Origin of the sequence: Pseudoalteromonas arctica, assembly GCF_012927645.1 — a bacterium.
In the GTDB taxonomy this organism is placed as follows: Bacteria; Pseudomonadota; Gammaproteobacteria; order Enterobacterales; family Alteromonadaceae; genus Pseudoalteromonas; species Pseudoalteromonas arctica_A.
Genome location: NZ_JABBMT010000030.1, coordinates 1 through 44,190, shown reverse-complemented (window position 1 = coordinate 44,190; position 44,190 = coordinate 1). Strand labels below are relative to the sequence as shown.

At 39.2% G+C, this 44,190-nt stretch carries 40 protein-coding genes and 2 pseudogenes; 8 read left to right on the top strand and 34 right to left on the bottom strand.

Features of this window, described 5'->3' with window-relative positions; all coding sequences use genetic code 11:
- The first annotated feature begins 549 nt into the window (after positions 1 to 549).
- The gene (gene suhB, locus HHO47_RS15520) at positions 550 to 1,353 is read left to right on the top strand and encodes an inositol-1-monophosphatase (RefSeq protein WP_169021120.1); all 804 of its coding nucleotides are present in this window, start codon (positions 550 to 552) and stop codon (positions 1,351 to 1,353) included.
- A 195-nt stretch (positions 1,354 to 1,548) separates the two neighbouring features.
- Here suhB and HHO47_RS15515 read toward each other — a convergent pair whose 3' ends face one another.
- The 6 genes from HHO47_RS15515 to queA form a co-directional block, all read right to left on the bottom strand.
- Positions 1,549 to 3,336, bottom strand: a complete 1,788-nt coding sequence (locus HHO47_RS15515) for an EAL domain-containing protein (protein ID WP_169021119.1) — start codon at positions 3,334 to 3,336, stop codon at positions 1,549 to 1,551.
- A 239-nt stretch (positions 3,337 to 3,575) separates the two neighbouring features.
- A complete protein-coding gene (gene secF, locus HHO47_RS15510; protein WP_169021118.1) occupies positions 3,576 to 4,523 on the bottom strand; it encodes a protein translocase subunit SecF in 948 nt (315 codons plus the stop codon).
- Positions 4,524 to 4,532: 9 nt separating this feature from the next.
- Positions 4,533 to 6,392: a protein translocase subunit SecD gene (secD, locus tag HHO47_RS15505; protein ID WP_169021117.1), complete on the bottom strand. Its 1,860-nt coding sequence runs from the start codon at positions 6,390 to 6,392 to the stop codon at positions 4,533 to 4,535.
- A 22-nt stretch (positions 6,393 to 6,414) separates the two neighbouring features.
- Positions 6,415 to 6,747, bottom strand: a complete 333-nt coding sequence (gene yajC / locus HHO47_RS15500) for a preprotein translocase subunit YajC (RefSeq protein WP_169021116.1) — start codon at positions 6,745 to 6,747, stop codon at positions 6,415 to 6,417.
- Between the two features lie 25 nt (positions 6,748 to 6,772).
- On the bottom strand, positions 6,773 to 7,900 hold the full coding sequence (gene tgt, locus HHO47_RS15495; RefSeq protein WP_169021115.1) for a tRNA guanosine(34) transglycosylase Tgt: 1,128 nt from the start codon (positions 7,898 to 7,900) through the stop codon (positions 6,773 to 6,775).
- Between the two features lie 172 nt (positions 7,901 to 8,072).
- The gene (gene queA / locus HHO47_RS15490) at positions 8,073 to 9,104 is read right to left on the bottom strand and encodes a tRNA preQ1(34) S-adenosylmethionine ribosyltransferase-isomerase QueA (protein ID WP_169021114.1); all 1,032 of its coding nucleotides are present in this window, start codon (positions 9,102 to 9,104) and stop codon (positions 8,073 to 8,075) included.
- Between the two features lie 167 nt (positions 9,105 to 9,271).
- Here queA and HHO47_RS15485 point away from each other — a divergent pair, with 167 nt between their 5' ends.
- Together HHO47_RS15485 and HHO47_RS15480 are read left to right on the top strand one after the other, a co-directional pair.
- The gene (locus HHO47_RS15485) at positions 9,272 to 11,797 is read left to right on the top strand and encodes an EAL domain-containing protein (RefSeq protein ID WP_169021113.1); all 2,526 of its coding nucleotides are present in this window, start codon (positions 9,272 to 9,274) and stop codon (positions 11,795 to 11,797) included.
- A 203-nt stretch (positions 11,798 to 12,000) separates the two neighbouring features.
- Positions 12,001 to 12,225: a hypothetical protein gene (locus HHO47_RS15480; protein ID WP_169021112.1), complete on the top strand. Its 225-nt coding sequence runs from the start codon at positions 12,001 to 12,003 to the stop codon at positions 12,223 to 12,225.
- A 54-nt stretch (positions 12,226 to 12,279) separates the two neighbouring features.
- Here HHO47_RS15480 and HHO47_RS15475 read toward each other — a convergent pair whose 3' ends face one another.
- The 10 genes from HHO47_RS15475 to HHO47_RS15430 all read right to left on the bottom strand — a co-directional run bounded on the left by HHO47_RS15475 (position 12,280) and on the right by HHO47_RS15430 (position 23,107).
- Positions 12,280 to 13,188 carry a hypothetical protein gene (locus tag HHO47_RS15475; protein ID WP_169021111.1) on the bottom strand — a complete coding sequence of 303 codons (909 nt, stop codon included), beginning with the start codon at positions 13,186 to 13,188 and terminating at the stop codon, positions 12,280 to 12,282.
- Positions 13,189 to 13,199: 11 nt separating this feature from the next.
- On the bottom strand, positions 13,200 to 13,790 hold the full coding sequence (locus HHO47_RS15470) for a hypothetical protein (protein WP_169021110.1): 591 nt from the start codon (positions 13,788 to 13,790) through the stop codon (positions 13,200 to 13,202).
- Positions 13,783 to 14,325: a sigma-70 family RNA polymerase sigma factor gene (locus tag HHO47_RS15465; RefSeq protein ID WP_169021109.1), complete on the bottom strand. Its 543-nt coding sequence runs from the start codon at positions 14,323 to 14,325 to the stop codon at positions 13,783 to 13,785. The genes HHO47_RS15470 and HHO47_RS15465 overlap by 8 nt, the downstream gene beginning before the upstream one ends.
- 101 nt (positions 14,326 to 14,426) lie before the next feature.
- Positions 14,427 to 15,347 carry a hydrogen peroxide-inducible genes activator gene (locus HHO47_RS15460; protein WP_169021108.1) on the bottom strand — a complete coding sequence of 307 codons (921 nt, stop codon included), beginning with the start codon at positions 15,345 to 15,347 and terminating at the stop codon, positions 14,427 to 14,429.
- Between the two features lie 92 nt (positions 15,348 to 15,439).
- Positions 15,440 to 16,708, bottom strand: a complete 1,269-nt coding sequence (locus HHO47_RS15455; protein WP_169021107.1) for an inorganic phosphate transporter — start codon at positions 16,706 to 16,708, stop codon at positions 15,440 to 15,442.
- A 39-nt stretch (positions 16,709 to 16,747) separates the two neighbouring features.
- Positions 16,748 to 17,425: a TIGR00153 family protein gene (locus tag HHO47_RS15450; protein WP_169021106.1), complete on the bottom strand. Its 678-nt coding sequence runs from the start codon at positions 17,423 to 17,425 to the stop codon at positions 16,748 to 16,750.
- A 171-nt stretch (positions 17,426 to 17,596) separates the two neighbouring features.
- Entirely contained in the window at positions 17,597 to 18,298 is a 702-nt protein-coding gene (gene phoU, locus HHO47_RS15445) for a phosphate signaling complex protein PhoU (RefSeq protein WP_169021105.1), read from the bottom strand.
- A 52-nt stretch (positions 18,299 to 18,350) separates the two neighbouring features.
- On the bottom strand, positions 18,351 to 19,178 hold the full coding sequence (gene pstB / locus HHO47_RS15440) for a phosphate ABC transporter ATP-binding protein PstB (RefSeq protein WP_169021104.1): 828 nt from the start codon (positions 19,176 to 19,178) through the stop codon (positions 18,351 to 18,353).
- A 27-nt stretch (positions 19,179 to 19,205) separates the two neighbouring features.
- On the bottom strand, positions 19,206 to 20,855 hold the full coding sequence (gene pstA, locus HHO47_RS15435) for a phosphate ABC transporter permease PstA (protein WP_169021103.1): 1,650 nt from the start codon (positions 20,853 to 20,855) through the stop codon (positions 19,206 to 19,208).
- A gap of 14 nt (positions 20,856 to 20,869) precedes the next feature.
- Positions 20,870 to 23,107, bottom strand: a complete 2,238-nt coding sequence (locus HHO47_RS15430) for an ABC transporter permease subunit (RefSeq protein ID WP_169021102.1) — start codon at positions 23,105 to 23,107, stop codon at positions 20,870 to 20,872.
- Between the two features lie 347 nt (positions 23,108 to 23,454).
- On the opposite strand from HHO47_RS15430, the gene HHO47_RS15425 reads away from it, so the two are divergent.
- The 3 genes from HHO47_RS15425 to HHO47_RS15415 all read left to right on the top strand — a co-directional run bounded on the left by HHO47_RS15425 (position 23,455) and on the right by HHO47_RS15415 (position 27,638).
- The gene (locus tag HHO47_RS15425) at positions 23,455 to 23,961 is read left to right on the top strand and encodes a glycine cleavage system protein R (protein ID WP_169021101.1); all 507 of its coding nucleotides are present in this window, start codon (positions 23,455 to 23,457) and stop codon (positions 23,959 to 23,961) included.
- A 109-nt stretch (positions 23,962 to 24,070) separates the two neighbouring features.
- The gene (gene ppk1, locus HHO47_RS15420) at positions 24,071 to 26,158 is read left to right on the top strand and encodes a polyphosphate kinase 1 (RefSeq protein ID WP_169021100.1); all 2,088 of its coding nucleotides are present in this window, start codon (positions 24,071 to 24,073) and stop codon (positions 26,156 to 26,158) included.
- Complete coding sequence (locus tag HHO47_RS15415) at positions 26,151 to 27,638, top strand: exopolyphosphatase (RefSeq protein ID WP_169021099.1); 1,488 nt, start codon at positions 26,151 to 26,153, stop codon at positions 27,636 to 27,638. The genes ppk1 and HHO47_RS15415 overlap by 8 nt, the downstream gene beginning before the upstream one ends.
- Before the next feature lie 54 nt (positions 27,639 to 27,692).
- On the opposite strand, the gene HHO47_RS15410 is transcribed toward HHO47_RS15415, so the two are convergent.
- On the bottom strand, positions 27,693 to 28,148 hold the full coding sequence (locus HHO47_RS15410; protein WP_169021098.1) for a hypothetical protein: 456 nt from the start codon (positions 28,146 to 28,148) through the stop codon (positions 27,693 to 27,695).
- Positions 28,149 to 28,539: 391 nt separating this feature from the next.
- On the opposite strand from HHO47_RS15410, the gene HHO47_RS19810 reads away from it, so the two are divergent.
- Positions 28,540 to 28,662: a transposase family protein gene (locus HHO47_RS19810; protein ID WP_169021123.1), complete on the top strand. Its 123-nt coding sequence runs from the start codon at positions 28,540 to 28,542 to the stop codon at positions 28,660 to 28,662.
- 221 nt (positions 28,663 to 28,883) lie between these two features.
- Here the strand turns inward: HHO47_RS19810 and HHO47_RS15400 are convergent, their stop codons facing one another.
- The 15 genes and pseudogenes from HHO47_RS15400 to HHO47_RS15330 form a co-directional block, all read right to left on the bottom strand.
- The gene (locus HHO47_RS15400) at positions 28,884 to 29,390 is read right to left on the bottom strand and encodes a CC0125/CC1285 family lipoprotein (RefSeq protein ID WP_169021097.1); all 507 of its coding nucleotides are present in this window, start codon (positions 29,388 to 29,390) and stop codon (positions 28,884 to 28,886) included.
- A 6-nt stretch (positions 29,391 to 29,396) separates the two neighbouring features.
- Positions 29,397 to 30,317: a hypothetical protein gene (locus HHO47_RS15395; RefSeq protein ID WP_169021096.1), complete on the bottom strand. Its 921-nt coding sequence runs from the start codon at positions 30,315 to 30,317 to the stop codon at positions 29,397 to 29,399.
- A complete protein-coding gene (locus HHO47_RS15390; protein WP_169021095.1) occupies positions 30,317 to 30,622 on the bottom strand; it encodes a hypothetical protein in 306 nt (101 codons plus the stop codon). The genes HHO47_RS15395 and HHO47_RS15390 overlap by 1 nt, the downstream gene beginning before the upstream one ends.
- 464 nt (positions 30,623 to 31,086) lie before the next feature.
- Positions 31,087 to 31,732, bottom strand: a pseudogene (locus HHO47_RS15385) (transposase); the annotation flags it as partial.
- Between the two features lie 297 nt (positions 31,733 to 32,029).
- On the bottom strand, positions 32,030 to 32,722 hold the full coding sequence (locus tag HHO47_RS15380) for a hypothetical protein (RefSeq protein WP_169021093.1): 693 nt from the start codon (positions 32,720 to 32,722) through the stop codon (positions 32,030 to 32,032).
- Between the two features lie 516 nt (positions 32,723 to 33,238).
- Positions 33,239 to 34,217, bottom strand: a pseudogene (locus HHO47_RS15375) (transposase).
- Between the two features lie 820 nt (positions 34,218 to 35,037).
- Complete coding sequence (locus tag HHO47_RS15370) at positions 35,038 to 35,481, bottom strand: DUF4265 domain-containing protein (protein ID WP_169021092.1); 444 nt, start codon at positions 35,479 to 35,481, stop codon at positions 35,038 to 35,040.
- 8 nt (positions 35,482 to 35,489) lie between these two features.
- Complete coding sequence (locus HHO47_RS15365) at positions 35,490 to 36,071, bottom strand: RHS repeat-associated core domain-containing protein (RefSeq protein WP_169021091.1); 582 nt, start codon at positions 36,069 to 36,071, stop codon at positions 35,490 to 35,492.
- A 98-nt stretch (positions 36,072 to 36,169) separates the two neighbouring features.
- Positions 36,170 to 36,478, bottom strand: a complete 309-nt coding sequence (locus HHO47_RS15360; RefSeq protein WP_008137812.1) for a helix-turn-helix domain-containing protein — start codon at positions 36,476 to 36,478, stop codon at positions 36,170 to 36,172.
- On the bottom strand, positions 36,471 to 36,845 hold the full coding sequence (locus HHO47_RS15355; RefSeq protein WP_008137810.1) for a type II toxin-antitoxin system RelE/ParE family toxin: 375 nt from the start codon (positions 36,843 to 36,845) through the stop codon (positions 36,471 to 36,473). Before HHO47_RS15355 ends, HHO47_RS15360 begins: the two co-directional genes overlap by 8 nt.
- A 150-nt stretch (positions 36,846 to 36,995) precedes the next feature.
- Entirely contained in the window at positions 36,996 to 37,955 is a 960-nt protein-coding gene (locus HHO47_RS15350; protein WP_169021090.1) for a tyrosine-type recombinase/integrase, read from the bottom strand.
- Positions 37,948 to 38,412, bottom strand: a complete 465-nt coding sequence (locus tag HHO47_RS15345; protein WP_169021089.1) for a hypothetical protein — start codon at positions 38,410 to 38,412, stop codon at positions 37,948 to 37,950. Before HHO47_RS15345 ends, HHO47_RS15350 begins: the two co-directional genes overlap by 8 nt.
- Positions 38,402 to 39,163, bottom strand: a complete 762-nt coding sequence (istB, locus tag HHO47_RS15340; RefSeq protein WP_169021088.1) for an IS21-like element helper ATPase IstB — start codon at positions 39,161 to 39,163, stop codon at positions 38,402 to 38,404. Before istB ends, HHO47_RS15345 begins: the two co-directional genes overlap by 11 nt.
- 1 nt (position 39,164) lies before the next feature.
- A complete protein-coding gene (gene istA, locus HHO47_RS15335; RefSeq protein WP_211183741.1) occupies positions 39,165 to 40,721 on the bottom strand; it encodes an IS21 family transposase in 1,557 nt (518 codons plus the stop codon).
- 265 nt (positions 40,722 to 40,986) lie between these two features.
- Positions 40,987 to 41,253, bottom strand: coding sequence for a pyocin activator PrtN family protein (locus HHO47_RS15330; RefSeq protein ID WP_211183740.1), 267 nt, complete (start codon positions 41,251 to 41,253; stop codon positions 40,987 to 40,989).
- Between the two features lie 180 nt (positions 41,254 to 41,433).
- Between HHO47_RS15330 and HHO47_RS15325 the strand changes: the two genes are divergently transcribed.
- Entirely contained in the window at positions 41,434 to 42,447 is a 1,014-nt protein-coding gene (locus tag HHO47_RS15325) for a hypothetical protein (RefSeq protein WP_169021087.1), read from the top strand.
- A 658-nt stretch (positions 42,448 to 43,105) separates the two neighbouring features.
- On the opposite strand, the gene HHO47_RS15320 is transcribed toward HHO47_RS15325, so the two are convergent.
- Both HHO47_RS15320 and HHO47_RS15315 read right to left on the bottom strand, forming a co-directional pair.
- A complete protein-coding gene (locus HHO47_RS15320; protein WP_169021086.1) occupies positions 43,106 to 43,345 on the bottom strand; it encodes a hypothetical protein in 240 nt (79 codons plus the stop codon).
- Positions 43,335 to 43,874, bottom strand: a complete 540-nt coding sequence (locus HHO47_RS15315) for an RHS repeat-associated core domain-containing protein (RefSeq protein ID WP_169021085.1) — start codon at positions 43,872 to 43,874, stop codon at positions 43,335 to 43,337. The genes HHO47_RS15320 and HHO47_RS15315 overlap by 11 nt, the downstream gene beginning before the upstream one ends.
- Positions 43,875 to 44,190: the final 316 nt, after the last annotated feature.

Here is a 44,190-nt window from a genome sequence, read left to right as displayed (position 1 = left end):
AGCTATCAGCTATCAGCTATCAGCTATCAGCTATCAGCTATCAGCTATCAGCTATCAGCTATCAGCTATCAGCTATCAGCTATCAGCTATCAGCTATCAGCTATCAGCTATCAGCTATCAGCTATCAATTTTGATTTTTGCCTTTAGGGCTGTCAACATTTTTGATTGCTCAACAGTTTCATTTATCTATTGCAAACCAATATCTTTGTTTATGTAGTTTATATCTATTCCTATATAGATCTAAGTTTATAAATATCTGCACTTATATCTTGCTGAGCGCTTCTATACATCAAGGTTCTCAAAATTCATTGTATTGTCCATTTCACAGGCGTGGAAAATATAGGAACAACAACTTTAAAATGCAAATGTGTATGATCTGACGGCTGACTGAAAACCCCTACCACTTTTACCTTGCAACTCAAGAAAGTACAAAAAACACTCAAATGTTTTTGGGGTTTATTGTTTACTTTGTGTCAAAAACCGCTAGAATACGCCGGCTGAAATATATAGAAATATATACGCGTTCTTTTACAACCCAAAGGTAATACCATGCATCCAATGTTAAACATTGCGGTTCGCGCTGCGCGTAACGCAGGCAAAATTTTACTTCGCGCCAGTGAAGACTTATCAAAAGTTGAAGTGCAACAAAAAGGCACTAATGATTTAGTAACGAATATTGATAAGGAAGCTGAAGCCGTAATTCGCGACACTATTTTACAATCTTACCCTACTCACTCTATTGTTGGTGAAGAGCTAGGTGAGCATGTAGGTAAAGATGCAGATTACCAATGGATTGTTGATCCTATTGATGGCACTACAAACTTCATCAAAGGCATTCCTCATTACGCGGTTTCTATCGCACTTAAAGTTAAAGGTCGTCTAGACCAAGCTGTTATCTACGACCCAATTCGTGGCGAGCTTTTCACCGCTTCTCGTGGTCAAGGCGCACAGCTAAATAGCAAACGTCTTCGTGTAAGTAAAACTACCGTTCTTTCAGGTACTGTTCTTGCCACTGGTTTCCCATTCAAAAACAAACACCATATGGATGCGTATACTGAAGCATTCAAAGCATTGTTTGTTCACACTGCGGATATTCGCCGTGCCGGTTGTTCTGCACTAGATATGGCATACGTGGCAGCTGGCCGTGTTGATGGTTTCTTTGAAATTGGTTTAAAACCATGGAACTCTGCTGCAGGTGAACTAATGGTTAAAGAAGCTGGCGGTATGGTGGTAGATTTTGCTGGTGGTAATAATTACGATCACAGCGGTAATATTATCTGTGGCGCACCGAAATTAACACAAGCGATGATCCGTGAAATTCGCCCTGTGTTAACTGAAGCATTACTTCGCTAATAGCGAATTATAATCAGATCGATACTAAAAGGAGCCTAGGCTCCTTTTTTAATGATTAAAATAAGGGTTCTCTAATTTGATCTCAACAGTGTTTTGCGGTTCAAATGGCAAGGCCTTTAAGTTGCTCTTGATATCAGTAAAGCTACACACTGGGCAATAAGCACTCAAGTAAAACTTGCCCTACTTAACATTATTTCATATGATTTGTTTTTTTGGACTTAAGCGCACAACCGCTAAAGCAGGACCACGTCGTTTACATAAAAATAGATAGCTGTGACGATAGCGTTTTGCTTCTTTTTTAGCATCGGTTGCCAATGCCGCAATTTGATGGCTGTTAGTACACTGCTCTAGATCGGGTTCAACAACCCCAATCGATAAAGTAAGCAAAGGTACAAATTGCTTTTCACCTTCACGATTAGTTGCCCAATAACCACCACTGGCAATATGCTCTGGCGTAAAAAATGCCCGAGATTTCAGCTCAAACTCAGTTATTATGCTGTTACATACCGTAGCCGCATCATCACCATCAAAGACCACCATAAAATCATCACCACCAATATGACCAACAAAACTGGGCACATTACTACAAGCTTGGGTGATGACATCCGCCAATAATTTGATAACGCTATCGCCACTGGCGTAGCCATATAAATCATTGAACTGCTTAAAGTGATTTAAATCGATATAAGCTAAAGCAAAGCTGTGTTTGACTCTTAATCTATGCTCAATTGCTTCGTTAATTGCAACATTCCCCGGCAGCATAGTAAGTGGATTAGCATGCTGAGCGTTACGAATTTTATCTTCCGTAATATGTTTTAAAATATCTCGCAGTGGCGCGAGTCCTAAATACTGCTCAGAGCGAGTGATCACAATATGACGGCGAATATCAAAATCATTTTCGGTGATTTTCTGGCTAACAGTATCAAGTAGCTGATTTTCATCAACCACTAAGGGCTGCTTGTGCATTAGTGCTGTTACCGGTTGTTTGTCGTATAAAGCATGGCCATAATGAGCCGCAAATACTTCTGTCAGCTGATCTTTATGTAATAAGCCAATCGGCCGCAAGTTTTCATCCACAACCGCAATACTGATAATCGATTTATCTTTTTCAAAAATATTATGTGCATCTTTGCAACGGCTATGCCTGTCGATGGGATCTTGTTCGATTGCTAACCAACCTATCGCCATTGATTGCTCAAACTGATTATTAACTGGGGTAAAACTTAATTGCTGTAGTTGCACTGAGTCAAACGCTAAGCTGGGCTTTAAACTTGGTCGTTCCAGCAAAAAGCCTTGTGCATGCTCTATACCAAGCCCCTCTAGTAAACTTAGCTCTTCAACCCGCTCTATGCCCTCTGCAATCACGCCTGTTTTGGTAACTTTAGCTAACTCTATAATTGATTTTAGAAATTCTTTTTTAACCACGCTTTCGTCGCAATGATCAATAAAATAACGATCAATTTTTACATAGTCAGGGCATAATTCTGACCACTGCTTTAATCCTGAATAGCCAGCACCTAAGTCATCGATGGCGATCGAAAAACCAAGTTGTCGATAATGGGCAATTGTTTTCAGCAATAAAAAGCCATCATCGACCTTTTCTTGTTCGGTAACTTCAATCACCACTCTATTAGCGGCCAAGCCAAACTGCTTAATTAGGTGTAATGTTTCACCTTTCGGGTGACAGGGATCAAGTAAGGTTTTAGGACTTACATTTAAGAATAATTTGCCTTGTAGGTTTAGCCTTACAAAATTTTCGATCGCTTTTGAACGGCATAACAACTCAAGCTCTGAGATTTTATCGTGCACAATTGCAGCACTAAAAAGCGCATTGGGCATCTCTAGAGCACAATTTTTAGGGCCACGACTTAATGCTTCGTAACCTAAAATTTGCTGCCCAGCGATATCAAAGATGGGTTGAAACAGAGTCGTTATTTCACTGTTTCGTAATATATTGTCTAATATACTTAGCTGAGCACTCACTTATCAATAACTCATAACGTCATTCAGAGGCGGTTAAAGTAGCAAGCTGACATGACATTTTTATGGCAATAGAGTTTAGGTTATTTACTTTAATGCTTGCTCAGCTTTAATTATTGCCATCACACCCGCTAACAATAATTAAAGCTGCGCGGCATAAAGCCTCGCCTACTGTAGCCATGTCGAAAAGCAAAAAAACCGCTCAATGAGCGGCTTTTTAAACGTAAACTTAGATTAATAATCTATGGCATAGCGTCTAAGTCTGCACCTTCTTTTTCGATAACTTCTGGTATTAAGTCTTCTTTACTTACACCCATCGCAATCGCAACCGCGCTGGCAACATAAATTGAAGAATAAGTACCAATAAACACACCAAATAGCAGCGCTGTAGCAAAGCCATGAATAGTTTGACCACCCCAAGCAAACAAGGCAATTAACACTAAAATAGTGGTAATTGAAGTTACTAGAGTACGGTTAAGTGTTTGCGTTAATGAAATATCAATGATCTCAATAGTATCGTCGATGCGCACTTTACGGAAATTCTCACGAATACGGTCAGATACAACAATGGTATCATTCAGTGAATAACCTATTACTGCCAGTATTGCCGCCAATATGGTTAAGTCGAACTCCAAGCCTAATGCTGAAAACAAACCTAAAGTAATGATTACGTCGTGCAAAAGCGCCGACACCGCGCCCACCGCAAAACGCCATTCAAAGCGAAATGCCACATAGATCAAGATACAAATAAGCGCAGTTAACATGGCAAGGCCACCCTGCTCTTTTAAGTCTTCACCTACACTTGGGCCAACAAACTCAATGCGACGCATTACTACGCTATCATCGGCTTTTTTAAGTGCATCAATTACTTGGTTGCCAATCACTTCCGCTTTAACATCATCGCCACGAGGCGCTAAACGCACTAAGATTTCTTGGCTTGAACCAAATAACTGTACTGATGCATCCGCAAAACCATTTTCAGCAAGTACTGAGCGCACTTTTTTAATATCTGCTGGTTTAGCAAAGCCTACTTCTACCGCTGTACCACCGGTAAAGTCTAAACCAAAGTTTAAGCCTTTAACAAAGAACGATGCAAACGATGCAAGTATCAGTAATGTAGAGATGCCTATAGCAACTTTGCGCAGCGACATAAACCCTAAAGTTCTGCCGCCTAATTTTAAAATTTGCATATCTGCTCCTTAAATCGACAGTTTATCAATTCGTTTACCGCCAATAAGTAAATTGATCACCGCACGGGTGCCAACTATGGCTGTAAACATTGAGGTGATAATACCAATCGCTAGTGTCACTGCGAAACCAGCTATTGGGCCTGTGCCTACGGCAAACAAAATAACGGCAGCAATTAAGGTAGTGATATTAGCATCAAAAATAGTACTAAATGCACTGTCATAACCATGATGAACAGCCTGTTGCGGGCTACGGCCATCGGCCAGCTCTTCACGAATACGTTCAAAAATAAGTACGTTAGCATCAACGGCCATACCAACCGTTAGTACGATACCAGCAATACCTGGCAGTGTTAGTGCGGCGCCTGGGATCAACGACATAACACCCACAATCAATACTAAGTTAGCTGCTAAAGCAATGTTAGCGACTAAGCCAAAACCTTTGTAATAAACTAACATAAAGATCAATACAAACAGGAAGCCTAAAGCAACCGCTGTCATACCGGCCTCAATATTTTCTTGACCTAAGCTTGGCCCTACCGTGCGCTCTTCAACAATTTGAATTGGCGCAACAAGTGCTCCAGCACGTAGTAATAAACTTAAATTATGCGCTTCTGCAGGGTTATCAATACCGGTGATACGGAACGAACGATCAAGACGCGCTTGAATAGTTGCTACGTTGATTACTTCTTCCACTTTAATGGGTGGCAATGCTTTACCATTTGCGTCAGTTTTACCTGATGGCTTGTATTCAATAAATACCGTGGCCATACGTTTACCAATCGCACGTTTAGTGAAAGCATTCATTTTCGCGCCGCCTTTGCTATCCAGGCTAATACTTACTTGCGGACGTTGGTATTCATCGGCACCCGATTGCGCACCTGTAATGTGACTGCCTTCGAGAATAATGCGTTTTTTAAGTACCACTGGGTAGCCATCACGGCTCATGATCATTTCTGTACCTGGTGGAATACGCCCTTGCGCTGCTGCCGTTGGATCGGCATTTTCGTCTACTTCACGAAACTCAAGGGTTGCTGTAGCACCTAAAATCTCTTTCGCACGAGCGGTATCTTGAACACCTGGTAGTTGCACAATAATACGCTCTGCACCTTGGCGTTGTACATTAGGCTCAGCAACACCGATTTGGTTAATACGATTACGGATAATGGTTTCGTTTTGCTTGATCGCATAATCGCGAATTTCTTTGAGCTTTTGCTCGCTGATGGTGGCATAAAACGCGTTATCGTTAGAGCTATCATCAATGTAGTTATGTAGTGGGTAGCGTGACTGTAAAAAACGCTCTGCTGCGTCTTTATCTTCTGCGCTGCGCATTTCAACACGCAGACGCTCAGTACCAGCTACACGACGTACCGTGCGATAGCGGAGTTTTTCTTCACGTAAATCACTTTTATAGTCTTGATCCATTTGTTCCAGCGCGTTATCAATCGCTGTTACCATGTCGATTTCCATCGTAAAGTGAACACCACCACTTAAATCCAAGCCCAATTTCATTGGATTACCGCCAAGGGCTTTTAACCAATGAGGCTGCGCCGGGGCCATATTAATGGCTGAGATATAATCGTCACTCAACGAATCACGCAATAAATCTTGCGCTTTAAGCTGCTCTTCAACGTTTTTAAAGCGGATCAGTACTTGGCCGCTTTCCAGAATAACTGATTTAGCGGTAACGTTGTGCTCTTTGAAGGTTGCATTTACTTTATCTACAACACTGAGATCTGCATCAGTTCCTTTAGCGCCTGAAATTTGTATGGCCGGATCGCGACCATACAAATTAGGAGAGGCGTATAAAAGACCTATCGCAATCACAGCTAGAACAAGTAAATACTTCCATACTGGAAACTTGTTTAACACGTGGGCATCCTTATTTTTATTATTATAGCGACTTCATAGTGCCTTTCGGCAATACAGCTGAAACAGCTGACTTTTGTACAGTCACTTCTGCTTGATCGTTAAGTGAAATAACAATGAAATCTTTATCTTCAGAGATTTTTGCGATTTTACCCACTAAGCCACCTTGGGTTAGCACTTCATCGCCTTTAGCCATCGCATTCATTAGCGCTTTATGCTCTTTTACGCGCTTAGCTTGCGGACGGTAAATTAAGAAATAAAATACTAAGCCAAAAATAGCTAGCATAATTAACATTTCATAACCGCCGCCGGCTGGAGCTGCCGCACTTGCGTGGGCGTTTGAAATAAATAAACTCATAATTCTTCCTCTTAATTTTTAAAATTTAATTTGTGGTATCTGCAAGCTCTGGCACTTCTTGGCCTCGGCGTGCATAAAAATCATTTACGAATTCATCTAACTTACCTGCACTGATCGCATTACGTAAACCTTCCATAACACGCTGATAATAACGTAAGTTATGAATCGTGTTTAGTCGTGCACCTAAAATTTCGTTACATTTATCAAGATGATGTAGGTACGCGCGAGAATAATTTTTACAGGTATGGCAATCACACTCAGGATCAAGTGGTGAAATATCTGTTTTATGTACTGCATTACGGATTTTCACAATGCCACCGGTTATAAATAAATGACCATTACGGGCATTACGGGTTGGCATTACACAGTCAAACATATCGATACCGCGACGCACAGCTTCAACTAAATCTTCTGGTTTACCTACACCCATTAAGTAGCGCGGTTTGTTTTCTGGCATTTTATAGGCACAGTGGTCAAGAATGTTGATCATCTCATTCTTTGGTTCACCCACAGATAAACCTCCCAGTGCGTAACCATCAAAACCAATCTCTTCAAGACCTTGTTGTGACTGAGCACGCAACGCAGGGTACATACCACCTTGGATAATACCAAATAAAGCTGATGGGTTGTCACCGTGACCTTCTTTTGAACGCTTAGCCCAACGAAGTGATAACTCCATTGAATCTTTTGCTTCTTTTTCGGTGGCAGGATAAGGTGTACATTCGTCAAAAATCATCACGATATCTGAGCCTAGCTCGCGTTGCACTTGCATGGCTTTTTCTGGCGAGAGCATGATTTTTTCACCATTGACTGGCGAACTAAATAATACTCCTTCTTCAGAAATTTTACGCATGGCGCCTAAACTGAACACTTGGAAGCCGCCTGAATCAGTCAGGATCGGACGATCCCAGTTCATGAAACCATGTAAACCACCATGTTGTTTGATGATTTCAGTGCCAGGGCGCAGCATTAAGTGAAAAGTATTACCAAGGCAAATGTGCGCGCCAGTATCTTTGACTTCATCTGGGGTCATGCCTTTAACTGTACCGTATGTACCTACAGGCATAAATGCAGGTGTTTCGACTACGCCTCGGTCAAAAATCAAGCGGCCACGGCGGGCTTTACCGTCTGTACGGTCTAATTCAAACTTCATATCATCCTCAATGTCAGAAAAACAGTCCAACAAGCTATAATTTAACCGCTCGATTCTACCCTTTTTGTAAAACCATTACTATTAATTGAGCTCAAAGCGATAATTAAAAGTGTAAAAAGTAAAACTAAAAAGCCCAACGCTAGGCTGGGCTCTAAGTGCTTTTATAGAAAAACTATTTACGGGTTAAAAACATCGCATCACCGTAGCTAAAAAAGCGGTATTTTTGTGCAATTGCAGTTTGATAAGCGTCCATAATATTATCTTGCCCAGCAAATGCACTAACCAACATGATCAACGTTGATTCTGACAAGTGAAAATTAGTCACCATGGCATCAACTACATTAAATTGATAACCTGGGTAGATAAAAATATCCGTATCGCCAAAGTAGCTAGCTAATTGGTCACCATGTATCTTAGCTGCTGATTCCAATGAACGTACCGAGGTTGTGCCTACCGCAATTACTCGTCCACCTTTAGCTTTGGTTGCTGCGACTGCGGCAACAACATCATCAGGTACTTCAATATATTCTGAGTGCATTATATGATCATCAACCGAGTCTACGCGCACCGGCTGGAATGTGCCCGCGCCAACATGCAAAGTAACAAATGCCATGTTTACGCCCTTGGCTTGCAAAGCTGTCATGAGCGTATCGTCAAAATGTAGACCAGCAGTTGGCGCTGCAACCGCGCCAGGTTTTTCACCGTAAACGGTTTGATAGCGTTTGCGGTCGTCGTCAGTATCTGGACGGTCAATATAAGGAGGCAGTGGCATATGGCCAATATCGTTTAAAATTTCTAGTACATTTTGACTATCGCTAAACTCTAGTTCAAACAGTTCGCCATGGCGTCCCACCATAGTCGCCTGCGCTTTACCTTCGAGAATAAGTTCTGTGCCTGGTTTTGGTGATTTACTAGCACGTACATGAGCCAGTACGCGATGCTCATCAAGCACTCGTTCCACTAACACTTCAACTTTGCCACCCGACGCTTTTTGGCCATACATCCGAGCAGGGATCACTTTGGTATTGTTAAATACTAATAAGTCATTTTCATTTACTAAATCAAGAATATCGCTAAATATTTTATGCTCGACAGCGCCACTTGGGCCATCTAAAGTTAGTAAACGACTGCTTGTTCGATCCTGTTTAGGAAAACGAGCAATTAATTCATCAGGTAAGTCAAAGCTAAAATCAGCCACGCGCATAGAATATATCCAGATCAAAAAAGTCGCGCCAAGTTTAACTGTATCGTGCTATTAGCTCAACCAGCGGCTTTAATTAAAATACCCGACAATGTTCTCTTGTGGTTCCTAGTAAATGGCATTATTCTAATCAACTTAATTAAACCTGTACTTAAAAGAGGTATGACATAATGGCTAAGCAACTAAGTTTGCTGATCTTAAACGCCAGTGTCGCTGAGCGTCAGGCTGTTAAGTCAACCTTAAATCGACTCAATGTATTTACTTTCCTTGAAGTAGCCGATAGCCAGCAAGCCCTCGAAATTCTCAAATCCCAAGCTGTTGATGTGATTATTACCGGCCTTAATATTGGTAAAATAGATGGCTGGCGATTTTCTCGGATGATCCGTTCAGGGTTATTAAAAACCCCAAAAAACACACCAATTGTACTAACTCCGCCGATCTATTGTGAGCGAATAGCTGAAACGACAGCACGCAGTTATGGCATAGATGCGGTATTACCATTTGAACGCCAAGATATGCTGCCACAGGTATTGGCAAATGTGTTGTCAACGCATTTAGAAAAAAGCAGTCGTTTAGACTTATTGCTGCTCGAAACCGACAGTGGCAAAGCGGCTGAAATAGCACAACAATTACAGCTAAACTTTGCCTGCACCCATGTTTCTAGTAATAAACAAGCTTTATCAATCTATTTACAGCAAAAGTTTGCCATTGTATTACTTGATGCAACGGCTGCACACGCAGGAGCTGCCAGTCAATTAGTTGAAGCAATTTTACAACATAACCCAAAGCAAGCCATTGTAACTATTATTGATACAAAAGATGCTGATTATGCTGAACAACTGTTGCTTTCAGGCGTTACTGATTTTATTCGCGCACCTTATGAACAAACCTTATTAAGTAAAGTATGCGACCATGCTGCGCGCCGTGAAGATTTTATGGTTAGTTATGCCGAGTTTGCTCTAAAAGTAGAACAGCTCAGTCAAAGTCAAAGCCGTTATAAGGAGCTATTTTCAGCCCATCAGCGGATACTATTACACCTTAACACTGTGGTGCTTGAATTTGATCAACAAGGCCGTATTCGTTTTATTAACCCTGCCTGGGAAGCGCTCAGTGGATTTGGCATAAAAGAAACTTTGAACAAAGCACTTTCTGATTTTTGTATCAATGATTGTAAAGAAAAACTACTGCAGACAATTAGCAGTATTTTGCATGGCGGTGCCTTACGACAGCAAGTTGAAGTGCAAATTATTCATAAAAATGGTCAAGCCATTTGGGTTGAGTGCCGCTTACAGCTGATCAAAAACAGCAGTAATGCTGCGACGATCACCGCCACCATCGATAATATCCATGAGCGCAAGCAAGCTGAATTACAGCTGCGGCATTTAGCCTTACATGACACTTTAACTGGTTTACATAACCGCTATTATTTTGATCAACAACTCAATCGGATTTGCCAGCCGCAGCGCACTTATGGCGATATAGAGCACGCTTTAATTTATATTGACCTTGATCATTTTAAAATAATTAATGACAGTAAAGGCCATCAACAAGGCGATATAGTCTTGAAAGAGGTTGCGCAACTATTTAACGCTAATATCAGTAATGAACACTTAGTATGTCGTATTGGTGGTGATGAATTTGCGCTGATCTTAAATAATATGAATTTGCTTGATGCGCACTTGATAGCTGAAAGTATTTGCATGGCCATTGAAGGCCACCAGTTTAAATCAGAAGAACAAGTTTATTCCATTAGCTGCTCAATTGGCTTAACACAAATAACAGCAGCTAACCATGATCCGAGTGAATGCTTAAAACAAGCTGATATTGCCTTGTACGTTGCTAAAAGCTTAGGCCGTAATTTGGTTCATTGTTACTCTAAAGAAGATGCCAGTCATAACACCTTGCAAGCAGGTTTAGAGTGGGGCCATAGCATTCGCCAAGCACTACAGCAAAATCTAATTGAGTTACACTACCAACCAATTTGGGACTTTAAACAAGGCGGTGTAGCTTATTTTGAAGCACTATTACGCTTAAAACTCGACGGTGAACTGATTTATCCAAACCAATTTATCCCGTCACTTGAATTATTGAACGACACTTACTTAATGGATCAATGCGTGATCAGCAATGCTATTGCTGCTATTGCCGCTAACCCTGAGCTAAATCAAGTTGCGATAAACCTATCGGCGCAATCGTTTTTAGATGAACGCCTATTACCGCATATAGAGTCGATCTTTGAAAAATGCGATGTCAGCCCTACCCAGGTTATTTTTGAGATCACCGAATCCGCCAGTATCAATAATTTAACTGCCACTCGTGCGATGATCGAAAAGCTAAATCACTTAGGCTGTCATTTCTCAATTGATGACTTTGGCACCGGGTTCAGTACCTTTAATTATCTCAAGCAGCTCCCTGCACAACACGTAAAAATAGACGGTTCGTTTGTTAGAGATATGCTCAACGATCCTATCGATTTAGCGTTAGTTAAAGCGATAAACGATATTAGCCGTTCATTAGATAAACGCTCGGTTGCTGAGTATGTTGAAAATAAAGAGATCTTTTTAGCACTAAAAGAAATAGATGTTGATTATGGCCAAGGCTACTTTATTTCACGCCCAGTGCCCGTAGAAAAAATCAAACATCAGTTACAAAAAATTTATCAAAACAAAACTTTTTACGAACAACCACCTAGCTAAAATAGCGGGCTTTTCATATAAATCTACGCGTTTTTTTACTTCCATCTTGTGATAACTCATCTATACTTTGCTCATTGGGCGACAAATGTCTTGCGATTATGATGATAATCAAAATTTTTCGTGACATCGTCAAATCATAGCAACATACTACTGAGCAGATAACATATTGTTCTTAGTGTAATTGTCAATTTATGGAGTGAATTATGATGCAATTAATCGTGTTACTACTAGCGGTAAACCTAGGGATAACTTACCAATGCTATCGATATGCCAATATTAAAGGTTACCCTGCTGTAACTTTTACCTGCTTAGGTTTGATCCCTTACTTTAACTTAGTGGTGTGGGTTTATTTGTTATTTTTGCCAGATATTACGCCATTCAATAAACAATTTGAATATGAAGGACATAACGAAAAGCAGCCTTTATAACGCGGCTGCTTGTTGGTCAGGAACAAGTTATTAATTGAGCTCAGTTAATTAAAATTAATAGGTAATAGCTTTTTTAGCCAATTCGCTGGCTTTGATATCGCCGGCGACACACTTTTTAATATCTGATTTATCAAACACTTTAATTAAGCTCGTATTTTCATTACCAAATCCTTTAAGAGCAAAATTAACATATTCGTCGTTGGGTAAACTACGCAAACCCTTACCGTAATCACATAAGGTAAGGCTGATACTTGTACTTATTTGTTCAAGTAACTGTTGTTGCTCTGCAGCATGTTGTTGTTCACGCTTTGCTTGTTTTTCATTGATATCTTGACGTAGCTGTTGTTGCTGTTTGGTGAGTGTAGTTTGCTTTTTTTCCAGCTCCGCGATACTTTTTTCCAGCGCTTTTTTACGTTGTTCAAGCTGTTTTGCTTCGGCACTATTATCATGGCGGCTGGCAAATTCTAAATCTCGCTTTTCACGCTCTAAATTCCGTAGTTTTCGTCCAACATCACGCTCTTGCTCTGCAATGTCCTGTATTCTCTGTGCACCTTCGCGCCTAACTAACATCGCTTGTTGGTAGGTCTCTTCTGATGGTTTAATGCCCTGCTCACTACTAATGACTTCAATTTGATTACTAACGAGTTCAATACTCCTGTTTGAAAGATTAATCTCAGGTACAGTGGGCAACGGTGCATTTAGCCCATTACTAAAAATTGTCAGCGAACGGTTTGCACCTCGCATATCCAACTCAAATACCACACCTTGACCAACAAAATAGTTAGCCGAACTTACGTGGATCTGTTTACCCGTATCCTGTTTTAAGGCGCTGCTTAAAATATTTTCCATAATACTAACTTCGCGCTGGATAGCAGCCAATTCGGTAGAGGGGCTTGCCTGTAGATTGCCAGCTGTACAACCAATAACCGCAATTATAACACTACTTATAAATTGTTTATTCATGATCTTTACTCCTAGTTTTTCGCAATAGCAGCCATTGGCTGCTCTTGTACTTGTTCAGCTAAGTCGTTTAGCTGTATCCGCAGATACGCTTGATCTTGAGCTCGTTGGGTTTTGATATAGCTAAGTAAGCTATTAAGGTCTTCTTGGCGTTCAACTCGTCCTGTAGAAATAGCCTCTTTAGTGAGTTGATACATGTGCTGCTGCTGTAATTCATTTTGTGCCGTGATAATTTTTTGTAGTTGATCAATTTGCTTTTGCTGTGAGTCTAATAACTGCGTTTGCTTCGCGACCTGATCCAGTAATTCTGACACTGGTTGCTTTGGCATAACTAAAAAGACTAGCGAACAAACCAGTACTGATGCTACAACCACCCACGTTCCAGCAGCACTAAACACACGCCTAGGTGTTAGCTGCGATATTGTTGATTGGCGATCCCAGATTGGTACAGGCACTGTTTTATATTCGCGACTATGTTGCTGCCAGACTTGTGCTTGGCTCATCAGTGCATGGTATTCGGGATCATTTTCAAGCTGCTGTAATTGCGTATCACTTAAAACATTACCCTCTAACCATTGCTCAAAAAGTGAATCTAAATTAGCCATCAACGGCCTCCAAATGAACTTTTAACTTGCCTAATGCACTGTATAACCGTGACTTGGCTGTATTTGTGGAAATATCAAGTTGATCTGCAATCTCTTCAAAGGTGCAATGTTGGAAAAATTTTAGCTCAACCACTAAGCGTTGCTCCCACGGTAAGTTATTTAACATCGTTTTTAATTGCTGATGTTCAACTTGCACTAACTGATTACTCTCCAGCTCGCTGCGTTCACATGTCAATTCAGGTACTTCATCTAGGCTCTGAAAATGTTTGCGACGACGATAATACTCAACGCTACGCCGATGCACTATCTGGAATACCCAGGTATTAAAACTTGATTCACCACGAAAACTTGGCAAACTTTTAAACACCGAAATAAACACCTCTTGCATTAAATCCATAGCATCATCAGGGTTGCTGAGCATCCGCAAGCAATAATTATAAACTTGGCTTTCATGCTGTTTAACCAGCTTGATCCAGGCGCGTTTATTTCCTTGCTGTGCTTTGGCGATTAATGTTTCTATTGATTGAAAAAACACGGTTCTCGATGCTTAGTTATTTTACTTATGAGGTTAGTCGATAGATTGAAGCAGATAGTTTGGAAAAGATAAAAATAAATTAAAAAGCTCATCTAAATGAGCTATTCATCCGTCGTTAAACGGCACTGTTGCTTCAAAAAGCTTTCTAGCATTTGGCTAAATAAACGAAAATCTCGGATACGACCGGTCGTTTTGCGCCATAAAATGCCAATATCGCGGTATGCGTCATTTTGTGAGGGGGTGGCAAGCATGTTTTTGGTCGCTAAAATACCTGCGTTAATCGCCATTTGCGGTAAGAAAGTCACACCAAACTGGTGCTCAACCATGCTAAGTAAGGTGTGTAAGCTCGCCGCTTCAAACGGATTGATACAGCTTGAGCGATTTAAATTACAAGCACTAAGTGCGTGCCCAGTCATACAATGCTCTCGCTCTAATAAGAACACGCTGGCTTTCGGCAACAAGTTAAAATCTTCTATATTCTTAGCAGGTAAATAGTCTTTATGATGTACTAAGCAAAAGTGATCTTGCGCGAGGACTTGAGTGTGAAATTTATCAGTATCATAAGGGAGTGCCAATAGTGCCATATCGATATGGCCGTGTTCGAGTTTATCTAACAGGCTGTCGCTAGTATCTTCATTCAGCACTAACTCTAAATCAGTAAACTGTTGCTGACTAAGCTGATACAAAGGTGCCGCAATAAAACTAGCAATAGTCGGGATCACCCCTAACGTTAACTTACCACTTAGTGGGCTTAAATGACTTTTTGTGAGTTCTTTAACGCTGAGCGTATCATCAATAATTTTACGGGCTCGCTGTACGACATCTTCACCTATAGCGGTAAACATAAGACTGCGATTTTCACGTTCGATAAGTTGGCAGCCCAATATTTCTTCAAGGGTTTGAATTGCACTGCTGAGTGTTGATTGACCAATAAAACAAGCGCTTGCCGCACGGCCAAAATGCTGATGTTGATGAACAGCCAACAAATACTGCAGTTGTTTAATACTTGGTAAGTTTGTCATACTTTATGTACCCACAAATAAAAAGACCCCAACACCAAGGGCGTTGAGATCTTTTCAAGCTAAAAGTCTGTAATGCTTAAAGACTGCTGGATTTAAACTCCAAAGGCAGTTCTCAGTATATAGAAAATAACAATAGCAAGGGCAGCGCCAACTGGCAATGTAATTACCCAAGAAACTACAATGTTTCTGATCACACCCATATTAAGTGCAGCAATTCCACGTGCCATACCGACTCCTAGTACCGCGCCAACTAAGGTTTGTGTAGTAGAAATTGGTAAGCCTGTTCCCGATGCAATTACAACTGTAGAAGCAGCAGCTAATTCTGCAGCAAAGCCACGACTTGGTGTTAAATGCGTAATGCCTTCACCAATGGTTTTAATTACTTTTTTGCCTAGAATAGCAAGACCTGCAACAATACCGAACCCACCCAGTGGTAAAATCCACCATGCGATTGTCGCTTGCTTAGCTATCTCACCGTTATTTTCAACAATGTTTGCAACGGCCGCTAGTGGACCAATGGCATTTGCAACGTCATTTGAGCCATGAGCAAATGCCATACAACATGCGGTTAATACCATTAAGATAGCAAATACTTTCTCAACATTATTAAATTGCATTTTCTTATCGGCATTTGGATCAATCTTCAACCGAGAAATAACGATTTTACCAATTATACCAACAATAACAGCAATACCGATTGCTAATGCATAACCTTCAACAGCACCTAAGTTGATGCCAATGTGCTTTAAACCTTTCTTGATGGTTACTAAAGACATAATAAAGCCCGCTAGACCCATATAAATAGGCACATAGCGTTTGGCATTGTTAAGTGGCGCCTCAGTGTCAAAAATTAACTTTTGCGCACTCATAAAGATTAAGTAGGCAATAAACCCTGAAATCGCTGGGGTTACAATCCAACTCCCCACAATACCTGCAACTTTGTCCCACTGAATCGCTTCGCTGCCAACTGCAACTAAGGCAAATCCGATGATAGCGCCAATAATTGAATGCGTGGTTGATACCGGCCAACCTAAGAATGAAGCTATTAGCAACCAACTACCCGCTGCAAATAATGCCGAGATCATCCCTAATACCATAAGTTCTGGAAGGTCTAGAAACGGCGTAGAATCGATAATTCCTTTACGAATTGTCGATGTTACTTCGCCGCCAGCTAAGTAAGCGCCTGCAAATTCAAAAATCATCGCAATAAAAATTGCTTGTTTAATGGTTAATGCTTTTGAACCTACCGATGTGCCCATCGCATTAGCAACATCATTCGCGCCAATACCATAAGCCATAAAAAAACCGACTGCTGCGGCAATTAAAATTAATACCGTGCCATAAGATGCAATGATATCCATTGTGTAACCCTAATCTTTCGTTATTGAACTGAGTGTAAATTACCGAGCTAACATCAGCTCAAGACGCGAACCCACGCGCTCTGCAATATCTGCCAGTTCGCCGACCCATTCGATGATTTTGTATAAAAACATTACATCAACAGGATTGAGTTCATCTTCGACGTCACGTAACTGGCGACGTATTTTGATTTGCATTTCATCCGTGTCTTGTTCAATTGCATCCAATTCTACGAGCATTTTTTCGACTAAGGTCACTTCACGACCTTTAAAACCAGTCTCTAGTAACTCATCTAACTCATTAATTGCATTTGATGCTTGTTTAGTTGCATCGACACAACGAGTTACATAAGCTAGAAAATCAGCTTGAATTTCTTTTGGTATGGTCATCTCACGACCAATAACACGACCAGCAATGTCTTTTGCTTTATTGGCAATTTTATCTTGCTGGGTGACAAGTTCGAGCAGATCTGTACGCTCTACCGGCATAAATAAACCGCGCGGTAACTGTAAACGTATATTTCTTTTCATGTCGTCGGCTTCACGTTCTAAAGTACGAATGTTCAAGCGAATTTCTTCTGCTTGTTGCCACTCTTCTTTAAATACATGATTGAAAAAAGGGATCAAAGCTTTGCTTGCTTGATGCACCTTCTTGATGTGATCTTCCATTGGCTTAATAGGAGATTTTGCGAATACCCCTAAAAATGCGTTTGTAGGCATAATTGACCCTTAAATCAAATGAAGTATGCTTGCGGCATGAATTTTACAGCATTCACCGCGATTGTGAATGCCTTTATTACTTCACAGCAACCGCTACAACATTATAATTATAACGAAAACATGAAAAGCGACCATTGGCCGCTTTAATAAAACAACACAGTATCAAAAAGTCTATAGTGACTTTTCTATATCTTCTTGAGATGTATGACGAATATCTTTTCCATTAACAAAGTAAATAATGTATTCAGAGATGTTTTGACAACGATCACCAATACGCTCTAATGAACGAACTGACCAGACTAAATTCATAATTTTTGGAATTGAACGTGGATCTTCCATCATATAGGTCATAATTTGACGAGTAATTACTTCATACTCACGGTCAACCTTGTCATCTTCTTTATGTACTTCAAATGCTTTTTGTACATCCATACGTGCAAAAGCATCTAATACATCATGCAGCATTTTTGAAACTAGACGACCCATACTTTCGATGCTAACAAATAAATATTGCTGATCTTTAGTCAATGAATCTAAAGCAACTTTAGCAATACGCTTAGCCTCATCGCCAATTCGTTCTAAATCAGCAATGGTTTTAGCTATCGCGACCACTAATCGTAAATCGCTTGCAGCCGGTTGGCGACGAGCAATAATACGCGTACATTCCTCATCTATATTTACTTCCATAGCATTTACTTTATAGTCGTTTTCTCGTACTTTACGCGCTAACTCAGCATCACCATTACTTACCGCATCAAGTGCACTATTAAGTTGCTGCTCAACTAAGCCTCCCATGCTTAATACATGGTTGCGAACGTTTTCTAGCTCTTGATTAAAGCGGCCAGAAATATGCTTGTTAATATTGTGTTCCATTGTTTACCCTCTTTCAAATTGTTAACGTCACCCGCAAACAACTTTGCTCAGCCTAGCCATAACGACCAGTTATATAATCTTCCGTTTTCTTTTTTGTTGGGGTAGTAAATAACGTATTGGTATCTGAGTACTCTATTAATTCACCCATGTACATAAAGGCCGTTTGATCAGAAACCCGCGCTGCTTGTTGCATGTTATGGGTTACGATAACAACGGTAAACTTATTTTTTAAATCGTTGATGAGCTCTTCAATTACCAGTGTTGAAATAGGATCCAATGCTGATGTTGGCTCATCGAGTAATAATACTTCAGGCTCAATAGCGATAGAGCGTGCAATCACTAAGCGTTGCTGCTGACCACCTGACAAACCAAAAGCGCTATCGTGAAGTCTATCTTTTACTTCATCCCACAACGCAGCACCTCGCAGTGAGCGTTCAACCACTTCATCTAATTTACGCTTTTCTTTGATACCTTGTAAGCGTAGGCCATAAACCACATTTTCGTAGATTGATTTAGGAAACGGATTCGGACGCTGAAATACCATACCAACATTACGACGTAGCGCGGCGACATCTACTTTTTTATCATAGATATTTTGTCCGTGTAGTAAAATTTCACCTTCAATACGGCAACTATCAACCAAATCGTTCATACGATTAATACAACGTAATAGCGTAGATTTACCGCAGCCAGATGGCCCGATAAATGCTGTAACTTGCCCTTTTGGAATATTCATATTCACTGAACTAAGTGCTTGTTTTTCACCATAGTAAAGATCTAAGTTTTTGATCTCAAGTGCCGTTTGCTCGGTGCTTAAATTGTCTAAATCCAATTTCAAACTCGTGCTTGATTGGGTTACTTGTGGAGCGACTGTAATCATATTTTTTACCTATAGAATCTTTACTAATTATTGATCAAGCGATCTAAATTTTTCACGTAAATGGTTACGTATGCCTACCGCTGTGATATTCAGTGTAATGATTACTGATACCAATAAGAATGCAGTGGCATACACTAGCGGACGCGCCGCTTCAACATTTGGGCTTTGAAAGCCAACATCGTATATATGAAAACCTAAGTGCATGAACTTTCGATCTAGATGAAAATACGGGAAGTTACCATCAAGCGGTAATGTCGGTGCCATTTTCACCACACCCACAAGCATCAATGGCGCCACTTCGCCGGCAGCACGCGCTACCGCTAATATTAAACCAGTCATAATTGCTGGACTTGCCATTGGCACGATAATACGCCATAAAGTTTCAAATTTCGTTGCACCCAGCGCTAAAGAACCATGACGAACCGTACTTGGGATACGTGATAAGCCTTCTTCGGTTGATACAATTACAACAGGAAGCGTCAAAATAGCAAGTGTTAATGCGGACCACATAACGCCCGGAGTACCAAATACAGGACTAGGTGCAGCTTCAGGATAAAACAATTGATCCAAACTACCACCTAATACATAAACAAAGAAACCTAAGCCGAATACACCGTAAACAATTGAAGGTACACCGGCCAAGTTAATTACCGCGATACGAATCATCTTTGTCACTGCATTTTTCGCTGCATATTCATGCAAATAAATAGCTGCCACAACTCCAAACGGCGTCACAATTACAGCCATCAACATTACCATAAAAACAGTACCAAAGATTGCAGGGAATACACCGCCTTCTGTATTAGCTTCACGTGGGTCATCCGCAACAAATTTACCTAGTTGCACAAAGTAGTGACCCAACTTTGCAACAAAGCTCATGTCATTAGGAAACCAAAAATCTAACACCTGATATAAAGGCAAAGTAACAATTTCACCACGCATATCTTTTACGGTTACCTGATCACGCTTAGCTTGTTTACGTAGTGCAAACAATTGCTTTTCAAGCACGCCATAATCAGCTCTTAGATCCGCACGTTGTTGTGCAAGCTCAGCCACTCGCTCATCGGTCAGAGCATCATCGAGTAAATACGCCTTTTCTTGTAAACGTAAACGCTCTAATTGATAGTTAATATGGCCAATATCACCATTTTGTAAATCAATCGCTTGCTCATTAAGCTCAACGGCACGTTCAACTAATTTTTCTAATACTTCCGTTTTATTATTAGTGATCACTTGGCCGTCTTTTATTACTTGCTCGACGTAACCATAAAAATTACCGTTTTTACTACGTTCAAACACAGCGATAGCCGCAGGCATTGTATTTGATTTTATGTCAGTTTCTATTACCCAACGAAAATCTAAATCAACGTATTCACGGTTACCGGTTTTAATTAAATAACGCTCTAGTTGCTCTTTATCATAACCAGATAAATCAACACCGGTTGCCTCAAGACGAGACTTAGACACCATTTCACGATCATAAATTTCACCAATTACAGTTTGCTGTGCAACAGAACCTTGCAACTCCAATTGCACAACCTGTGATGGCCAGAAAAAGCTCAACCCTTTCCAAGCAATCATTGCCAATAATCCTAAGACAGAAATCAAACTGATACTTACTGCACCACCTGTCATCCATATCCAAGGAGAGCCTGACTTAAACCACTGCTTTAACATGTCTTGTCTCCCACTTACATCGAGCTGTATTTATCACGCAACTGCTGACGCACAAACTCAGCAATTGTGTTGAAAATAAAGGTGAATATGAACAATACAAAAGCGGCTAAGAATAAAATTCGATAGTGTGAACTACCCACTTCTGATTCTGGCATTTCTACTGCAATATTAGCGGCCAAAGTACGCATACCTTGAAAAATACTCCAATCCATTATTGGTGTATTACCCGTAGCCATTAGTACAATCATCGTTTCACCTACGGCACGGCCTAAGCCCATCATCACCGCAGAGAAAATACCAGGGCTGGCGGTTAATAACACCACACTAACCAAGGTTTGCCATTGTGTTGCACCTAGCGCTAATGAACCGTTTGATAAATGCTTAGGCACACTAAACACCGCATCTTCTGCGATAGAGAAAATGGTCGGAATAACCGCAAACCCCATCGCAATACCCACCACAAGTGAATTACGTTGGTCAAATGTCATCCCTAATTCATTGGTCAGATATTGACGTACATTACCGTCAAACATCCAAAGCTCTATTGCACCACTCATTGCAAACGCCAACCAGCCAATTAACAGCAGTACTGGAATCAGTAAGATTGAATGAGCCCCATCAGGAACGCGATGGCGAATGCTTTGTGGTACTTTAGTCCAACCAAATGCGGTTGCCAAAATACCCAGCGGCAGCATGAATAACAGGCCAACAATCGCGGGTAAATGCTCCTCTATCAACGGCGCAAGCCACAAACCTGCTAAGAACCCTAAAATTACAGTTGGTAATGCTTCCATAATTTCAACAGTTGGTTTAACTACTTTTCGCAATGAACCAGACATAAAATAAGCGGTGTAAATTGCCGCAGAAAGTGCAATCGGCACTGCAAATAGCATCGCATATAAAGCCGCTTTTATAGTTCCGAATGAAATTGGCACTAAAGAGAATTTAGCTTCAAAGTCATCACCGGCAGACGTTGATTGCCAAATATAACCGGGCTCCGGGTAACCCTCATACCATACTTCTTGCCATAAAGCCGACCAAGTCACCTCTGGGTGTTCATTATGAACTTCAACAACGATCAGTTTATTATCCGCTAAGATAAGCGCTGCATTTGAGCGAGGTGCAATGGCAAAGTTTTCAATCGGCCCTTCACTAATTTTACCCTGCCAAAGCTTTGCTTCACTGGTGGTGTAATAAACACCTAATTCGCCGTTGCTGCTAGTGGTAAAGAAAGTACGACGATAAAACTCAGTAAATATATCTAACTTAGGCTGCTTTGCGGTTTCAAACCCGCGTATTTTTTGATACTCACGGCCATCGTCAGTATTAATTTCAAACCACTGCGAAACTTCACCATTATCATTCGCTAACATCAGCGAGTTAGCACCGGCTAATAATTGCGCTGAAACCAAATTGGCATTTTCTTCATTAGCTGCCAGTATTTGGATCAGCTCAACCTCACTTGGATTGCGAGTATCGTAAATATAAATTTGATTTGCTGAGCGCACAAAAATGCGGGTGGTATCTGGCGACATTAACAATTGGTCAACACGCCCCTCAACATCAAGCTCAGTGCGTTCAACAACCCATTCGACTTCACCGCTGAACATATTTTCTTCTGAGACAAAACTGCTAAAAATTATACGTTTATCAGCAGTAACTGCCACAACAGCCGTTTTATCTTCATAATGACTAAAGGCAAACTGTTTAATTGCTGCGCCATCAATATCAACTTGTAATGGTTTATCTTCACCCAACGGATAACCTAAGCGAGGTGTTAATTTACGTTCGTTATTAGGAAAGGTAACTAAGAATTTAGGGGCAACTAAAACTACAGATCCATTTTCTAGTCCGTATGCGTAATGCCCTTGAAATGGTGCACTTGTTGCAAAACTACTCACTTCGCTATCAAGTGGCACAGCTAAGCTAGCCAGCTTTTGACCAAAACCTTTTATTTCAACACTGTAAAAATCAACCTCCCCTTCCTTATTCAGTAAAAAAGCAACTTCACTTTGCTCCTCCACACCTAGGCCGACAATTTCTTCAGCATTGCTAAGCGCAAAGCTATCACGCATTTCTACTTTCGCTGACTCAAAAATAGGTTGCACGACATACAATAAATAGAAAAATATCAATAACAAAGCTATTAATACCATGATACCGCCAGCGGTAATGCTAAATTTGGCAAACCGATCTTTAAATAGACGGCTTCTATCCGCATTAAAAGACGGTTTATTCGGATTGGAAGTCATCAAAACACCTATAAATCTTAACGTTGGGAAGATTATATTTCACCAAGATGACAATATTGTTACAGGCGTCATAATTACTAAGGCTTTGCGATTATATTCTGTATAACAAAACAAACGAGGTTTATATTCAATAGCTTGAAATATTTAAACTGAGTAATTTATTTTTAACAAACAAACTTTTAGATAATCCAAACTATAAACTCACACTATTTTTACACTGAACTATTGGCAAAAAAATTGGACAAATTTAGGGACTAAGTTAATACTCAATTCGGTTCTTTTTATATAACAACAATTTTATACATCGACATTTATTATTTAATTACAGCAATCTTTAGGAATTATATATGAAGCAATTAGTTATAACAATTTTGGGAGAAGATCGCTCTGGACTTGTGGAGGATATTTCTTCTACAATTTTAAATCATCATGGTAACTGGCTCACCAGTAACTTAAGTCATTTAGCAGGTCATTTTGCTGGCATTATCGAAGTGACAGTACCAGCCGAACATCAACAAGAATTACAAGATGCATTATATGGCTTACCACAATTAGAAGTACGGATTGAAACAGGCGCACATGAATTACTCGACACACCCGCTGAACAACTTAATTTTGTGATCACTAGTAATGATCGACCAGGTATTATCCAAGAGCTTGCCGGTGTATTGCGTCACAAGGGGGTAAATATCACCCACTTGAACTCCAAGCAGCAAAGCGCACCAAACTGGGGGCTACCAATTTTTAGTGCCGTAGCAACAGTTACTTTGCCTTCAGGCATAAATAAAAATGAAGTAGTCGCGGCACTTGAAGCAATCACCTCCGATTTAATTGTTGATATCGAAGATACTTAAAGTACTCAAAAAGCCAACCACTTAACGTGTCACAAAAGTGACACGTTTGTCATTTTTCTGTCATCTACGTGCTTTATATTGTGTTCTATCGCTATCCAAGGAATAGATAATGAACGCCTGTACTGATGCGCCTCAAACAATTAATTATTTTGCCCCAGAGCTAAGTTGGCTGTCTTTTAACGATCGTGTTTTACAAGAAGCTAAAGATAAAAGCAACCCGATTATTGAACGTATTCGTTTTTTGGGGATCTTCTCGAACAATTTAGATGAGTTTTTCAGAGTCCGGGTCGCTGATGTAAAACGGCGTATTTTATTAAACAAACTTCCTGATACCAACTTTGATGAAGACGAAATTTTACTTACCCAAATCCAACAAAAAGTATTGCTATTAGGCAAAAAATTTAATCTGATCCATGAGCAAATTCTAAAAGACCTAATTGCCCATAATATTCATGTCGACCGCCCTGAGCAGCTTAACGAATTTCATATCAACTGGTTAAAAAACTTCTTCCACGATAATGTATTGCAGCATATATCGCCTATTTTATTAGATGAGAATAAAGATTATTCAGATCAAATCAACGACACTATGACCTATATACTTGTTGAAATGAATAATGATAAAAGCCATTACGCCATGCTTGAGGTACCTACCGATCGGGTACCAAGGTTTATTATTTTACCTCCTGAAAAAACCCGTCGTCACAAAACTATTGTGATGCTAGACGATATAATAACCTTCTTTTTAAGTGATATTTTTAGTAGCTTTTTTGACTTTGATAACATTCAAGGGTACGCCATAAAACTAACTCGAGATGCCGAATATAACCTTGATGATGAACTAGAAGAAGGCATTTTAGATAAAATGTCTAAGGGGCTAAAACAACGTATTTATGCAGAACCAGTACGCTTAGTTTACGACCAAACAATGCCTGAATCGATACTAAAAGTAATGAAAAAGCGCTTGGGTGTAACCCACCACGATGCGTTGATCCCAGGCGGCCGTTATCGTAATTTTAGAGACTTTATTGGCTTTCCTAATGTTGGTCGGCAATATTTAGAAAACAAAAAACTTCCAGCCTTACAAAGTAGTGCTTTTAATAATCATGCCAGTGTGTTTGATGCCATCAGCAAGCAAGATATTTTACTTTATTACCCTTACCACACATTTAATCATTTATTAGAGTATGTACGCCAAGCAGCATTTGACCCAAAAGTAACGCAGATTAAAGTAAATATCTATCGTGTAGCCAGCAAATCACGGTTAATTTCCTCATTAATCAATGCAGCTAAAAACGGTAAAAAAGTCACGGTAATGGTTGAACTCAAAGCACGCTTTGATGAACAAAATAATATCGAGTGGGCGAAGGTCCTGAGCGCTGCGGGTATCAAAGTTATTTTTGGTATCCCTGCACTTAAAGTCCACAGTAAGTTATGTATTGTGCATCGTAAAGAGAAAGGCCAAATCGTTAAATACGCTCATATTGGCACTGGCAATTTTCACGAAAAAACTGCCAAAATTTACACTGATTTTAGCCTATTTACTAAGCATCAAGGAATTTGTGACGAAAGCGATAGCGTATTTAAGTTTATCGAAAGTAGTTATAAACCCTTTGTGTTCGAGCACTTAATGATATCTCCAGTCAATGCTCGACAGCTGTTGCTTGGTTTAATTCATCAGGAAATAACCCATGTTGAAAATGGTAAAGTCGGCAGAATAACTTTAAAAATAAACAACTTAGTAGATAAAGAGCTGATTGACTGTTTGTACTTAGCCGCTCGTAGCGGTGTTAAAATTCGCATTATTGTCCGCGGCATGTGTTCCTTAGTGCCAGGGCTCAATAATTTTAGCGACAACATTCGGGTTATTAGCATTGTTGACCGATTTTTAGAGCACCCACGAGTGATGGTGTTTGCTAATAATGGTGACGAAAAAGTATATATTTCATCCGCAGATTGGATGACCCGTAATCTAGATCATCGAGTTGAAGTTGGCGTGCCTATTTATGATGAAAAACTAAAACAACTCATTATTGACGTACTTGAACTACAATTTAAAGATCGCACCAAAGCCCGCATTATTGATAGCGAACAAAAAAATCATTATGTTAGACGCGGTAATCGTAAAAAAATACGTTCGCAAATAGCTATTTATGATCACTTAAAAAAATGGGAAGGCAATTACAATAATGAATGATTACCCCTCAATTGCTGCGGTTGACTTAGGATCAAACAGCTTTCATTTAGTCGTAGCAAGAGAGGTGGATGGCAATCTACAAATTTTGCATAAAGAAAAACAACGCGTATATTTAGCTGATGGCTTAGACGACAAAAATCAATTAAACCAAACCGTGATTGATAGAGCGCTGGCGATCCTGAAGCAGTTTGCAACAACGCTACAAGACTTCCCTGCCAGCAATGTAAAAATTGCTGCAACCTACACATTAAGACGCGCTAAAAACATTAATTCGTTTTTAACTCAAGCAAGTACTGTTTTTCCCTATCATATTGATGTGATATCTGGGCAAGAAGAAGCACGCTTAATCTATCAAGGCGTTGCCCATTACATTCACCATAATGAAAATCGCTTAGTGATTGATATTGGTGGCGGTAGTACCGAGCTCATTATTGGCAAACATTTTAAGCATAAACTGCTAACAAGTCGCAATATGGGCTGTGTAAGTTATACCAAACAATTTTTTGCCGATGGTATTATTAACGATAAACGCTTTAGCAAAGCACAAATAAAAGCAGAGCAAGAACTTGAAGTTATTTTTGCCAATTATATTAGTGCTGGCTGGCAATCAGTGGTTGGCACATCAGGCACAATAAAATCAATCTTAGCGATGATCAGCGCAAACGATCCTGAACAAAAAAATATCACCCTAGAGCGATTGATCGAACTTAAAATTCAATTTATAGCAGCAAAAACTATCGATAACCTATTGATTGAAGGGTTAAGCCCAGAGCGCCAAGTGAGCATTTGTGGTGGGCTGGCTATTTTAATCGCTACTTTTCAATTGTTTGATATTAAAGAGATGGATTACAGTGACTTCTCACTACGCGAAGGTCTATTGCATGAAATGCAGCAAAAGTTAGCGCTTAAAGATATACGTACTAATACCATAGCTAATTTAAGCGAAAGAAACACAATCGATAAAGTACACGCACAACGTGTTGCCAATACTGCCGATTGGCTATTTCTACAAGTACAAAAAGAATGGCAGCTCGACTCATTAGATAATCATCAATTGCTGCTATGGGCAGCGCAATTACACGAAATAGGTTTAGGTATTAACTCATCAGGTTTACATAAACACAGCGCATATGTAGTTGAAAACAGCCAACTACCGGGGTTTACTCAACAGCAACAAACGCTATTAAGCTGCATGATACGTTTTTACCGTAAAAAAATTCGTTTAGAAGAATTTCCAACTTTACTCTCGCTGCCGCACTATCAAATATTACAGTTAATTGTACTACTCAGGCTGGCTATATTATTAAACCAAAAACGTCTTAATGATCAACATCAGGAGTTAACCGTTTCAGTAAAAGGCAACAGTATGCTATTGCAGTTTCCACTTGGATGGCTCAACGAACAAACCCTGCTGCTGGCAGATTTACAGCAAGAACAAAGGTATCTGAAAAAGGTGGGGTTTTTAATCGACTTTGTATGATTTACAGACATAGCTAAATTTGGATAGCCTTGGCTATCCAAATTAGGTTCTCTATTACATATCCATATGACGATTAGCGCTTTGTATCATCTGCTTTAAACCTTGCTGCTCAAGCTCTAACAATTGCGCTAATTTCTCGTTGCCTGCTGGAGTTTCTGCACGACTAAGTAGGTATTCATAAAGATTGATCACCTTTTGATGTTGATCTGATATATAACCTTGCATGGCTTGCTCATCAACACGCGTATCTCGATTTAAATCTGTAAAATTAATCAGTTCAGAGTTTTCAGCAAAGTATTCGTAACAATAAGTATCTAAGGTATTGATTTTTGTGATCGCTTTAAAGCCCACTAAATCTTCAGCTAGCTTTTTTTCGTACTCTACAAAATAGTCTACGAGCATACGGTTATGCTCTGCTAAATCATCTCTGAGACTAAAAAAGTTAGCCGCCATTTGCGTGTGAAAGAGTACAGTCCAGTCGTACACTTCTTGGATTGTTTTAACTTGCATGTGCGTTCCTTACTTAATTAAGCCTAGTAACAAGGCTATAGCTAAAAATGTGTTATAAGAATACAGCTAAAAACGTGCCATTAAAAAATTAAGCAAAAACAAATACGTATTAAACCCCTATCACTTGAACTCGTATAAGTTACAACTGATAGAGTAATTTTTATAGGGTGGTAGTAAAAGGGAGCAATAATCGAACAAAACCAGACTGGGTATTAATTAAACTCAAAAAAGCGAAAGTTAAGCACATACATATTATCTGAGCTGCATGGTTTTTCAACTATTTTTTAGTTTTCCCTAAGCAGATAAATACCCAGGGCAAGATCACGAACTTTACCTTGACTTAAAAGTATGATCTCATACTCCTTTTTAAGGAGTATACCCATCCCCTGATATACAGCTATTTAAATATTTCGAATCAATTGACGACCCTCGCCAGCTGGGTAAAGTTATTCACAAGCTTTTTGATATCATATTCTTAGCTGTCAGCGCTGTTGTATATGGGTGCCGAGGTTAGGAGGATATTGAAGACTTTGGTCATGATAGATTCGATTGGCTCAGGAAGTATGTTCCCTTGAGCAAGGTATCCCTCGCCATGACACAATTGTGCATATTCACACCAATCGACTCCATTACTGGATGCATAGTCATATTTAAAGTGAGTTTAAAAAGTAACAACACTTGGTTTTTTGAATAAAAAGATCAAGAAAACACAGCTGCCTACTTGACCGGAACTTTCTAATGGGTGACCCTATTCTTACTTGCTGCTAATTGATATTTAGCCTTCAATCTAGCGATACACTCACGCGGTTTAAAGGCAAAATCACGACTCTGGTTTTTTATCGTTACATAATAACCAATTAATTCACATGAAACTAAAGCTGAAGTTAAATCTTCATCATTCTTTAGTGATAAAGTTAACCTCGCTGTGGGTTTATAAATATAAGGTAAATTTAAGTCTATTTTTACAGTTTCTATTGTGAGCAGCATCTTACTAACTATGGCAAATTCCGATTGATTATTCATAGCAATTACGCTTGCTCGCAAAAGTGCAAAGTCAAGTGCTTGTATTGAGCTTATATCACCATTACCTTGGTATGTAACGCGGTACTCACCATTACCCAACACTGCATCACTATAGCCACCACGAAGGCTATCAGGTTGATATGAAACTGTATTACAGCCTGCTAAAAGCAAGCTGCAATACGATATAAATCCTAGATTTAGAATTTTATAAAGTTTCATCACACACTACGCTAGTAACATTTTTTCATCAAAGCCTTGCTCATGTAACTTGGCAACGAGCTGTTCAAGCACCTCATCTTTTTGAGGGGCTACAGGCTGCGTTAATAGTAAAGAAGTAACATTGCCAAAACCAGGGTGCTCGAAATCAGGGTTTTCAAGGTCATGTTGTGCTCTTAACGTTAACAGCATAAGTGCAGCATAAGGTGTAAATTGCCAATTCATATTATCGAACTCAAAAAACATCTTACTCGGTGGTGATGCAACCTGAGCGACTTGATCATCACATAACTGATTTAGATAAGCGGTAACTTTTGTTAAGTCAGTGCTATCCCAGTTATCTAAAATAGCTTGGTAAGCAAAGTCATCTACGATCGGTTTTAGGGTATTGCTACCTTTTACCTTATCAAATAGCAAGATAATAAAATCACCAATATGGCTTTTCGATCTATTAACCCAATGCTTCATGTAACCAGCTTGAAAAAGCTTATAAAAGTGGCCAGCATAATCATGCTGATGTAATAAAACAGCTGTAGCTAATTGAAATACACTTCCAGGTGAAATAACTCCTTCGTTTTCAACTCCAAAACGAATAAAACAGCGTTTTTGCTTTATATGCGCAATTGCTAATTCATAGTATCCATAATTTAAATAATAACTTAAGTGCTCAGCACCAAGCACGCTATTCTTGACTAAACTAGCTTGCGCAATATTTTCGTAAATTTTACATTGGCCTGACAATTCAATATTAAGCTTTTCCCAAGGAGCAAAAGGTAATCTCTCATTAAAAAACTCTTCGCCTTGGGTTTTACCATGCTCAATATAGTAAGTAATCCTAACAATATTATCCTCAAAAATATTTTTATATTTTTCAGGACCTTTGATTGCATGCTTACGCTTTCGTAAAAATTTTTCTAATATTTTGTCCATTATTTACCAACTGGGATCATTGAGATTGTAGCTGTACCAGTTTCACCAGGCTTTGGCACTTTGACTTTTGCTAAGACTGGTTTCAATGTATACACTTTAGATTCCAGTTTAGCGAGTATATCACTTGCAAAAATTTTAGCCTCCGCAGATACTGGTTGGCCGTTTAATGTACCATTTGCAACATCTTCTATCCATTTTTTCCCACGAGCCTCTAAATTCAACTTATCAGGGTTCGGGAATGAATTACGAATAGATGATTTTACTTCTATAAGCCAAATTACACCATTTTTCTCATCAACTCCCAATAGATCGGCACCATGATTTGACTTATTTTTTACAATATCTTTAAAGTCTAACCCCGTACTATCATCAAAAATTTTCTTAGCAATTTGTTCACCATAGTAACCATTATTTCTTACATATGGATGTATTCCATCAACTTTTGCTAAAAATTCAAAATCACCACTTAAGTCATTAAGGTTAATTTTATCATTTATAACTTTGTTAACAGTAATGGAGCCACTTGGTGCATCATTTTTGCCTGCATCAACATTATCTTTAATATCTTTTAGAAGACATAACTAGACAGCCACTTTAATTGAGTAAATAAAACTGTGCTACTAAGTTTACTCTTTTAGGCTAAAAACTTATCTCTTTTTATATCATCACCCGCTCATTAAGCGAGCGTCTATCACTGTTAAGCCTAAATTACACGCATGAAAATAACTACATGATTGCAGTTTTAATTCTTTATTGAAGACTTTTAACTTTATGCCAGTAGCTTTTCGCTGTTACTGACGTTGCTACGCCGTTTTCTGTTCAAGTGTTCACAGTAACTCTCTTGTGAACTAGCTTTACCTACTGCGCCATGAAATAAGCGAGTAAATTGCGTGGTCAGTTTTAACCAGTTTTCTGGGGAGATATTGACTCTTTCTAGTAAAGGTAAATGTGTGCTTTCAATATACCCGCGTTTGCCTTCTCTTATACAACGCCCTGTTAATTCAACCAGTTCAAGGTACGATTTAAGCTCAAATGGTAACCCTTTTGGCATGATTTGACGTGGCATGCCTGCAAAGCATAATAGTTGTTTTGGTTGCTTGCTCTCTGTTGCGCTTTCAATGCGTTTTTGTACACTCGTGTAGTCAGATGTTTCCGGTGTTTGCGCCATTTTTGCTCTGATTGGGTTTAAATCTACATAGGCCATACAGGCGGCAAGTGCGGCTTCATCAAGCAAGGCTTGTGACTTAAAGCGGCCTTCCCAGAATCGGCCTGTGCAATTATCTTCCTTATTGGCTTTACGGGCAGGCAATGTCTTCATTTAATAATCGCATAAACCAACTGATGCTTGCTAAGCGCTCTCGATATTGTTCAACTGTTTGGTTAAAAAAGATGCGCTCTGCTTTACTTAGTTTTTCACATGGGTGTCATCTTTATTTTTTCGATAGCCTTTTTTCATGCTCTTGCCCTGTCTTAAATGTCAGGAGATAAGGTTGGAATTTGTATAAAACGATTAAAGTATTCGCATATGAAGAATGACTTAAAAAAGCGGCGCTGGTGAAATGTATAGAATGGCAAATAAGCGTTGAATCGTTTTTTCGGTCGCCCCCGTTTACCTTCTACTGGGATCGGCGCAGGGCTTTCTTTTTCACCCGCTTTTAAAATTTACATAGTTCCTGTAGGATAATTATGAACCAACATATCGAGTCTTACAATCAAACTCGAAAGTCAATGCTCAGTGACTTTAAGAAAAAGAACCCGAAAAGAAATGGGTCAGTATCATTTAGCCTTTTTTCCATTGTATTATACTCTCGACCATGGGCATATGTATCTGGGGGGAATTGTTTACTATAGCGCTCCGTTAACTCGTTAAGCATAAATGAACCATTAAAATGATCGGGTTGAAGATCTTTAAATGAAGTACTCTTGAGCTTAATTGCTTCTACAGTACTTGTATGTACTTGAGAAAAAGCGTCTACCAGTTTATCATTTTTCGCAATCTCTTCTTCTAGTTCTGACAACTTAAAGTCGGGTAAACTCGAGTCTGTGAGTTTCAAATTACCCTCTTTATCCAAAGATAAATCGAGTTGGCTTAAATCTAACTCTGGATTTTTAGCCATTTGTACTTCCTTAAAAGCTGCAAACTCTTCTAAGCTAATATTGAGTGAAGACTGAATTGTCGCCATTACTTTTACTTTTTTTAACATATTCTCCGATGTATGTTTATCAATAGACCTCGATAATTCAGCAGAAATCCCTTTATCAATATTAAGCGATATTTTTTCTTTGTTAGCTGGTTGAACTTGCTCAGGCGTTGCTGTTTTTAGAGATTTAGCAAGCTCTTGCTGTTCAGATCGACTTGATTGTGGGTAAGTTAAAATTTGATTGGTTCTACTAATTTCTACCATGTTCTCAATCCTTGTATGTTGTGGTATCTATATTAACAGCCAGTCTTAAATGCAGCCCGATACTATTTTTAATTAAATCTAATCTAAGGAACATAATTTAACAAGCCCTAGTGTAATATAAAAACTTAAAAAGGTGTTGATTAATATAATATTACTAGATTATAAATATTTACAAAGTATGATCCCGCCCTATTCCCCAGCATAAAAATAATAAATTAAGATATTAGTATAAAGGAGTCAGGTACTTAGCCCACTCCTTTTTATTATCTACTTTACAGATCCCGCTTTCGCCATAACAAATACACCGCGGGTAATACGAGAGACATAACTAGACAGCCACTTTAATTGAGTAAATAAAACTGTGCTACTAAGTTTACTCTTTTAGGCTAAAAACTTATCTCTTTTTATATCATCACCCGCTCATTAAGCGAGCGTCTATCACTGTTAAGCCTAAATTACACGCATGAAAATAACTACATGATTGCAGTTTTAATTCTTTATTGAAGACTTTTAACTTTATGCCAGTAGCTTTTCGCTGTTACTGACGTTGCTACGCCGTTTTCTGTTCAAGTGTTCACAGTAACTCTCTTGTGAACTAGCTTTACCTACTGCGCCATGAAATAAGCGAGTAAATTGCGTGGTCAGTTTTAACCAGTTTTCTGGGGAGATATTGACTCTTTCTAGTAAAGGTAAATGTGTGCTTTCAATATACCCGCGTTTGCCTTCTCTTATACAACGCCCTGTTAATTCAACCAGTTCAAGGTACGATTTAAGCTCAAATGGTAACCCTTTTGGCATGATTTGACGTGGCATGCCTGCAAAGCATAATAGTTGTTTTGGTTGCTTGCTCTCTGTTGCGCTTTCAATGCGTTTTTGTACACTCGTGTAGTCAGATGTTTCCGGTGTTTGCGCCATTTTTGCTCTGATTGGGTTTAAATCTACATAGGCCATACAGGCGGCAAGTGCGGCTTCATCAAGCAAGGCTTGTGACTTAAAGCGGCCTTCCCAGAATCGGCCTGTGCAATTATCTTCCTTATTGGCTTTACGGGCAGGCAATGTCTTCATTTAATAATCGCATAAACCAACTGATGCTTGCTAAGCGCTCTCGATATTGTTCAACTGTTTGGTTAAAAAAGATGCGCTCTGCTTTACTTAGTTTTTCACCCTGCACATACTTTTTCGTCAGTAACGTGCCTTTACATAATTTATGCCAGCGCAGAATGATTGCTTTATCATTAAGCCGATTCACTTTTTTATCATCAACATACAGCACTAAATGAGTGTGGTTACTCATGACTGCATAAGCACATACGTCAATACAAAATACTTTAGCTAGACTTAGTAGTTTGTCTTCAACCCAGCCTCTGCGGTGCTCAAAAGACTGGCCTGTAAAACGATCTTCACCGCACAAGAAAGCACGACGAACGCAACGTGAAATACAGTGATAATACTTTGTATCAACCAAACTTATTTGACGTTTTCTTGCGATAGCCATAGGACACCTGTTTGTTTTTGCACTAATTAAACGGTAGTGCAAAATATAAAAAATACAAACTTTAGAATGGGTGTCATCTTTATTTTCTTCTTTCATTACCACGCGAAGTTATGTGATATAACGCACCCGCAAACTCTAATCGAAGAGGCCTTGCCATCTTTTCACCTATCAATTTGTATAAATTAATATCTAAAGATTAGACGTAACTAACAAAAAGGCAAGAAGCAAGACCTGACCCCATTCTTTTCAACTGGATTTTTTGTTTTGGGTCTCAGAGCATAACCTTTTAAAAGTTAATCTTGCATTTAATGAATTTCAAACAACAGCGCAACAACCTCCATTAATTAAAAAATTAATAAAGGCCTGCTCAGATCCAAATACACGTAGGCACATTAATAGTTCAGAGTTTTTAAACATATAAATATTCCCCTCATGATCACACAGCAGAGCACTTTACTGGGCAGACAACACTGGTGGTTTTAATAGGCAGCGAATAACAGCAAGCCTAGGCAACTTCACTGGTGTCACCACGTTAGTGGCACTGCATCACTTTGCCTACTTCGCTGGTAACACCTGCCAACGACAACCAAAATACGTTGCCTAGTCTGCTGCCAATATTGCCCATAATAAATATAGCTCTGCGTTAAAGTTAACAATTAACTACGGATGTCATATTTTCTACTCTAGTTTCCTGCTTAAAGATAGTTGACAGGCAAAAGGCAAGACGCGACCCCATTCTTTTTTGTGAACTTGGAACTTTGGCTTCAAAAGCAGCCAAAAATAAAGCCCCTTGCGGGGCTTTTCAAAATAAAAGGTTCTTTTATCCGACACAAAGCTCAGCATAACTAATTGCACCTTCAGACTCTAATTTAGCGAGATACTTTTCAATATCTTCATAAATCACTTCATCATTTATATCAACAGCAAGCATATTAAATTCACCAAATTCACCGTATTCACAGTAGCAACCTTTAGATTTCAAGAATTGATAAATTTCTTCCTTTTCCGAGTTATTAACAAATAAGATTGCTACTGACTTATGAGTCCCCTCATAAACTACTTCCTCAAATTGATAATTCTTTCTCTGAGGTGCTTTAAAGCACTTTACCACATCACCAACTGCAATCTCTTCAATAAAAAAAGGGACATTATCAATCTGTATCAAGCCACTATCTAGAAGTATACCATTCAGACTCTCCACCGCTATTGGTGGAAAACCATCAGCATCAACATCCAACTCAAAATCTATCTTAACAGTACTCATTATGTTCCTTAATTATCACTTTTCTTATTATTACAAGCTGCACATTTTATATCTATATTACTTTGATCTTTTACTGTTGCTCCGTTGCCTCCCTTAGATCTAGCTTGTATATGATCACCTTGTCCTTCATTTGGGTTAACAGTACTACCTCTAGTCCTTCTTGTTCCGGGTGTGGTTTCAACTCCGCAAGTTTCACACTTTACTACGCCACCATTTTGTTCGGCATTTTGCCTCTTAGCTTCTTTTATTGCTCCTTTAGTATGCTTTTTTCCAGCACGAGATCCATTTGATGAACCAGGTTTTTTGTTAAGAACCTTTAAGCCATCAACTCCTTTCTGAACAAAATCCTTAACTGGGCCATCAGGAAGCACCTCAACTATTGCCTCTCCAACAGCTTGAGAAACAACATTGTCTCTTCTCACTTCCTTAGGCAGTTTAGGCCTGCGGCTACGCCCATCAGGGTCAGTGTACTTATACGGATTATTACCAACATAAGAATAGCGGTTAAATGATGTTATATCGCCTGTAAACCCAACCGGATCATTCGAGTAAAAACGACCTATGACTGGATCATAGTATCGTGCCTGCATATACAGTAATTGGCTTTATGATCCACAGGGTCAATCTTATTAAAGTAATGATTTAAATGAACGCCTTAGTGATATTAAGTGTTCAGTGTACAATGAATTTAATAAGCAAGTACATCTAGCCCTTTGTGCGCCACTAGGTTAAGTAATTTTAAAGACGCTCCTTTTGGTGATTTCCCACCTTGCTCCCATGATCTAACCGTCGAAGGGCTTGTATTTAAATAAGCAGCAAACACGGCTTGACTAACATGAGCTCTCTCTCGTATCGCTTTTATATGTGCAGCATCATAGCGCTCTATTTCTGGTAGGCATAACACATCAAATTCCCGCATTGTTTGCACATCCATTACACCCGCATCAGTCAACCCTTTTGCGGTGTCGTGCATGACATCTAAAATACTATTACTCATGATTTATTACCTCTATCAATTCACCTGATTCAATGGCTTTTTTGAGTTGAATATCTGAATAACCAAGTAATTCTTTTGCCATCAACTTCAGTGTCTTTAACTCTTTTTTACCTATGTTATCTCGTTGATTTTTAGAAAAACCAAACATGAAGAATGATTTATCACCCACTTTAAACGCTACAATAGTACGAAACCCGCCACGTTTACCTTGGCCTTGAATTGCTGCTCGTTTTTTATAAACATGGCCGCCTAGTTCACCATCATTAAGTCCCTCTCCAAGTTCACGTATCGTCTCTTGCAAAGTATGATCGGTTAAACATTCTTTTTCAGCCCACTTACTGAACCATTTTGATTTAAAGATATACATTTAAATTCCTTACTCTTGGCTAACTATACCACTCAGTATTATAGTTTTCCACGTACAATCACATTATTTAATAACAAAAGAGCATTACTCACTTAATATCAACGGCTTCAATGTATTGCTCATTGAAGCCTTGGGTTTATCCTGTCGCTATTACAAATAAAATGATGACTTTGATAGTGCAGACGGGTGACTGCGCTGGTAGGTACTTGTTAAAACACTCCGTGATACGTGTGTGTATATTTGCGTTGTTGATATATTGGCATGCCCTAACATTTCTTGAACATGACGAAGCTCAGCGCCGTTATCAAGCATAATAGTCGCTGTGGCATGTCTAAATAAATGACATGCTCCAGCTCGTTTATGCCCTGCTAGTTTGACATACCGCGCAACCATTTCAGATAATTTATTGGCTGAATAACGCCTACCATTATTAGCAAGAAATAATGCGCTTCCTGTACTAAGGCTAGCCATGTTGATGCGTATTTTCCCTAAGTAGAGAGTGATCCATTCACAAGCTCGTTTACTAATAGGAACAATACGATCTTTATTCCCTTTGCCTCGATTAACCCGAAGTAAATGCGCGGTTAGATCAACATCATCAATATCTAAGTTCATCAATTCTGTTCGTCTAATACCTGTGGCATAAAAGGTTTCTAAAATAGCGCGATCCCGTAACCCTAAGACACCGAACAGGAGTGACTGTGAGAGTATTTTTTCAATCTCAATTTCACTGAACAACGCTTTGGGTAATGCGCGTCCTTTGCTTGGTAATTCAATATGCTGCAATGCATTCGTAGAAAGTAGTTCTTTCATATAAAGTTTTTCAATAAATGTTTTAACAAAAGTAAGTAGGTTTCGCTTTTGAGCTAAACATAACGGGTTACCATCAAGCGCTTTACGATAGCAATTAAGATAAGCCATATAATCATCCATTAAGTCTAAATCTATTTTGTCAGCACTATAAATACGCTGTGCTATGCACCAACGAGCAAACTTTTTAAGTCCTGCTTTCTTACCGCGAATTGTGTCTGGTGATTGCCCTTTAGCTTCGCATAACCACAGATAATATTTAACGCAAAGCCAAATGCGCCTACTGGTTGGCTTATCCATAAATCATCTCCTGTATAAACTTGAAACCTTGGGTTATATACTTATCAGACTCAGGTTTACACCACTGTATAATAGGTGATTGCCAATGGCGTATACGTTGACCATAACGATACCCAATGGCTGCAATTACATGGTTGTGCTTATCCATTGTGGGAAAAATAATGCAGCTGCGAAATAATTCATGCCCACTTGGGTTTAATAGTTGGCTGCGCTTTAAGCTGCCTCGCATTGCACCTCCTGTTAATGTACGCATAGCTAAAATGTGTTTGCCAAGTGTACGATTACATACACCTACATGAGCACTGTAACGAAAGGCATGTGGTATACGCGATGACTGCCCAACAAATAATTGCATTGCAGGATCGTGTAAATAGCATTGCATGTAGTAATTAAAAACCTGCTGGATATAACTGTCATCAATATTGACGGGCTTTATAAGTGGATTGTCATTCACCATCGCAGTGGACTCCCGTGGTGGGATCAAATTCTTTTCGCATGGACTGACCATGCATAGAAATTTTATGTGCTCGATGAATGATCCTGTCCATTATTGCATCAGCAAATGTTGGTTCACCAATGTACTCATGCCATTTTTCAACGGGCAGCTGAGAGGTGATAATTAAAGAGCCTTTCCCTGTTCTATCTTCAATAATTTCCAGCAAGTCTTGTTTACCATAATCATTAAGAGGCACAAGTGCCCAATCATCCAATATGAGTAACTTAAACTTCAACAATCTCATTCTAAATTTTGGAAGTGAACCATCTAAACGCGCAATTTCCATATCCTCTAACAATCGTGGCGTTCTATAAAACAAGACCGCATAGCCTTTACGCATTGCTTGTTGCGCAAATGCACACGCAATATAACTTTTACCAACTCCGGTTTGCCCTGTTAACAAAATATGCTGCGACCGTGTTAACCACTCACAGTCAAACAGTGATTTTACTTGCTCTCTATCAAGGCCTCGTGATGCCTGAAAGTTTATATCTTCGACGCAGGCATGCGTTAACGTTAGCTTGGCAGCTTTTCTTGCTCGGTTTTGTCGCCGTGCTTCACGGTCGTTAATCTCAGCATCACTCAATAGAGCCAGGCGCTCATCAAATACTAAACGTAATGAGTCAGGACTGTTAAGCTGTCGTTGTAATTCAGCCGTCATCCCATAGAGCTTTAAAGTATTAAGGTGCTCTATCGTTTGTTGTAGCAACATATTACAACCCTCCTTGTTGATAGTATTGAGCACCCCGAATATTATAATGAAGCGGTAGCTCGCTTTGTGTAGGTAAGGCGTTACGGCGTTGATCAATTTTGCATTGTAAAATTGACCGAACACTTTTTACCGTTAGTGATTTAATATCTACAGCACATTGGCATGCAATCTCAAAGCGCTCTTCTCCATAGAGCTTAGCTAAACTTTTTAACTGTGAACACGCTTTACTTGCTGTCATTGCATAATTCGGCTTACCTAAAAATTGACTATCTACAAGCGCAATTGCAGCTTCACCAATGCTTTTAGCCCAAACGAGATAATGTTCAAGGTTTTGCTCTGCGTATGCCTGATGACTCGAAGGGCGATGTGCATTTATGGTGGTGTAACCATCTACGATATCACTTTTAACATGGCTGGCTATGCGTTGATTAGCGCAAATGAGTTCAACACTTTTAGATGTTATGCGTGCCTCAACCTGTCGATCAACATATTGATACGGTACTGAGTAATAATGTTTCTCCACGGCCACATGATAATCACTATTTACGCGTTGAGCGCTTACCCAACTAGCAAACTCAAAGGGGTGTTCGGGCAAAGGTTGCAAAACAGGTTTATCTAAAGCTATAAAGCGAGAGTGACGACAGCCATCAATGCGCTTAAAAGGACGTCGATTAAGTTTTTCCAACAAAGCGATAATCGCAAGATTGATCTCCTCAACGCTAAAGAATTTCCTTCTGCGAAGGATTACAGTTATCCAACGAGTTACAATTAATACGCCTATTTCAGCAAGTGATTTATCTTGTGGTCGGCGAACCCTAGCCGGTTCAATAACACAGTTATAATGCCTTGATTGCTCCAAATAGGTACGATTGATGATCGGCAATGAACCAGGCTTCGTTACCGCTGATTTTAAGTTATCAGGCACAACGACTTGTGGTACGCCACTAAAAAAGGCATACATGCGATTATGCGCTTCGATAAAATCCTCTAACTTTTGGCTCTTTGAGGCAAAAGCAAAGGTGTATTGAGAGCAACCTAAAACGCCAACAAATACCTGAGCCTGCCTGCACTCTCCTGTATTATTATCAATATAACCAATGGTTTTACCTGCGTAATCAACATAAACACATTCACCTGCGTAATGTGTTTGGCGCATAGACACATCTACTGATTTTAAATAACGGCGGTAATAAAAGTTAAACTGCGATTGGCAATAAGCGGTTTCAGGGTCTACAGCACAATACTCTTCCCATAACTGCGCTAAGGTTTGATGTTTGTGCATCTGCATAAGTGTTTGAATATGCGACCAATCAGGTTGTCTTTTATCTTTATCTGGGGTCTTCCTGCGATTGAAATGTGCTAACAGCACCGCATCGTTCATAGACTGATATGTTTGCCAATCAGAACTCAGCTTAGTCAAACGCTGTCTATAACGCCTCACTGTATTAGGTGCTACCGCGAGCACTCGTGCAATATGATGGTTTGAGTTGGTTGTTGTGAGTATTTGCCTCACTATTTCTTTGATCAGCACGATGCTAATTGTATTTGATTTTTTCATGGTGTTGTTTACCTTTAACTCAGACATAGTCCATCAACGTTTACATTGATGGACTATGTGATTCAAAAATAAAGACACAGACGTAACTATCCGCTGACTAAAATTAAGCCAGTGCTTGATATTTTACGCAGAAAGTTTATAGTGAGTAAGTCGGGGTCAAACGACAACGCACTGAGCTTTGGGAATTGGTTGCTGCCAATTTAGTCCAAAGCTTTTTGCTTTCTAGGCCTTTGTTAAATAATTTAGTTATCTTTACGTGTTTTACTTAATCAATATAACTCCCTCCCGCTTTTATTGCATATCGCCTTTGTGCTAAGTAATTTGCTACATCTTTAACAAGTACAAAATACCCGCGCCGTTTTTCCATTTTAAAAACAGGCACTGGCACGGTATTACGTACAATGGATTGTCGCAGTGCTTCTTGTGAAGCATACCCTAAGGCTTTCAATAAATGATCGCCTGTCATAATAGGGCCATGAAGCTTTAATAGGTCACCTTCTAAAGCAACTGTCAGCACCTCAACATCATTCATTTTTATTACCTTTTATGTTTATAACTAACCGTGACAAAGTGTTTAGATTTTAAGCATATTTTCAGCTAATCTGTTAGTGTCTAATTTTTTAGGTTTAGGACACAGTTTTTAATTATAGAAAGTTAAAATACAATTTAATTACAATAACTTATACTTATCCGTATCGTTTAGCACAGATTTATGAACAATTTTCAGAGAATGTTGATGAGAGAAAATGCAGCTAATTTAAAGAAAGTTCGCTACGTCGCAACGCAGTTATACATGCTCTGTTTGCAAGAAAAATCAGGTGGTTTATCATTTGGTTCAATAGAAATGCACTTCAAAAGAGCGCCTTCGCAATCCAAACAAGCTTATTGGGGAAGCCACACAGGGACATTTTATAAATATGCAAAAGGGAGTGTCAGAATTAAAGATCACTCATTAATTGAGCGTATTGAGGAAGATGAGCAATACCAAGGCTGCAAATATATCTTAAGTCACCCTTTATGGCAGATATTAGAAAACCCACACGCGTCAATAGCAAGCCTGTGGGAAATAATGCGGACATTAAATCCAACAATGCAGACACGCTTATTCAAATTTAATAAAGCGAGCAACGTATACAAACGAAAATATTGGACAAACTCAACGCACTTTTCGCGGCTCAGTATGTACAATAATTTAGACGCACTGGCATGCTTAATAATACTGATAAGAGAAATGGAACTATTAAAAAAATGGCATACCTATGTTCAGGTAAAGTGGTATGTTCATGACCTGTTTATTCGGCTCACGTATTTTAAACCCTTATCGTCGATACACCTTGAGCTCTATGCGCTGATCTATACTCACTTTTTAGCTAAAAATAACCCTATAACAGCAGATTATTTTTCATTTGAAAAACAGGATATTTACCAACATTTTAAAAGTTACTTTAAATCACCGAATTTAATTGACGATTTTTCACTTTATCACCGGCTGTTAAAGCAGACGTTGTTGCATGCACAAAAAGTAATAAATATTGGTGACACAAAAGAGGCACAACTGGATTTTTTGTTTTGGGTCTCAGAGAATAACCTTTTAAAAGTTCATCGTGCATTTAATGAATTTCAAACAACAGCGCAACAACCTCCATTAATTAAAAAATTAATAAAGGCCTGCTCAGATCCAAATACACGTAGGCACATTAATAGTTCAGAGTTTTTAAACATATAAATATTGTCCCTCATGATCACACAGCAGAGCACTTTACTGGGCAGACAACACTGGTTTAAATAGGCAACGAATAACAGCAAGCGTAGGCAGCTTCACTGGTGTCACCATGTAGTGGCGCTGCATCACTTTGCCTACTTCGCTGGTAACACCTGCCAACGACAACCAAAATACGTTGCCTAGTCTGCTGCCAATATTGCCCATAATAAATATAGCTCTGCATTAAAGTTAACAATTAACTACGGATGTCATATTTTCTACTCTAGTTTGCTGCTTAAAGGTAGTTGGCAGGCAAAAGACAAGACGCGACCCCATTCTTTTCGCCCGAACTCTAATCTGAGAGGCCTTGCCATCTTCTCACCTATCAATTTGTATAAATTAATATCTAAAAAGATTAGCCGTAACCAACAAAAAGGCAAGAAGAAAGACCTGACCCTACTCTTCCTAATATAGCTCTGCGCTAAAGTTAACAATTAACTACGGATGCCATATTTTCTACTCTAGTTTCTGCTTAAAGATAGTTGACAGGCAAAAGGCAAGACGCGACCCCATTCTTCGCCTCTAGCCAGCCTTGAAAACAAAATCCCAAGCCACCAAAGTCAGATAAAACAAAGCCCCGCGAGTGCGAGGCTTTGGATTCAAAAATAAGGAAATTTTTCAGTTATCTTTTGTTTCTAATAACCCTATATCGAATATAATATGTGATCATCCCTATTGAGTTTAAACCGACAATAATCCACTTGGCTTTATCCATATCACTATGAAAAACAGCGGTTATTACAGCAGCACCAATAAAACAAGAAGATATACTTAACAATAAACGACTATCGCTATTTAACTTAATAGGTACAGCAAAAGATATTATTACTAAAAGAGCATATAAGAAAATACTAGTTGTCATGGTTATGCTCTTGAGTTGTCTTCACTTCAATTTTCGGTTCTTCTGTTAAACTGGTTGCTTCAATAGAAACTTCTGTTTTGAATACGTCACCTTTATGAACAGGTTCAACCCCGCCAACTGCCGCAGCAGTTATTCCAGCAGCCGTTACCAAAGGTGCTGTTGGAGGAGCTAGAAAAGTAAGAGCTGCACTACTTACTGCTAAAGTAGTATTTGCGACCGCCTCTTTAGTAGATTCCATGTTATCAGCTTGTTCCACTGTTTCCATTTTATTTTCTATTGTAGCCTTCAATTTAAATTCGAATTTCGGGGAAGTCTTAACTACATCAGAGGGATCTGCTACTGCTTTATCTTTTGGATATAAGCTAGCATCTTTTCCATCTGGATCAGTATACTTATAAGGATTATTATTTGCATATGAAAATCTATTGAACCCATGTACTGCATCTCCTTTAGCTAGTTGTTCTAGGTAATCCAAAGGATCATTCGAGTAAAAACGCCCGATTACTGGATCATAGTATCGTGCCTGCATATAAATTAGTACGAACTACGATCATTATAATATTAACTAATTGATGACTATTAATACAATAAGTTACTCGATAGCTGTAGCAGAAGACGTTGATTATGTTATATTAAACCAATCAAGGAATAGATAAATATTAAATATGCTAACTAGAGTACACCAACTAGAACGAATCAATAACTCTATTGCAATTCTTTGACCTGGTCAACTAAATTCAGTCACCCTAGTTAAGCTACTTTTTCTAACTCATTAATTTTAAATTCAAAATCATTTGGGCTTTGATACCCTAAGTAGGAATGCAATCGGTTACTGTTGTACCACA

What these genes read in the sequence shown, in the direction of transcription:
- HHO47_RS15325 (WP_169021087.1), top strand. Translation starts at nt 41,434, where the DNA reads ATGAACAATTTTCAGAGAATGTTGATGAGAGAAAATGCAGCTAATTTA.
- HHO47_RS15415 (WP_169021099.1), top strand. Translation starts at nt 26,151, where the DNA reads ATGAATGATTACCCCTCAATTGCTGCGGTTGACTTAGGATCAAACAGC.
- HHO47_RS15475 (WP_169021111.1), bottom strand. Translation starts at nt 13,188, where the DNA reads ATGAATAAACAATTTATAAGTAGTGTTATAATTGCGGTTATTGGTTGT.
- pstB (WP_169021104.1), bottom strand. Translation starts at nt 19,178, where the DNA reads ATGATTACAGTCGCTCCACAAGTAACCCAATCAAGCACGAGTTTGAAA.
- phoU (WP_169021105.1), bottom strand. Translation starts at nt 18,298, where the DNA reads ATGGAACACAATATTAACAAGCATATTTCTGGCCGCTTTAATCAAGAG.
- HHO47_RS15370 (WP_169021092.1), bottom strand. Translation starts at nt 35,481, where the DNA reads ATGAGTACTGTTAAGATAGATTTTGAGTTGGATGTTGATGCTGATGGT.
- istA (WP_211183741.1), bottom strand. Translation starts at nt 40,721, where the DNA reads ATGAAAAAATCAAATACAATTAGCATCGTGCTGATCAAAGAAATAGTG.
- HHO47_RS15455 (WP_169021107.1), bottom strand. Translation starts at nt 16,708, where the DNA reads ATGGATATCATTGCATCTTATGGCACGGTATTAATTTTAATTGCCGCA.
- HHO47_RS15425 (WP_169021101.1), top strand. Translation starts at nt 23,455, where the DNA reads ATGAAGCAATTAGTTATAACAATTTTGGGAGAAGATCGCTCTGGACTT.
- HHO47_RS15460 (WP_169021108.1), bottom strand. Translation starts at nt 15,347, where the DNA reads ATGACAAACTTACCAAGTATTAAACAACTGCAGTATTTGTTGGCTGTT.
- HHO47_RS15365 (WP_169021091.1), bottom strand. Translation starts at nt 36,071, where the DNA reads ATGCAGGCACGATACTATGATCCAGTCATAGGTCGTTTTTACTCGAAT.
- tgt (WP_169021115.1), bottom strand. Translation starts at nt 7,900, where the DNA reads ATGAAGTTTGAATTAGACCGTACAGACGGTAAAGCCCGCCGTGGCCGC.
- HHO47_RS15360 (WP_008137812.1), bottom strand. Translation starts at nt 36,478, where the DNA reads ATGAGTAATAGTATTTTAGATGTCATGCACGACACCGCAAAAGGGTTG.
- HHO47_RS15380 (WP_169021093.1), bottom strand. Translation starts at nt 32,722, where the DNA reads ATGGTAGAAATTAGTAGAACCAATCAAATTTTAACTTACCCACAATCA.
- istB (WP_169021088.1), bottom strand. Translation starts at nt 39,163, where the DNA reads ATGTTGCTACAACAAACGATAGAGCACCTTAATACTTTAAAGCTCTAT.
- ppk1 (WP_169021100.1), top strand. Translation starts at nt 24,071, where the DNA reads ATGAACGCCTGTACTGATGCGCCTCAAACAATTAATTATTTTGCCCCA.
- HHO47_RS15470 (WP_169021110.1), bottom strand. Translation starts at nt 13,790, where the DNA reads ATGGCTAATTTAGATTCACTTTTTGAGCAATGGTTAGAGGGTAATGTT.
- HHO47_RS15480 (WP_169021112.1), top strand. Translation starts at nt 12,001, where the DNA reads ATGATGCAATTAATCGTGTTACTACTAGCGGTAAACCTAGGGATAACT.
- HHO47_RS15315 (WP_169021085.1), bottom strand. Translation starts at nt 43,874, where the DNA reads ATGCAGGCACGATACTATGATCCAGTAATCGGGCGTTTTTACTCGAAT.
- HHO47_RS15450 (WP_169021106.1), bottom strand. Translation starts at nt 17,425, where the DNA reads ATGCCTACAAACGCATTTTTAGGGGTATTCGCAAAATCTCCTATTAAG.
- HHO47_RS15330 (WP_211183740.1), bottom strand. Translation starts at nt 41,253, where the DNA reads ATGAATGATGTTGAGGTGCTGACAGTTGCTTTAGAAGGTGACCTATTA.
- secF (WP_169021118.1), bottom strand. Translation starts at nt 4,523, where the DNA reads ATGCAAATTTTAAAATTAGGCGGCAGAACTTTAGGGTTTATGTCGCTG.
- HHO47_RS15485 (WP_169021113.1), top strand. Translation starts at nt 9,272, where the DNA reads ATGGCTAAGCAACTAAGTTTGCTGATCTTAAACGCCAGTGTCGCTGAG.
- HHO47_RS15430 (WP_169021102.1), bottom strand. Translation starts at nt 23,107, where the DNA reads ATGACTTCCAATCCGAATAAACCGTCTTTTAATGCGGATAGAAGCCGT.
- HHO47_RS15410 (WP_169021098.1), bottom strand. Translation starts at nt 28,148, where the DNA reads ATGCAAGTTAAAACAATCCAAGAAGTGTACGACTGGACTGTACTCTTT.
- yajC (WP_169021116.1), bottom strand. Translation starts at nt 6,747, where the DNA reads ATGAGTTTATTTATTTCAAACGCCCACGCAAGTGCGGCAGCTCCAGCC.
- HHO47_RS15395 (WP_169021096.1), bottom strand. Translation starts at nt 30,317, where the DNA reads ATGGACAAAATATTAGAAAAATTTTTACGAAAGCGTAAGCATGCAATC.
- HHO47_RS15320 (WP_169021086.1), bottom strand. Translation starts at nt 43,345, where the DNA reads ATGACAACTAGTATTTTCTTATATGCTCTTTTAGTAATAATATCTTTT.
- pstA (WP_169021103.1), bottom strand. Translation starts at nt 20,855, where the DNA reads ATGTTAAAGCAGTGGTTTAAGTCAGGCTCTCCTTGGATATGGATGACA.
- HHO47_RS15345 (WP_169021089.1), bottom strand. Translation starts at nt 38,412, where the DNA reads ATGGTGAATGACAATCCACTTATAAAGCCCGTCAATATTGATGACAGT.
- HHO47_RS15400 (WP_169021097.1), bottom strand. Translation starts at nt 29,390, where the DNA reads ATGAAACTTTATAAAATTCTAAATCTAGGATTTATATCGTATTGCAGC.
- HHO47_RS15350 (WP_169021090.1), bottom strand. Translation starts at nt 37,955, where the DNA reads ATGGATAAGCCAACCAGTAGGCGCATTTGGCTTTGCGTTAAATATTAT.
- queA (WP_169021114.1), bottom strand. Translation starts at nt 9,104, where the DNA reads ATGCGCGTGGCTGATTTTAGCTTTGACTTACCTGATGAATTAATTGCT.
- HHO47_RS15355 (WP_008137810.1), bottom strand. Translation starts at nt 36,845, where the DNA reads ATGTATATCTTTAAATCAAAATGGTTCAGTAAGTGGGCTGAAAAAGAA.
- suhB (WP_169021120.1), top strand. Translation starts at nt 550, where the DNA reads ATGCATCCAATGTTAAACATTGCGGTTCGCGCTGCGCGTAACGCAGGC.